Below are 57,671 nucleotides of genomic sequence, written 5' to 3' on the forward strand. Positions count from 1 at the left end.
TCATTAGCTGCCGAGCCAATGAGCCCATGAAGAGCGGCGTGAGCAGGATTCACGGAATCGTGTTTATGCACGGAGTACGCTTGCACTGTAAGCACTGTCAAGCCTAATTCTTTGCTGCCATATCCAAGCTCAAGCAGACATTTAAGGAAACGTAACAAGTGCAGAACGGGCTGCTCTTGACCTGTCGCTGCGGCATCACCCGTTATTGAGGGTAAAGCTTCGTGTGGAGCGATCCAGATGAGGTGATCAATCTCCCCCAATTTCCCGAAGTCTTGAATCATGTCATTCACAGTATGGTCTCCCAAAATATCTAACGTCTGTACGTACGGGTAGTAGTTCCTTAGTTCGCTCCGAATGCTTTCGCTGCCGCCGACAATAACAATCCGATCTTTCCTTTCAGGGAATGTCTCCCCTTGTTCTAGAGGATATACATCCCACACGGGAGCCAATAGAACCTGGCCGATATGGGTATTCCAATTCGTGCTGCCTGACACAAGCTGACCGTCTGTCTTTTCCTGTATACCGCCTGACAGCGGTCTCGTCGAGAATCCGTTTATACGTACTCGCACGTTCCCTATTTCGTCGCATACATCGATATCCAGTTTCGGTGTGCCCACGAACCCGCTGCTGTCTTTGCTGTATCGAACCCAGGCCCACATCGTAGGCGTGCACGGACCGAACACATGGGCCTCATGCAGAGCAAATGGCAGTGCAGTTTGGCCTGAATCGAGCCGATCCGCTGCAAATCCCGTAAAGAGGCCGATCGTTGCTTGCAGCGCTGAATCCATCAAGCTTGGATGAAGCACATAAGCGTCATGAGTATTTGTCAAGGACGGAGGCAGCGACAACTTCGCGAGCACTTGGCCCTGCCCCACATAAAGCACTTCAATCCCCTGCTGACCTTCGCCATAACAAAGTCCGACTTCAGCGAACGCTTCGTAGCACGCCTTTGCCGTCAACTGTCCTTGGTCGCACTGTCCCTTGATGGTCGATAATGGTAGATGAGACATTGATTCCGCTTGATGAAGCACTGCGTATCCTTGGCAATAGACCGTATCCTCGTTTTTGACTGAACCATAGATCTCAAAATGAATCTCGCCTTCATCATCTGGATAAAGCCGAACGTGCGCTCTGACCTGCTCATTCTGAACGACGAGTGGATTGACCCAGAACACGTTCTTAAGCGTAATCGCTGTAAGCCCGTCTCGTGGCGGCACTGCTGCTGTCTCCACTGCTGCTCTTGCCATCTCGAGGTATACGACACCAGGAAGCATCGGGCGACCTTGCACAATATGGTCCAATATAAAGAACTCCTGCCCCGTAAAGACAGTAGTGAAGCGGATTTCAGATAAATTAGACGTATTCAGATGGAGCAGCGGATGAATGTAAGCGTCGTCAGACTTGGTCCGAGCGACGGCTTGATCAGGAGCAGAATGAGTCTCGGGAAGCCAATAGCGCTCCCGCGCAAATGGATAGGCCGGTAGGCTGACCTTCTGTGGCCGGGGATTATCCCTATACAGTTCGCTCCAATCCACTCTTTGCCCTTTCAACCACAGTTCCAGCAGTTTATAACCTTTGATGTCTCCTTTTCCTTGTTCGAAAATCCTTTGGCCATTAATAAAGGCAACCAACTTCTCCTCGAGTTCCCAGATTGAACCCGCCAGCAGCCCGATGCGTTCTTCCATCGATTCTCTCCCCACCTGTAGTGTGTAGGCGATATCCGACACATGAGTTTCTGCAGCAGCCTCCGATTTGATGAAATGTAACAGCCGCTGCGCCTGAGCCTGTAGGCGAACTTTATTTTTGGCCGACAAGATGATAATGGCGGGATAATCTGGACCGAATGCCATCTGTCTGTCCACGGCCGCTGCCTTTGTCCTGTACTCTTCGATGACGATATGTACATTAGCGCCTCCTGCACCGAAGGAACTTACACCTGCGCGAAGCGGCAGCACCTGATCGTCATTTCCGTCCCGGAGGACGGGACGCGTCCACTTTTCGAGCTTTCGTTGGACATAAAAGGGAGTTGCTGCGAAGTGTATATTCGGATTGAGCTCTTCCGCGTGCAGGGAAGGTGCCAATTGCCCGTACTTCATTTGCAGCAGTACCTTTGTTACACCCGCAATCCCTGCCGCAGACTCCAAATGCCCAATATTCGACTTCGCAGAACCTATGGCACAGAACTGCTTCTTATTCACGCTTTCGAATGCTTTTGCCAATCCAGCGATCTCAATCGGGTCCCCAAGTGAGGTTCCTGTGCCGTGCGCCTCGATATAAGTGATCGTCGACGGATCTATGTTTGCCTTGCGCAAAGCCTCGGCAATGACGTCTGCTTGCGCTTGAGGATTCGGTACGGAGTATCCACCGGTCCTCCCTCCATGATTAACAGAGATCCCTTTGATGACGCCATAAATCTTGTCTCCGTCCGCTTCTGCCTGACGCAGCGATTTTAAAAGTACGGCACCAACGCCTTCACCCGGCACATATCCGTCACCGCCCACGCCAAAGCTACGGCATTTGCCATCGGAAGAGAAAAACCGGGCTTGACTAAGCGATGTATATTTGTTCGGGTGAATTGAGATGTTCACACCACCGGCAATGGCCTCCTGGCATTCGCCTCGGGCAATGCTTTCACAGGCTAAATAAATGGCCATCAGCGAGGAAGAGCACATCGTATCCAAGGCCATACTAGGACCAGTAAAGTTAAAAAAGAATGATATCCGGTTCGCGATTGAAGCGTGAATCGACATTGGCGATACCTTCCGTCCGCCCAATTCAGTGGCCAGCAACTGATATTGTCCCCACATGCTGCCTACGAAGATGCCTACTCTGCGCCCATTAAGACTTGACTTGGCATATCCCGCATCTTCTATCGTTTCCCATACCGTTTCCAAAAACAGCCTCTCCTGAGGATCCATCCAATGCGCTTCACGAGGGGAGATATTAAAAAACAAGGGGTCGAACTTATCGACATCTTCGATAAATCCGCCCCATTTGCTATACGATGTGCCATGGATATCTTTGTCGGGATTGTAATACTCGCGGTGATCCCAGCGTTCTTGCGGAATCTCACGAATACAGTCAACTCCGTCCCGCAAATTGCGCCAATACTGCTCCACATCTTGTGCCATTGGATACCGGCCGCTTAGCCCGATAATCGCGATACCTTCTTCCGGAATTCCATCGCTTACGAACAGTTGCTTCCCTGAAGCATCCCCCGTGTTAGCCGACTTCGCTAGGTCGGCTGCATCGATGCTTATGTCTCTAACATCTGCATCGTCTAAAATTCCAAGTGTCCGCATGATTTGCTGCTGGTCTCCTTCTACGACCAACGACTGAGCATCTGTCAACTCGAATATCACTTCGAGCGCTTCCAGTCCAAATGAGGTACAAAGTGGCTCAATCCCCGTCTTGCTTCTCATCCATACTGCGTGTGCAGCATCAACTTTCATGCCACCTTCCTGCCACAAGGGCCAATTCACCGCTCGGAAAAAGGGATGATCGTCGCTTTGAGAGCGGCGCTGTTGTTCCATCCGTGCGGCATAATAATCCATGAAACTGTTAGCAAAGGCATAGTCGGACTGGCCTCCGTTGCCCGTTACCGCAGCCAGAGAAGAAAATAAGAGCATAAACTCGGGCTTCTGATCCCTCAGCGCCTGGTTCAAATAAATCGTGCCCCATACCTTTGATCGAAGCACCTCATCCATATCTTCCAGCTGCTTCTGAAAGACATAGCCGTCTCGCAGTACACCTGCGCTGTGAATGACGCCATGAATCACTCCGAAATGTTTGCTTGCCGCCACTACAACTCGCTTGGCTTCTCCCGGCCTGCCAATATCGGACTCCAGATACAACACTTCTGCACCGTGCCGTTCTAGCTCGCGGATTTGGTCCAGCTTCTGCCCGTTGAGCTGCGAGCGACCGGTCAAGACAAGCTTGGCTTGCACCTTGACTGCCAAATGACGCGCAACGATAAATCCTATGCCTCCCAAGCCTCCCGTGATCCAGTACACGCCGTTTTTTCTCAGTATCGGCCGCACCGCTTCCGCTGAGCCTTCATCATTGCCTCGGTTCTCCTTCAGTGCCGCTTGCTGCAATCCCCGCACCTGACGCACGCCGCTTCGATGGCGCAGAGCCAGCGGAACATGATCACCGAACATCCACTCTCTTACGATGTCCTTCACCCATTTGTATTCCATCATACGGTCAACGATAAGCGTCTTGTAAATAAATTTCGGGTTCTCTACATATATCGATTTTGCGAAGCCGTCCACCGCAGCGTACAGCGGTTGGATCTCTTCGTCAGAATCGCCATACACATACAGAAGGTTAATAGAATCCTTAGGTTTATAATCCATGAGGGCGCGACTTAGTAAGAAAACAGAGTGTATCCCCTGATCGAGTTGTTTTCGAATCGCGTTATCCGATTCGGAAAATCGTTCATTAGACCATGCATGCAGAATATGTAACGGTTCAGCTTCCGTGCCCATCACTGCTTCGATCAAGCTGCGATAATCGTGTTCCACCAGCGGATTGATCGTGTAATCATCACCTGATTGGTGTTCCTTAAATGAAATACCTGGCACTACCCCATAGATGCGAATCTGCCCTTCGCTCCATCGCTGCAAGCTCTGCCTCATCATTTCCAGCTGCCTAGCATCAGCAGCAAAAACAAGCACCCTTGAGTACTTCATCGTCTTTTCTTCCAGCAGGGGTTGAATATTCCATCCGGGTACGTAATATCCTTTTTGATTCACGGATACTGATTGTTGTTCCGAGCCAACTGGATCTGGCGTTGATGGCGCAACAATTGCTTCGTCATGCCCTGCCTGCACAGCCGTTTCGTATTTTGAGGCATAGCGGTCAGCCAAATACTCACTTAAAGCTTCAACGGTGCTGTATTCGAATAATAATGTAGGGTATAAGGACTCGCCAATTCTTTGTTCAAGGATTTGCACCATATTCAATAAATCCATCGAATCCAGACCCTGATCGTAGAACCCGGCTTCCACATCGACATTTTGGTCCGATTTACGTAATATGCCTGCTATCAACCGTTTAAGATCTTGCGCAATTGTTTCTTGAGCACTTTTGGAATCCGATGTTGTAAAGTCCCTAACTGCAGGCACAGGGAGAGGCTCTGATACGTGCATCCGTTCACGCGCTTCGCCTGGTGGCTCATCTAATTGTGTCAAACCAACAATTAAAGATTTTTTACGTACCCTTTTGGAAGATAGCTTTTTAAAAGAAGCAACCCTTTCCCCATCCTCGTTGTATATATCATAGTTGGAATGTTGAATATCAGGTCCCGAAGGAGCTGCGACTATCTCACGCTTCACGTACACATAGCATCGGGTCCCGAGCCTTCCAGATAAATGAACGGATTCAATATACATCGGGATAAAAGGCTTCAATTCTTCTTCAACTGCTGCATCAAAATTCAATTGTTCACCGTTAAACACACCCGAAACAAGTGTAGAACAATCCAAAAATGCCGGATGCAAAATGAAATAGTCTGAATACTGCCCGGCGATTTCACTTAAGTGAACTTCGGCGAGTGCGTAATCCTTGCCGATATACACCTCTCCTAATCCCTTCATAAATTCGTAATGGTGAATGTCCAGCCTGCGGGCAATGCTGTACATCTGGTCAAGATCGGACTGCCTCACAGCCTCCTGCTTTAAAGAATACAAGGGAAGTGCCTTGACGGGGACGATGTTCTTTATATGAAGCTCGCACTCAAAATTAATCGACCAATCCGCTTCCAGCAGATGCTCACCCTGCATTTTGCAGCTTCTTGCGTTGACCTTCCAATGATCGTGCTTCCACATCAACGTTATCTCGATTTTTTTGTCATAATACTCAGAAGTGGCGATTGGTTCCTTGAAAAGAATGTGGCGCAGCTCGATTCCTTCAGCAGAAGGCTGTTTCGATTGGATAAAGCGGTACAGTGTATCTAAAAACGTAACACCAGGCATAATTCGAGTTTGATGGACTCGATGGTCTCTCATGATGTAGTCTTCATTTCGAATGACAATGCCAAATTTATAATCCTTCATTTCCTGTACCCTCCAACTTTGCATGGACTGTGTTACGATTCATCAACAATATGCATTAACGGCCGATACAAGTTCTCTTTTGAGTCAGGAATAGACGATTCGAATGGATGATCGGTTTCACCAATACTCCACACCCGCTCACGTTGAAATTGTACAGGAGGCAGCGGAGACTTTGTCGGCAGGTAATTCGCAAATGATCTCCCGGCTGCGTCCCTCACAATAACATGGGCATTCGTGCCTCCGAACCCAAATGAGCTGATGCCTGCACGGCGAATTCCTTCCCGTGCTTGCCAACGCTTCGCTTGAATGTTCGGATAAAACGGCGACTCCCCAAAATCGAAGCGCGGATTGGGCGTTTCGCAATTCAATGTCGGCGGCAGTTGACCATGATGCAGAGACAATACTACCTTAATCAAGCTGGCAATTCCCGCCGCGCTTAACAAATGCCCGATATTGCTTTTAACGCTGCCTACGCCGCAAAACTGTTTTTTCTCCGTCGACTTGCGGAACACTCTGGACAGTGCCCTGAGCTCGATTGGATCTCCGATCATGGTTCCCGTTCCGTGCGTCTCTACATAGCTAATGGACTCTTGTCGGATCCGGCCCTTTCGTAATGCCGCGTCGATCACCGAAATTTGCGCTTCTGGATTCGGAGTTGTGATCCCCATCGTTCGCCCATCGTTATTCACCGCCGTTGCTTCGATGACTGCATAAATATGGTCTCCGTCAGCGATCGCATCTTCCAGACGCTTCAACATGACCGCACCGCAGCCTTCACCTGGTACAAACCCGTTTGCCTTCTGATCGAACGTATGGCACTTACCATCTGGAGATAAGGCACGCGCTTCGCTCAATACTAAGTACGGCACCTCATCAAGGAGAATGTCTACCCCTCCGGCCAAAGCCATTCCTGATTCTCCGCTCAACAAGCTCTGACAGGCCAGATGCACGCTTACAAGCGATGAGGAACAGGCTGTATCCACGACCAGATTGGGACCTTTCCAATTAAAATGGTGGGATACATGAGCAGCGATGAAGTTTTGGCCAACGCCAATGATGCTATTTTTACTCAAATGCTTCAGTTTGGGAGCAAACGCCCCGGCACGGGAGCCAACGAACACACCTATGTCTTGACCCCACAGCGTTTCAGCGGCATATCCCGCATCTCGGACCGTTTGAACGCTGATCTCCAAAAATTGCCGAATTAATGGATCGACATATGGCGCCTCTTCTGGACTAATCTGAAAATACTTTGCATCGAAATACTCAATATGGTCGATGAAGCCGCCCCATTTGCTGATGCTTTTACCCTGCTCATAGTGTGGTTCATAATATTGCTCTTTGTCCCATCGAGACAATGGAATTTCCGTTATACCGCTGCGGCCCTGAATCAGATTGTCCCAGAATTCCTCTTTATTACCCGCTCCCGGGAAATGACAAGCCACCCCTATGACAGCAATCTTCCCAGAATCAGAACGACTGTCTGCAGCAGCAGCGGCAGCTGCCGCATACTTCTGCTTCTTTATCCTTGCGCGAATCGTGCGACTGTTTGGTGGAATAGAAGTTAACTGGGCCATTTCTGCGGAATCTGGCCAGATGCTTTCCGTCGCCGACACGCAAGCCTCGTCCTCTACTTTATAAGATATCTGGTCTTGAAGCTGCTCGCTTAGTGTGCGCAAAGTTGGAAACTCCAGAAACAAGGACGGATCCTGAGCTTGTCCTGTCCGCTCTTCAACCTGCTTAACCAAATCTATCATGAGGATGGAATCCACACCGAATTCGCCAAATGGTGTGTCCTCGTCTAATTCGGCCTCAGCGATTTTTAATTGCTTGGAGAATATCCCCTTCAGCCACTCCAAGGCAATAGCGTGCGTGCCTTCCGTTCCCGGCGTTACCCTTTGCACTGATACTTGGGCAGCCATTGTGGAGGCTGTCGATCTTGAGGGAATTCGCAGCAAAGCTTCCGCGCGAAATACGGGCTGCTGCACGATGCACGGCATAATGCAGGCGCGGTCCTCATAACGTAAGCACGCGTCCAACAGCGACAAGCCTTCAGCCGTACGATGAGCTGTAAAGCCGAGCATACTGTAGGTCTGGCTCCGGGTTACGCCGAGCCCCGTTTCTCCCCAGTTTGGCCATTGTATGGATTGATAGCAGGTGTTGCCTATTCGATGTTGATAAGCCGCGAAATAGTCCATATACGCGTTAGCCGCCGCATAATCGCTTACACCGGCTCCCAATGACGGCACAGTGCCGGATATCGACGAGAACAACAAGAAAAATTTCATTTCATCCTTGCTCAATAATTGATGCAGCATCCTTAATCCGCTCACCTTCGGCTCTAACACAGCTTGGATCTCAGCCGGTGTCTTGCGAATAAAGGCTGGCGATTGCAGATTCATCAGTCCCGCACAATGTATGACACCGCCAATTCCTTCCCCATTCTTGCGCAGGGAACAAAAGAATTCGTCCAAAGCCTGTTCGTTGGTAAGCGTACCGCTGTACCATTTGACATCTGCCCCTCTTGCCTCCAGCTCTCTAATCGCTTGTATACGTTGAAATATCGCTGGATCTGTCTGCGCTCCGTCCCATTCTTCTCGCGGCGGGATGGGTTTCAGACCCATCAAGGCCAACTTTTTGCATCCCTGTTGGAGCAAATGTGCAGCTGCCTCATAGCCGATTCCGCGAGTACCTCCTGTCACAATAACCCATTGGTCCGCTGATACAGCAAAATTTCGCTTGGACAGCCCGGCATTGACTTTCGTCATCTGTGGAATATATCGCATCCCGTGGCGGTAACAGACTTCGTTATCCTCCTGTCGCCATTCGTTCCATACGATATCCCGGATTGCCTCTCCCGGCGCAAAATCGACATCAACCGTTTTGGCGTATATTTTGCGGTATTCCGCTCCGAGCACACGCACAAGTCCGGCAAAGTCCGCTCCTGCAAGCGTTGCGTCTGGGCTATTCCACACTTGAAGACCTTTCGTAATATGCAGTACAGATAAACCGGAGTTATAATAATTTTGGATAAACCCTTGAAGCAAAGTAATCTTCCCTATATTCTCTTGAGCAAGGTAGAGCGGGTTGGCATGCCAATCAGACAAATCAATTAGACCTACGCACGAGGACAGCCGATCCGCGGCATGTTGAAGGACGTATTTCGCATGATCAGGATCGGAAAAATCCATAGTCCAGACATTCTCCCTAATTTGCAGGTATCTGTCCGCTTGAATGATTACCGGCTCGATTTCCGTGCCGTGAAATAAAAGGTCTGCGAGGCCTCGGGATTCCTTATTGACCAGAATCACAACCTGACCATTTGAGGGTGGAACCACGTTGACCGCCACTGCAGCCTTCCAGGTCTTTTCTAATATATAGGAGGCTACTTCCTCTTGATCCGTTACTTTTTTCGGTTGATTTTGCTTGACTTCGTTTTTCCATTCCGGAATCCAATACCGTTTTCTGGCGAATGGATATGTCGGCAGGCTCATGCGATGAGGAACGTCTTCCTCGTACAACTTGTTCCAATCAAGGCGCAAACCCTTAACCCATAAGCTGAGCAGCTTATGATGCTTACGACGCTCGATCCACCTCCCGATCGTCTCCTGCATTTCTTCATCATCACCAAACAAAGCCATCGTTTCTCGATTATGCTTGACCTGTCCCCTGAATATACCATCAAGCTCTTTATGCTCGTCGATCCAATCTACAAGCTTCGCCTCTAACTCCTGAACGGATCTTGCGATGATAGCAAGCCGCTCATCCATTGCTTCACGTCCAATTTGAAGCGTGTAAGCCATATCCCTAAGATGCGTGTCTGCATAGTTTTGCTCCCGGAGCGCGGCCAGTAATTGCTTTGCTTGAGCTTTGAGCCGTTCTTCATTTTTCGCGGACAGTACGATTAGTGCGGGGTCATCCATCCCTCTTACTGAACTTGAGTCTTCCCTAGCTCCCAAAATGTACTCTTCTATAATGACGTGTGCGTTGGAGCCCCCTGCTCCAAAAGACGAAATACCCGCGATTCGTGGAAATTCCTGAAGACATCCATTCAACTCAATAACCGGCCTCGGCCAGTCTGCAAGTTTCTGCTGAACGGAAAACGGTGTTAAGCTAAAGTCGATGTTCGGATTCAAGGCAGCCGAATGCAATGATGGCACCAACTGCCGATGCTTAAGTTGAAGGAGCACCTTTGTCAGCCCAGCTATCCCGGCAGCACTCTCACAGTGCCCGATATTGGACTTCGCCGATCCGATGGCGCAATATTGATTGTCTGATGTGAATTCCTTGAATGCTTTGCACAGACCCGTCATTTCGATCGGATCACCCAAGGAGGTCCCGGTTCCGTGAGCTTCCACGTAACTGACGGTTCGCGGATGCACGTTTGCTTCCTTCAACGCCTTTGCGATTACACTTGCTTGTGCACGCGGATTTGGTACCGTATAGCCATTAGTTTTGCCGACGTGATTAATAGCAGTTCCTTTGATTACGCCATAAATATGGTCCCCGTCCTGTATAGCCCTGGACAATGGTTTGAGCAGCACGGCCCCAACGCCTTCTCCCGGCACATACCCGTCCCCTCCTTCACCGAAGCTTTCGCAGCGTCCCTTGCTGGAAAGAAAGTTCCCCTGGGAAAGCAGCAAATATTTATTGGGGTGAATCGATATATTGACACCGCCGGCGACAGCAACTTCGCATTCATTCATCCGCAAGCTCTGACAAGCAAAGTGGATTGCCGATAATGAGGAAGAACACATCGTATCAAGCGCCACGCTCGGTCCCTGAAAGTTGCAAAAATACGAGACACGATTGGCAATTGACGCCGGGCTTCCGCCTAAAGCGAAAGGCTTGCCAGAAGCTTGTGCCTCTGCCCCGTACAACTGATACTCTTCATACATCACGCCCACATAAACTCCAATCCTACGTGATGCATCCTGCCCCTGATCCTGAACGTCAGCAAGCGTATCAGGTGTGTAGCCCGCATCCTCAATCGCATGATAGACACATTCCAAGAACAATCGCTCTTGCGGATCCATCATCTCCGCTTCACGCGGCGATATATTAAAAAATAACGGGTCAAATTGGTCGACACCTTCGATGAAGCCGCCCCATTTCCTATTTGTCCTTCCACCAATGGTATGGTCATGGCTTATGTACGCATCACCGTTCCAGCGATCTGCCGGAATTTCGGTTATGCTATCCTTACCTTCTCGCAGATTATTCCAAAATTGATTTATATCTATAGCGCCAGGATAGCGTCCTGCAAGGCCAATGATCGCAATGTCCATGGAACTCGGTGAAACTGATGTCGTAGAAGTTGTTGGAGCATTCCGTTCTGCTGGCTGTATGACGGAAACGGATGCATACCGCTGCTTGTTTGCTAATCGATCAGGATCCCGCAAAGTCTTTTTGAGAGATTGTAATGTTTCATTGGTGGCAGACGTGCCTACTTGCGTATGTTTTGGAATCGTAAACTTCTCCATTACCTTGTCCGGATGGGAGTTCAAGAAGTATGCGACCAATTCTTGAATCGTTTGATATTCGAAGAACAAAGTTTTGGAAAGCGAACCGAAGACCGTTTCCAATTCATCCGTTAATTGCACGATCATGATGGAATCGATGCCGTACTTTTCAAGCGGGGCATCCGCTTCAAACTTGTTCTCGTCAAGCTTTATTACCGATGAGAGCACTTTTTTGAGATAACGCTCAACTTTATCCGCTACATCCAGTGGAACAGATTGAACATTATTGGCTTCCGTTAACATCAGTTTCAATTGCCTGGCGGCATCCTCATTCGTCAATCGACCTTCTTTGATGCGTTTGTACAACTGTTTCAACTCATCCTTCATCTTTGCAGTTCACCTCGTTGCTCATAGTCAGGTTGTTGCATAGTTGCATAATAAAGAGGCTATCTCCTAACGGAATAAGAGATAGCCTGCAGTTTACAGAAGTGCCAAGATTTTGATATTGATAAATTGTTCCAACGTCAATTCGTCTTTGTCTATTTGTTCAATGATATTCAAAAATAGCTGTTCCTCTGATTCACCTTGCTGAATGGTGACTTCATTAGAAGGATTGCCTTTATATTGGTGTCCGGTCATCGACGACAGCCTTTGAATATCGCCTTCCAGCACCATAATCTGGGATCGTTGTGAAGCCAGCGCGAGATACAGGGCTTTCTTCCCCGTATCGGTTTGCAATGCGGTCAATCCTGTTTTTTGCAGCATTCGCTGTTCTGTTTCGGCATCTACTTGCATGCCTCCCTCTTTCCATAGCGGCCAATTGATTGACAACGTATGACCTTGGCGTGTGCCAGCTGCGTGCAATTCGTTGCGGTACTTCGCAAAACGGTCCATAAAAGCATTTGCCATCGCATAATCCGCTTGACCGGGATTGCCCATTGCTCCCGTTAACGAAGAGAACAAGATGAAGAAATCCAAATTCAAACCTTTGCTCGCTTCGTCCAGATGAACAACTCCGGCTACTTTGGGCGCCAACACTTCTTCAAGTTCATCCACATTTTTTTTAAGCAGGTAGTTATCCCGGATTACTCCTGCGCTGTTTATAATTCCGTTCAGATGTCCGAATTTGTCACAAATGTGTTGAATCAATCCGTGCACTGCCAGTCTGTCAGCCACATCGGTTTGTACATATACTGCTGTAGCACCTAACGTTTCCAGCTCCTGTAGTTCTACTTGCTTCTCCGTACTGAGCTTGGATCTTCCGGTGAGAATTAGTGTGGCTCCGCTCACTTGGCGGGCGATTTCCTGCGCGAAGAGCAGTCCCAATCCGCCAGCTCCACCAGTAATTAAGTACACGCCTCCGGCTTTCCATGGAATCACCGCTTCAATCTGCACAGCGTCTTTCCGTTCATTCCAGCATTCGACCCAGCGTATTCCGTCTGTATATCGAATGTGAATGTCTTCTGGACGGTGACGGTTTTCCGTAAGCTTTTCGATAAGGGTGATCGCGTCCTCTACAGCTACCGTTTCGATCAGTTGACCGATCAGCTGCGGATTTTCCTGACGGGCAGTTTTGAGCAAGCCAGCCAGTCCGGCCATGACCTGCTGTTCCCCGTCAGTTGAGATTACGAGCTGTATCAGAATGTCCCCTTTAGGCTTGCTGAGAATCAATGCCTGAACGTGTTGAAACAACTGTACAGCACATTGCCTGTACGACTGTTCTAAGCTGGCGTCAGCTGCAGTCAAAAGAATACAGTCCGCCTCCGACATATTCTCGTCAATGAGTTTGTGCAATCTGTCAAATGGCTGGGCAAGGAAGACAATGTGCTTGACATAATCCTTGGCGGAGATTTCTCTCTCCGGGGGCTGCTCCCGCCAGCCTGGTTCAAGCAGCATTATTCCCATAGCCGAGTTGGCCGGGGAAAATTCGGCTGCACTTGGCATGACCCGGGACGCAAAACCGCTTATGCGAACGGATACAGAACCCTCTTCATCACACAACTCGATATCGAGCTTCCGTACTCTGTCGTTTGCCATCGTACCTGTGCTGTATCGGATATACGCCCACATGTCAGCAACGCAGGGAGCAAATACTTCCATCTCATCAAGCGCAAAAGGCAGTGAAACTGCAGGTTCGTCCGCAGTTGTGGTTTCGGTGCTCATAGAAAGACCAATAGAAGCCTGCAGAGCAGAATCGATCAGGCTCGGATGCAGCACATACTGCTGCTCTGTCTCCGCTAGGATGGAAGGCAAGGTCAGCTTCGCCAGCACCTGTCCATGGCCCAAGAATATGCATTTGATTCCTTGGTGGCCCGCCCCGTATGCCAGTCCCTGCTCTTTGAATGCTTCGTAACATTCGGAGCCTTCCAGTATGCCGTAATTGCACGCTGCTCGCAGCGCAGATAAGTTAAGGCGTGGCGCTTCTACGGCTTCCTCTATACTAGCTCGACCCTGGCTATATACGGTCCGCTCGCCGCTGACAAGTATTTCACTGTAGATTTCGTAACGAATCTCTACGTCGTTTTCGAGATATAACCCGATGTGCGCCTCAATCGACTCCCCAATCAAACGCAGCGGAGCTGGCCATACCACATGCTTTAATCGGATGGTAACACCGTTTCTGTCCGTTAATCCCGCTGCTTGTTCTACTGCTGCCCGCGCCATCTCCAGATGTGCTGCGCCTGGAAGCACCCGCTGCCCATTCACCTGATGGTCGCTCAGGAAGAACTCTGCACCCGTAAATAGTGAACTGAATCGGTTACCATATAAATTTGACGTGTTCCGATGCAGCAGCGGGTGCAATTGAAGCTTTGATTCTGGCGGGGTAAACTTACTGCCCGCTGTGCTACCTCCCTCTAACTCCACTTGAGGTACCCAATATCGTTCTCTTGCAAACGGATAAGCTGGCAAACTCATTCTGCGCGGTGTGTCATATCGATGCAGCTTGCTCCAGTCCACACGCAGACCTTTTACCCAGAGCTCCAGCAGCTTGTCATATTTTCTGCGCTCACACCACTTGCCGACGGCTTCCTGCAGCTCTTCATCCACAGCAAATACAGCGAGCATGTCGTTGCTGCGCTTCACTTGTCCACGATACATATCCTCAATATCACTGCGGCCTGCGGTATAATCTGTCAGCTTTGCTTCCAATTCCTTCATAGAATCTGTAATAATGGCCAGCCGTTCTTCCATCGCTTCGCGACCGACTTGCAGGGTATATGCAATATCTCTTAGATGAATTTCCGTATAACCCTGCTCCTGAATGGCCACCAATAGCTGCTTGGCTTGAACTTGAAGCCGTTCTTCGTTTCTGGCGGATAATACGATTATTGTGGGCTCTTGCGGCGATCGTGCAGCAGAATCATCTACCGCATCCATCGGGATGTACTCTTCGATAATGACATGAGCATTCGAGCCTCCTGCTCCAAATGAAGAGATGCCCGCGATTCGTGGCGATTCGCGCAGTTGACCGTCTACCCCAACCAAGGGCCGCTTCCATTCGGCAAGCTCTTGTTGAACGGCGAAAGGCGTTGCGCTAAAATCAATGTTCGGATTGCTCGTCGCCGAATGTAAGGATGGAGCCAATTGCTTATGCTTAAGCTGCAGCAGCACCTTCGTCACCCCGGCGATCCCGGCCGCGCTCTCACAGTGTCCGATGTTCGATTTTGCCGATCCAAGGGCACAGAATTGGTTGTCCGGCGTAGACGTTCTGAAGGCCTTTACGAGTCCCGCCAACTCAATTGGATCGCCTAAGGAGGTACCGGTTCCATGGGCTTCCAAGTAACTGACAGACCGCGGATGAACGCCGGCTTCCTTTAGCGCTCTTCCAATCACGCTTGCCTGCGCATTTGGATTAGGGACCGTATAACCATTCGTTTTGCCTCCATGATTAATTGCCGTGCCCTTGATGACTCCATAAATATGGTCCCCGTCCGCGATCGCTTTGGATAATGGCTTAAGCAGTACTGCACCAACGCCTTCTCCAGGTACATATCCATCCCCGCCTTCTCCGAAGCTCTCGCAGCGCCCCTTGCTTGACAAAAAGCTGCCTTGCGTCAGCATCAAATACTTATTCGGGTGAACCGACACGTTCACACCGCCTGCGATAGCTAACTCGCACTCATCCTTTTGTAGGCTTTGGCAGGCTAGGTGGATGGACGTCAGCGAAGAGGAGCACATCGTGTCAACTGCCATGCTCGGTCCATGAAAATTAAAATAATAGGACACACGATTGGCAATCGATGCCGGGCTTCCGCTTAGAGCAAAAGGCATGCCCTTAACCTGCGCCTGCGCTCCATACAATTGATACTCTTCATACATCACACCCACATATACGCCAACCTGACCAGGCAAATCGTGTTCCACAGAAGCGCCCAACGCATCCCTCGTGTAGCCTGCATCCTCAATCGCTTCATAAACGCATTCCAAAAACAGTCGCTCTTGCGGGTCCATCACTTCGGCTTCTCGTGGAGATATGTTAAAAAATAACGGATCAAACCGATCCACCCCCTCGATGAAGCCTCCCCATTTACCACCGATCATTTTGCTCTTACTCTCGTCTACATACAGTTGGTAATTCCAGCGATCTTTTGGAACTTCCGTTATGGAATCTTTTCCGTTCCTCAGGTTATCCCAAAATTGATTAACATTTTCCGCCCCCGGGTAACGTCCCGAGAGTCCGATAATGGCGATATCCAAGGACCCAGTAGCCTTCACCCCTAACCCTTGTGGTTCCAGAAGCGAGATTTGGGCGTAACGCTGTTTTGCGCCATTACGGACTAGGCTCTTCATCGGTTGATTCACTGGGAGTGTAACTTCCTTCAGCAAGTCGACAGGGACCGCTTCCAGTTTCACGTTCAGCAGCCTGATGAGCGTCGCCCGATGTGATTTCAGAAAGTACGTCGTTAGTTCCCGGATCGTCTGATATTCGAAAAATAATGTTTTAGATAAAGAACCAAATACGGTTTCCAATTGATCGGTCAGCTGCATAACCATCAAGGAATCAATTCCATACAACTCCATCGGAGCATCTGCCTCGATCCGTTTCTCTGGAAGCTTGAGTACCGTGGAAAGCTGCTTTTTAAGGAATTGTTCCGCTTTCCCTTGCAGCACATCCTGCCCCGTCTCCCGAGCTTCCTGCTGATGCTCTCCCCTAGCAAACAAGCTGAAATGAACCTCGCGACTAAAGCCGATAAACTGGTTGACTGTCGCGTATTCATAAAAGATCGTCGTTGGCAAATCGAGCTTGTACGTCTGATTCATAGCAGCCGCAAGCTCAGCCAACATCGCTTGATCCAATCCGTAATCGGTCAGCTCAACATTGACGTCGATATCAGCAGGCTCTACTCTCAACATGTCAGCGATGATGTTCATCAAATAAGCTTGCATTTTATCCAGCTCCATAGAGCGATTAATCGACTGATTCTCACTCTTGTCTCTGGCTGCAGTCTCGCTCGCCGTCCGTAATGAAGCCTGTGCTGCAGCCTGGTCTACACGGTCCGCATGGTCCGCAAACTGGACTGTGCTTCCCGGCATCTTAGCGGACGCTCTCATTTGCGCTGCATGGCCGTGTACAGCCATAATTCGATTCTTCCCGGTGGCGTATGCTTGATAAAGGAGTCGAATGCCCATCTGTGACTCAAGCGGGAGCATGCCCGTTTTGTCCGCCATTCGCTTCTCTGCTGCTTCATCTACGCGCATTCCACCTTCTTTCCAGAGTGGCCAATTGATGGACAGCGTTCGCCCTGGCCGTTTGTCCACAGCGGCCCATTCATGGCGGCGTTCTGCAAAGCGGTCCATAAAAGCGTTCGCTGCCGCATAATCCGCTTGACCTGGGTTGCCCATCGCTGCGGTAATAGAGGAAAACAAAATGAAGAAGTCCAGCTCCTCATCTTTGCTGGCATCATCTAAATGAACGACTCCAGCCACTTTCGGAGCCAGAACTTCTTCCAGTTCATTCACCTGCTTCATGAGAATATAGTTGTCTCGGATTATTCCGGCGCTGTGGATAATCCCGTTCAAGCTTCCAAATTCTATCCGAATTTGTTGAATGAGCTGGTCTACAGCCTGTTTATCCGTCACATCCACTTGCCGATAGACTACCCGCGCACCAAGTGCATCCAAAGCCTGCAGCCTCGCTGCTTTTTCCGCGGACAGCTTCGATCTTCCCGTGAGTATCAAGGTAGTCTTCTCTGTTTGTCGGGTGATTTCCTGTGCAAATAGCAGACCCAAACCGCCTGCCCCTCCGGTAATTAAGTACACACCTCCCTTTTTCCAAGGGATTACCGTTTCATTTGGATTATCGGCTTTCATTCCTTCCCAGCGTTCTACCCAGCGTTTGCCGTGCGCGTAGCGAATTTGAATGTCATCAGAGCAATGCCGATTCTCCTTGAGCTTCTCGACGAGTGCCAGCCCGTCTATTTCTGCTGGTACTTCGATGATCTGCCCGATCAGCTGCGGATTTTCCAGCCGCGCGGTCTTTATCATCCCTGCAAGCCCGGCAAGGATTTGCAGATCTCCGTTGCTAGGTGTAACGAGTTGGATCAGGACATTGCCATCCGGCTTACTCTTTATCACCTGTTGAATGCACGCAAACAACTGGGCGGCGCAGCTTTCGTACGCCTTGTCTATTCCTGAAACGACGCCCGGCCGCAGCCGCAGGCACTCCACTTCAGGCATCGCTGTAGCTATATGTTCGTAGAGCCGATCATCAACAGCGGCGAGGATGACCATTTGCTTGGCATAATACAGCTGCGGACTGTTCCAATTTGTTGTTGCTTGTTCTTTCCAGATTGGCTCGAATAGAATCGATTCTATGCCTGATGAGGACGAGAGCATATCCGTCTCTCCTGTCGTAACCCGCGACGTGAAGCCATTCAAACGTACACAAATGTGTCCTTGCTCATCGCATAGCTCAATATCTAGCTTCTGCAACTTCGTTGCTGCAGTGCTGTCTTTGCTGTATCGGAGGCGAGCCCACATCTCAGCTTTGCATGGCGCGAATATGTCCAATTCCTCCAGCGCAAATGGCAGGGCTGGTGTATTTGCAGCCGGTTTATCCGTTCCATCACTTATAAGAAGCCCGATTGCGGCCTGCAATGCTGAATCCATCAAGCAAGGATGCAGTACGTACCTCTGCTCCGTGCTGGCCAGACTGTGTGGAAGCTTCAGCTTGGCCAGCACTTGCCCCTGACCTGCGTAGATCCGTTCGATTCCTCGATGTCCTTCTCCGTATGAAAGTCCAATCGCTTCAAAAGCTTTGTAGCAGTCGGTGGCAGAGAGTTCTCTTTGGCTGCATTCCGCTTGTATAGCCGCTACATCAAGACAAGGGATGTCCCCTTCCAGTCTGTGGAAGCTGACACAACCTTTGCTGTATACCGTTCTATCATCTGTTTCTTTAGCGTAAATTTCGTAACCAATCTCCCCGCTGTCTTCGGGATATAATCCGATATGGGCTTGTACAGGCGCTTCCTCCACGCGCAGCGGATTCGCCCACACGACATGCTTAAGCCGGACAACGACTTGTGATTGCAGCGCATTCGCAGTTTCCTCTTGTTTTGACATTTCAGCCGCATATTCGGCTGCTGCCCGCGCCATCTCCAAGTACGCCACGCCTGGCAGCACCTTGCTGCCCATGACCTTATGGTCGCTCAAGAAAAACTCGTCGCCAGTAAATGTAGAGCTGAACCGCTGTTCTGCAAAGCTTGACGTATTGTGCTGCAGCAACGGATGATACTGCTGTGTTGAGAGTGAACCCGTCGAATCGCTTTTTGACGAAACTGCTGCCTCTGCCCAGTAGTGCTCCTTCGCGAACGGATACGGCGGTAGATGCACTCGGACTGGCCTAGCCCCATCGACATCCATGAGTTCGATCGGAATGTCATAGCCTTGGCAGTATAAATCTGCCATGGCATACAGGCTTTCCTGATGCTTCCGCATATTTTGGACAGTTTCCTTACTTTGCCGCATCAGTTCATGCATATACTGCCGCAGCGCAGCCTGCCCCTCGAAATCTCGCGGCACCGTGCTGCGGAATATATTCGGCCGTTTTTCCATCAGCTTCGCCTGCGTCCAGGTATAGACAGCATCTTCACGGTCAACTACCACGATGGCGCAGCGATGTTTGAAATGATGCCGGCCAGCTAGCAGCGTATAGCTAATCTCAGATAAGGATTGGCCAGCAGCGAACGATGCGGACTGCTGCGGCTTCTCCGCATGGTCATCCAAGATTGCTATCATCTGTTGTATTTTCTCTTGCAGCGCTTCCTCGGTTTTGGCAGATAAGGGCAGCAAGTAATAAGGCGCATCGTTAGATGTTTTAGCTTGTCTCTTTCTAACATAGCTTTGAACGACGAGATGAGCATTCGTCCCGCTCATCCCGAACGAACTAACTGCCCCTATTCTTCTGCTGCCGCTGTTTTCTGCCCAAGACCTGTTTTGTTTATTCACATAGAACGGGCTGTTTTTCCACTGGATATACTCGTTCTCTTGCTCGCAATGCAAACTTGCTGGAATGGTCTCACGCCGCATCGCCTGCACTAAGCTGATCAAGCTGACGATACCCGATGCTGCCAACGTATGCCCAAGGTTCGTTTTTGTAGAAGTTAATGCACAATAGCGCTCTTTATTTGTTTGCGTTTGAAATGCATTGACCAATGCATTTACTTCCACCGGATCGCCCAATTTCGTTCCGGTTCCATGCGTCACAATATACTCGATCTCTTCTGGATTTATATCATATTTGCGATACACGTCTTTCAGTAAATTGGCTTGCGCCATACCGCTTGGCGCCGTAATGCCGTTTGTTTTCCCGTCGTAATTGATTCCGCTGCCGCGAATGACCGCGTAAATCGGATCGCCGTCTTCCTCGGCGCGGGACAATCGCTTCAGCACAAGCGCTGCGACAGCTTCCCCGGGAACCATTCCATTTGCCCGCCGATCAAAAGCATAACATCTGCCTTCTTCTGAAAGCATACCTGCCTGTTTCATTACTTCAAACGGCTCCACGGATAGCATCAAGCCGACCCCGGCAGCTACCGCTGTATCACATTCAGCAAGACGCAGGCTCATGCATGCCTGATGCACAGCAACCAAGCCAGAGGAGCAAGCAGTATTTATCGCCATGTTGGGTCCGGTTAAGTTTAAGAAATAGGACAAGCGTGCAGCCAGTATTGCATTGTGATTTGATGTGATCGAAGCATCAGACCCTACCAGCTTTACGTAATCATCATTGTTTTCAATCCCTACAAACATGCCAATACAGTTGTGTTTCAACTGTGCTTCGCCGTAACCCGCATCCTCCAGCGCATTCCATGACTCCTGCAGCAATAGCCGCTGCCGCGGGTCCATGGTTTCCGCTTCGCGTGGAGAGATCTCAAAGAACAACGGATCAAACTCGTTCACTCCCGGAACGAAGCCGCCTTTGCAAGTACTATGCTGGACTCCCCGAATATAAGGGCGCACTGCTACCATGTCGGTAATGACCTCTCTGCCTTCGGCCAGAATGCTCCACAACTCATCAACTGATCTCGCTTGCGGAAACCGGCCGCTCATACCGATGATCGCTATCGGCTCAGCAGCGCTTAATGCTGAATTGCTTGGCGACTCTACGTCAACAGAGATCTGCATCTCCTCTTGCCCCCATTCTGCTTGAAAAAGAATTGAGGAAGCAGCTGTTGAAGGGGAAGTATCGGGTGCGGAAATAGGCGCCAAAGTCGACGCCGCTTCCTGCGGCGCTACTTCTCTGTAGAACGCTTGGATCGTATCCGGGAATGTGCTTAATACATATTCAGTAATCCGCAACAAGGTAGAATATTCGAAAAACAGTGCCGGCGATATATCGACTTGATAATGCAATGCGATTTTCTCTGCAAAATTAGCCAAACCAATGGAATCGAAGCCGAACTCGGCTAAATGATCGTCGATATCGAGCTGTTCTATAGGAATTTGCAGCAGTTGTCCAGCTAATTGCTTCAGATCCAGCTCCACACATTTCTCCACACTTAAGCCTCTCATGCCCGTTCGACTAACGGTACTCGCTGCACCGAATTCGCGGACATTATTCGCTTGTCCATACTGATGCGACTGTTTCTGCTCTTGAGATTCTTGCTGCCGCTCAAGGTATACCGGGTTCTGGATAGGTTCCGCTACTAGCCCTAGGAAACGATGCACCCGCTCTCGTTGTCCAGCAAGGATCATAAACTGTGACTTTTGCTGCAACAACATTTGCTCAAACAAGGCGATGCCTTCGTCATTCTCTAATAAGCGCTGTCCGCTTGTTTTCATGTACATATGTGTAGCTGAATCGTTGCCGAAACCCATACCCCCGTGTCTCCACAATGGCCAATTGATGACCAGTGCTTTGCCCGGCTCTATTTGATTTCTATGGTGTGCATAACTCATTTGGAAGCGGTTGGCAACGGCATAATCACACGAGCCGAAATCCCCCAATATGGCGGCTGTCGAGGAGAAGTAGCATATAAAATCCAATGCTTCTCCTTTTAGTACTTCATCAAGCACCAACGTGCCTGTGATTTTGGGAGCCACAATACGAGAAAAGTCATCCATGCTCTTTTCAAAAACATGATGGTTGCTCATCAATCCGGCTGCATGAATGACACCACTAATGCCTCCGAATTGCTGTCTGGCAAGCCGGATTCCTTCCCGCATCCCATCCAGATCACAAACATCCGCTTGCACGAATAACACTTTACTTCCTAATTCTACTATTTTGTTAATTTTTGATTGTTTTTCCGTATTCAACAGTGCTCGGCCGATCAGGATCAAATTCACGGCATACTTTTTGGCAAGCGCTTCAGCAAATATAAGGCCTAATCCTCCAGTACCCCCTGTAATCAGGTAAGTCCCTCCACTGCGGACCGAGCGGGCGCAGGCATTAACAAGTTCAACCGATTGAATTTGGCTGACATACCGTTTTCCCTGCCGATACAAGACGCTCTGCGCAGCCTCTGCATGCAGCTCCTCCACGATATGGGTCAAGCGTCCCTTGCTCCCCTTCATAGTGGATTCCAGATTCATTTGAACAGCTTCTTTGCAAATGACGTGGACTCGCATCTTAGGCATGACTAGTCGCAAAGATTGCTTGAATCCGTTCCATGCGTCGAGATAACAGAACTCAAGCCCCTCTGCGAATTCACCAGCTAATAGCAACCGATGTGGCTTGATTTGTTCCGTGTGCATCGCTTGAAGCATATATAAAATACCGGAATATTCCCTAACCCATTTTCGATCTTCCATGGCCCACAAATATAGTACAGTGTCTACATCTCCATGCTCCTCGCGGATGCTGCGAAATGCTTCTTTATAGGACTGTCCTTCGTTGGGAAGAATGCTATACATGTTAGCAGCCACTTTGCAAAAATGGGTTCCGGCTGTTATAAAAATAATATAGGTTTGCGAATGAATCATCCGCAGTTCCGCGGAGATCTCCTGCTGATTGGAGGTGTCGGACAGAAAGCAGATTACAATCTTCATTCTGTCCCCCTGCAAAGCCGGGAGCTCAGTTAGCTCCTCTTCCTGCCACACTTCCTCAAAGGTCATCGTTTCATACACACCCTGGTGATCTGTAGTTTGCTGCCCGATTACCAAGGCATTGTCATCCTGCAACGGCTTGGCGGACAGCGGCATATGGGCCGGTGTGATACTGGTCAATGGCTGTATGTCCTTTGCGACCCAATACTGTTCATTTACAAAAGGATAAGTCGGCAGACTCATCCGCCGAGGCTTGTTGTCTGAATTGACATACATTGTTTCCCAATCGATTTCAAAACCTTTGACCCATAACTCCAGCAAATTAACATATTTTCCGCGTTCAAACCATCTGTTGACGGTGTCAACCATCTCTTCATCAGCGGTAAAAAGCGCCAACGCCTCTTTGTTCCGTTTAACGTTGCCACGAAATACCTCCTGAAGATCCAGCTGGCCGTCGACATAACTACTCAACTTTCTCTGGATCTCTTCGACAGAACCGGCAATTAAAGAAAGCCGCTCATCCATCGCTTCTCGCCCGACCTGCAAGGTATAAGCCAGATTTGCGATGTTTATGTCCGTACAACCCTCTTCTTCGATAAAGGCTAACAGTTGCTTTGCCTTGACCATCAACCGTTCTTCATTCTTGGCAGACAGTACAATCAACGCGGGAGGACTGGATGAGGCAGTAGACTGGACATCGACCGCTTGAGTAACATATTCTTCTAAAATCACATGTGCGTTCACGCCCCCCGCACCGAACGATGAAACTCCAGCTATTCTCGGGTACTCCTGGCATTTCCCGTCCAGCTCCATAACTGGCCGCTTCCATTCACCCAGCGTTTGCTGTACGGCAAATGGTGTGCTGGAAAAGAAAATATTCGGATTTAATTCCCCGGCATGCAAGCTCGGTGCCAACTGGCCATGCTTCATTTGCAGAATGACCTTTGTTATTCCGGCGATGCCTGCAGCCGCTTCCAAATGACCGATATTGCTTTTTACCGAGCCGATTGCACAGAAGTTGGTATCCTCCGTATCTTTTGCAAATGCTTGGCACAATCCAGTAATTTCAATAGGATCGCCAAGCTCCGTTCCCGTTCCATGCGCCTCGATGTAACTGATCGTACGAGCATGTATCCCCGCCTTTTCTATGGCCTCCCGTACAAGCTCACCTTGTGCAGTTGGGTTCGGAACGCGATAGCCATTCGTTTTGCCGCCATGATTCATGCTCGTTGCACGAATAACCGCATAAATGTGATCGCCATCGGCAATCGCTTTAGCCAACGGCTTCAGAATTATAGCACCTACGCCTTCTCCGGGCACAAAGCCGTTCGCTCCGGCTCCGAAGCTTTTGCATTTGCCGTCAGACGACAGCATCTGGCCTCCGCACAGCTCTACATAATTGGAAGGATGTAAATATAAATTTACACCGCCCGCTATCGCCATTTCACATTCCCCGTGGCGAAGATGTTCACAGGCTATATGCACAGCGGTTAACGAAGAGGAGCACATCGTATCGAGTGGCATGCTGGGACCCTTCAGATTGAACAAATACGATACACGATTTGCAATGGAGCCGAAGGACGTGAACGGAAATAGTTCTCCGCCTTTGCCGATTAGTGTTGGACCGTGTAAAGCATAGCCCGTCTTTGTGACCCCTGCATATACGCCTACGCGCCCTTTGTGCCGCTCTGATATTAGTTCTTTGGTGTACCCTGCATCTTCCAGAGCCTCCCAACAAGTTTGTAGAAACAAACGCTCCTGAGGATCGATGTTCATAGCCTCACGCGGCGAAATAGCAAAGAATCGCGGGTCGAATTCAGCAAATCCATCAATAAATCCTCCCCATTTGCTGTAGCTTTTACCGCGTGCAAATGCCTCTTTACGATCCGGATCATAAAAATGTTCGAGCGACCAGCGTTCTTGTGGAATCTCGCCAATGCAATCCTTGCCCTGCTTCAGATTGCTCCAAAACGCTTTAAGATTTGGGGCCTGCGGATATTGACCGCTTAGTCCAATAATCGCAATAGGCTCATCTTCGCCATCCGCAAGGTCCGGGCGTGCATCCTTTTGCTGCTCTCTGTTCATTAGTTGTGAATTTGATGCGTCTTGATTTACTTTATCATTCGTTACCGATGTTATGGTTTTTCTCCCGAAGGTCGAAGCCGGCTTGATGTCGGTCACGGTGGCTGATTCATTAAAATTTGTCCACTCCGCACATTTTTCCGGATAATTCGATACCAAAGCATTCGCGATTTCGTGTAAGGTCCGATATTCATAAAACAACGTTTTTGAAATCGATCCATAACGTTGTTCGAGCTTTTCATTCAGCTGCATGACGAGAATGGAGTCGATCCCATAATGCTCCAAAGGCTCATGCACATCGATCTGATCCACAGTCACCTTAATTTCCTCGGCAAAAAACAATCTGAATCGGGCAAGCATTAATTCCCGTAATCGTTTTATTCGTCCTTTGTCAAAGACGTGATCCGCTGATTGTACATCAGTAGGGTTGTCCGTACGAGCATCGTCTGCGTGCAGAAAGAAATGCTTTAACTTCGGAATGTCTCCGGCAAGCACCATAAGCCGCTGCTTATCCCATACAAATGCTTCGTATAAGGCGCTCAGACCCATTTCCGACGTCATTCCAGTCATCCCTGTTGCCTGCTTCATCATCGCTTCGATTTGACCTCCCACATGCATACCGCCTTCTCTCCAAAGCGGCCAGTTAATCGAAACGGAGACTCCATGGCGTTTTTTCTCAGCGACCAACTTATTGCGATATACCGCATATTGATCCATGAATGCATTGGCCATCGCATAATCCGCTTGACCTGGATTTCCTAATATACCGGTGAGCGAAGAAAATAAAAGGAAGAAATCTAAATCCATCCCCTTGCTTGCCTCATCCAAATATACAGTCCCGCTTACTTTAGGAGCCAACACGCTCCTCAGTTCTGCTGCCGTTTTCTTTAAAATGTAATTATCCTGGATAATACCCGCACAATGAAGTATCCCGTCAAGACAGCTCCAAGTGTCCCGGATCTCCCTTATCAAGCGGTTTACTGCGAAGCAATCTGTGACATCCGTCTTATAATACTGAACCTGTGCACCTACCGTTTCCAGTTGCATGAGCTTTGCATGCTTTTCTTCGTTCAACTCTGTTCTTCCCGTAAGAATCAAAACGGCGCCTTTCACTTGACGGGCGATGTCGTTTGCTAGGACAAAACCTAACCCGCCAGTTCCCCCGGTGATCAAATAGATTCCTCCGTCTTTCCATGGAAGCCGCTTTATCTTTTGGGATTCCTCTGCAGCCATTGCATGCTCGCACTCGCGCCAGGTGGACACCCATCGTTTTCCTTCGTTATATCGAATATGGACATCCTGAGGGGCCTGCCCATTATCTTTGAGTTTTCCTATCCAATCGTTAGTTGGTGCTTCTCCAGGCTCTATTTCAAACAACTGCCCAATCAGCTTCGGATTCTCCAGTCTTGCAGTTTTTAATAGGCCTGCAAGTCCGGCGTACAACTGGGCTTCTCCCTCCCGGGGGACAACGATCTGAACGAGCACAAATCCTTCAGGCTTGCTCTGAATAATCGATTGAATTTCTGTAAATGCCGCTGAAGCATAATCCTCGAACCGACGTTCCAATTGATTATGCTCTGATAGCAAGCGAATGCACGAAACCTCGTTCCTACGGCTCGTAATCTCCTTATGTAATCCTCCAATATCAGACTCTTCACACAGTATCACAATATGATTGGTGTAGGTGGCCAGCTCAGCTCTCCTTGATACGGGTCTCTCTTCCCAAATAGGCTCCAGCATCACGATGCCCGTTGCTTCTTGCATAGACGGATGATCGAGTTCTAGAGATCGAGTGGTGGTAGTTTTGCTGGCTGAAGGTTTTTGCTGCGTCTGCACCCAGTACCGTTCTCTGGCGAATGGATAAGTAGGTAGTGAAATCCTTGAGTATCCGCCGCCGTCAAATAGTTCACTGTACTCCAACTCATATCCTTGCACAAAAAGATCGGCAACTGCGGACAAGCTTGCCAAGAAGCGAGAAGTGTCACTGGCCTGTTTGCATTCTTGGATGCTTTGGTTTCCTGCAGAACGCGCCAAGGCGTTCTGATGTTGCTGCTCATTACGATCTAGGACAGACACATAAAGCCCGCTCGCTGTTCCCGTGTCCAGCCATGCTTTCAATAGGCTGGAAAGTTCATCAGGATCTTGGACGACGCAGGCCAAACGGCAGTTCATATGCTTCCTTCCTAACAACAGCGTATAACTCATATTTCCGATATTTACAGAAACATCTGTTTCGCAATAGGCTGCCAATTGACGGGCTTGTATGCGTAATTGTTCAAGTGATCGAGCAGACAATACGACTATATAGCTGGGCTGCTCCGAGTGCTTTCGCTCCACCCTCGGCGCTTCTTCAAGGACGATATGTGCATTTGTACCGCTGAATCCAAATGAGCTGACGGCCGCACAACGTTTAGTATTCGCGTTAACAGTCCAATCCTTCAAGCTCGTATTGATATAGAACGGACTGTCTGTGAAGTTGATATTTGAATTGCCAACCCGGAAATGAAGGGATGGTGGTATTTGCTTATGTTTAAGCGACAATAAAATTTTGATAACACCCGCAATTCCGGCTGCCACCGTCAAGTGGCCGATATTGCTCTTAATTGAACCGAGCGCACAAAATTCCGCCTTGTCTGTATAATTGCGGAAAGCCCGTGTCAACGCCTTATATTCAATAGGATCGCCAAGTTGGGTACCCGTACCATGTGCTTCTACCATCTGGATCTGCTCCGGATGGATGCCGAATGTATCGTATACATGCCGTTCCAGCCGTTCCTGCGATTTGGCGCTTGGTGCTGTAATGCCATTGGTTGTACCGTCCTGATTGATTCCGCTTCCGCGAATAACAGCGTATACCTGGTCACCGTCTGCGATCGCATCCTCCAAGCGCTTCATCACAATCGCGCCCGCCCCTTCTCCTGGGACAAAGCCATCCGCCCGCTCATCGAACGTATGACAGCGCCCTGTCGGAGACAACATACCTGCCCGATTGGAGCAAAGAAATAAATTCGGCGTGGATTGAATAAACACACCACCTGCCAGCGCCATTTCAATTTCCCCTGCCCATAGTGCCTGGCATGCGAGATGAATGGCTACCAAGGAACTGGAGCACGCCGTGTCTACGGCGATTGCGGGTCCTTGCAGATCCAAATAATAAGCAATCCGGGCAGGGATCAACGAACCTGAGTTCCCCCAAAACGCTTGAGCCGGGGGATTATCGCCGAGAATATGGAGATAATCCGTGCCGCCGCTCCCTACATACACACCGCATGTTTTTCCTTGAACGCCTGCCCCTGCATATCCCGCATCTTCCAACGCGCTCCAGGCCAGCTCCAGAAATATCCGCTGCTGCGGATCCATGTACGTCGCTTCTATACCCGAAATATTAAAAAAGAGCGGATCGAATTGATCGATATTGTCGACAAAACTTCCGAATTTACAATACTCCGCCCCCTCAGGGTAATACTCCGCCAAATTCCAACGGGATACTTCCTGAATTAAATCGGTTCCACTTGCAAGATGAGTCCATAGCTCATCTACAGATGTGGAGCCCGCAAACCGACCGCTCATTCCGATAATGGCGATATCGGTTCTTTCAGCTTTTGTCTCTGTTCTTGCAGCGGACGTCCCTTCAGCACGAGAAAAGCGGTTGGTAGGTGTAGCTCCTGTGTTCTTCCTTTTATTTTGCCGAATCGGGGCTACCATCGAATCTTCTTCCGCTGCTGCCGCGTGCTGAGCAAGGCTTTGCTTAAGTGCATCAGCATGCTGCGATAAAATATGCTTTGCCAACTGATTTACGGAGTTATAGTCAAATAAGTCCGTGCTTTCGAGGTCAACCTTCAACGTACGGTTTATGAACCGTACCAACTGCACACCCGTAATCGAATCTACCCCATAATCGGAAAACGATTCGTCATGATCGATCAGATGAAGCTCGACTTTGAGCGATTCCGATATGTTCTGCATAATCATGTGCTTGACATGAGCCGCCACCACGGAGTCCGTCACCTGATGGCAAAGCTCAAGTTCTGTGTTCACAACTGCTTCCTTCTTTTTCTTCGTCGCTGCATCGTTATCAGCTGCTTCGCAATCCAGAATGTGCGACTTGGCTTTTTGAGTGAGCCGAATTCTGCCATCGCTTCCGGCGGCAATAATTTGTTGACCGAGTGCTTTTGCATCGCTTGTCGGGAAGTTAATGGAGTGGTACCCTTCTATTTCCAATGATTTTTTCCATGATTCGCAATACAATCCAGGGCAACCCGGAATTCGTCGCGTCTCATCCTCATATAGCCACCAGCCCTGCAGCAATCCAAAGGTGACGTGGTTAAATAACGTTCTATCCGTAATTTCATTGAGGACAAGCAGGCCGTTTTTTTGCAGCAAGGCTTTTACGTGCCGCAGCGTATGCCTAATATTTTGAGTTGCATGGAGCACATTGGCGGCAATGACGATATGATAACCGCCCAATTCGATTCCTTGATCTATGATTGATTGTTCGATGTTCAACATTTTGTACGTTAAAAAAGGATTTTCTGCTCCATACTCCTTTTCTGCATGCAGCAGAAAAGCTTTGGACACATCCGTATAACAGTATTCCTCCATATGCTGCCTGTAAGGCTCAAGTCTACGGAATACGGTAGCGCTTGTTCCACCTGTACCCGCACCGATTTCTAACATACGAATGCGGGCGCTTGGATCTCGGCGAAGGTGCTCCTGTATATAACTGACAATTGTATCGGCCAATCTTTCATTAAAATAATCCGCTATCTGGTTATGCTTATAAATACCTTCAACCAAGGACAATGAGGAATTTGGAAACATGATTTCGGAGGCCGCTTTTTTTCCAGTTAGGATTTGCGGCAGCGCCCGCAGCATGGTCTCTGCCAGAATCGCCTGCGACTTCGTGTTGGAGTCCTCCAGCCATGCCGCTTTTCGGTACTCCCACTCTCCCCATGCCGAATCCGCTGAAGCAGTATTGGGCATTAAAGAATAGAAGTTATCTCCATCCTCGACAATGTAATTAAAGTCCTTTAAGAAGTGTGTGGTGACATGGAGCCATTTGTCATACACCGGGCTCAGGTTGGCTGCTGCTTTGCGACTTGACATTAACGTGGCCGAATCAGTAAACAGTTCTAGCGTGCGGAGCTGCTCCCACAGCAGTTTGACGAGCAGTTCACCCATTTCATGCATGTGCTGCTTCTGCAGATGGATATAATCGTAATCCGCTTCTGTGTGCATGTATCATCTCTCCATTACACGAATGTATATTAGTGCGAACTCTTCATCTTACAAGTGGCTATAAAATGACCATCGATTTCTCCCAGCTTACGCCCTCTACAGTGAATGAACCGGCAGAATCGATCAATACCGCTTCATCGGTAGGTCCGGTCAAGAGCACTTCCACAGCTTCCATCACCTCTGCAAAATCGAAATTCTCCACATCAGTTGGTTCTGTACGACCCCATCCCCCATGAGAGGGAGATGTTCCGACACGATCCCAGTGCATGATCTTTACAGGGCAAGCCCATTTCAATGAAAGTGAATGTGCAAATGAACTTATAAATGAACTGCCAGCGACATTAACGGTATCCTCTTGTGGTAGATTCGTTGCCTCATGTTCTATTTTTCCAGGAGATGTGAAAAAGAGCAAGAAATCCAGCGGTTCATGCTGGAATACCTGCGCCATATTTGCCACTGCATTGATGTTCTCACCCAGCTCCGTTTGTTGCCAATTTGTCTCTGCAAGCGCAAATGGACACCCAGATCGTTGAATACTCGACTGAATTACGCCATGAATTCGAGTATACTGCCTCTTTATTTCAGAGTACGCCCGCTGCAAGGCATGGCTATCTGCCAGATTGGCTGTCAACCATGTGGGAGCAGGTCCCAAACCCGCCAGCTTCATTAGCTTTGTACGCAGTGATCCACTTGTGTCATTGCTGACTATCCAGAAAAGGTGCACCCCATACGTGCGAATCATATATTCGCTCCATGCTGTTTCCAACTCTCCCGGCTCCCCAATAAGCACGTAGACGCCACCTTGCCTGTACAACTTGTCGCTCAAAGTAATACTGCCAGTAACGGGAAGAAGCTCCTGTCGGTGCCACTCCTGATCCCGATACACGAAGGGCGTGCGTTTGGCAGTGGGAGGAAGTACAAATATATCGCTTAACGGATGCGTTCCTGCTTCCAAATCGACAAGCCGCACGCTCCAATTCGCAAACCTTCTGGTGATGAAACTCATATATTCTTGGACGGCTCCTTGTGCCGGATCTGATTCGTCGTATTTGTGAATAGCTTGAGCCTGAACAGTGACTACGGTCCAACTTAGTTTCCTGTCTTCATAGCCCGACCGCAGCAAGCTTTGAATTAGTTTCCATGCCAAATGAACACCCTGCTCTTGCCGTGCCATAGCCTGAGTATCTGAGCTTGCCGCAGCTGTATAATCCGATACTGCCCATAAAAGGTGATCGATCGCTTCGCAAGTTAACAATCTACGGGTTATATCCTCAATTGTACTGTCTGGCAGCACATCCAGTACGGACACATTCGGATACATCCTGCGTAGTTCATGCAATAGTTCTTCATTCCTGCCTACAAAGACAATTCTCTCATTAGAAGCAGGAACGCTATTTGAAAGCTCTAGGTCAAACGACTCCCATACTGGTGTCAACATTGCAGCACCTGTCGGGTGTTGTATAGCGGCCCCGGCGGAAATAGCTTTTGGAGCAGAATTGCTTGGATGACGATCGGCGAATACTCTAGACGCAAAGCCGCGCAGACGGATGCACACCTCTCCCGTATTGCTGCACAACGTGATGTCCAGCTTCTGTACGTTTCCGCCGCCCTCACACAGTTGAACCCATGCCCACATTTCAGGAACCCAGGGGCTCAACACTTCAATCTCCTGCAAGGCAAAGGCGAGCGCAGGCTGGTAAACGCCCGCCCTCTCCAACGGCAATTCAGGGAGAAGTCCGATCGAAGCTTGGATCGCCGAATCCAACAAACTCGGATGAATCACATAATCCCGCGCAGAATCGGCCACAACCGCTGGAATCTTCAGCTTGGCCAGCACTTCATTTGCTCCCGAGTATACCTGCGTTATGCCTTGATACGCTTCTCCATAAGCGATGCCCATTGCTCTAAATGCCTTATAACATTCGCTTGGCAATAACGTGCGGCGTAGACACACTGCTTGTATGGCGGCGAGATCAAGACGTGGCGTCGGTGTCATTTCACATAACCTGGCGTAGCCTTCGCTGCATATAGTTGGTTCTTCCCTACCATCCAGTTGGTAAATCTCAAATCGAATCTCTCCATTGTCCTCGGGGACAAGTCCAATATGCACCTCGATGGACTCATTTTCCACGCGAATCGGGCTCGTCCATACGATGTCCAGCAGCTTGATCACAGACAATTCATTTGTTTCTGCCGTTGCTTTCTCTACCGCTGCCCGCGCCAATTCCAAAAATGCCGCGCCAGGCAGTATCTTAACACCGTTCACGATATGATCGCGCAAGAAAAATTCTTCTCCTGTAAATACAGAACTGAAGCGCTGCTTGGAGAAATCCGATGTATTGCCGTGCAGCAGCGGATGAAGATAAGGAAGCGCGCCCACTGCCATACGCTCATTACCTGTTCCTTTCCACTCAGCTTCCATCGCTTCTCCCGGCACCCAGTAGCGCTCTTTTGCGAACGGATATGTTGGCAGGCTCATTCGGCGTGGTTTATTCGCTCCGTACAGACGATGCCAATCCAAATGTAAACCCTTTACCCATAGATCAAGCAGCTTGGCATACTCTTTGCGTTCCATCCAGCGCCCGATTGTATCCTGCAATTCCGGATCAGCCGCAAATATGGACAACGCCTCTTTGTTGCGCTTGGACTGGCCTCGGAATACACGCTCAAGATCATTTCGGCCATCAATATATCCCTGTAGCTGCGCTTTTAGTTCCTGTACGGACCCAGAGATGAGTGCAAGCCGTTCATCCATCGCTTCACGTCCTACTTGCAGCGTGTAGGCGGCGTCTCTCAACTGCTCATCCGAATAATCATGCTGCACAAGTACGGTGAGCAGTTGTTTTGCCTGCGCTAGCAATCGCTCCTCATTTTTTGCGGACAGTACGATTAGCCCCGGATGCTGTGGCGTCACTGCGGGATAATGCCGCACCTCAGCTTGCTCGATATACTCCTCCAACAAGACATGGGCGTTCGCACCACCTGCTCCAAAGGATGAAATGCCCGCAATTCGAGGAAACTCCTTCAATTGCCCATCGACCTCCACAATCGGCCGTTTCCATTCCGCAAGCTCTTGCTGTACGACAAATGGGGTGTATGCAAACGAAATATTCGGGTTAAGCTCCTTCGTATGCAAACTCGGCACAAGCTGTTTGTGCTTCATTTGCAGCATAATTTTAGTCATGCCAGCTATTCCCGCAGCTGCTTCCAAATGTCCGATATTGCTTTTTACGGAACCGATCGCACAAAACCCCGCTTCTTTCGTATCTTGGGCGAAGGCGTGAACCAAGCCTGTAATTTCAATTGGATCGCCTAGGTCTGTTCCTGTTCCGTGAGCTTCCATGTAGCTAACGGAACGAGCGTTAATTCCTGCTTTGTCCAACGCATCGCGAACGAGTTCTCCCTGCGAAGTCGGACTAGGAACCGTGTAGCCGTTTGTCTTGCCGCCGTGATTGATGCTTGTCCCGCGAATGACCGCATAAATGTGATCCTCATCCGCAACCGCTTTGGACAATGGCTTTAAGATGAATACGCCAACACCTTCACCAGGCACGAAGCCGTTTGCCCCTTTCCCAAAGCCCTTGCATTTTCCGTCGTCAGACAACATTTGCTGACCGCACAAATGTGTGTAATTCGAAGGATGCAGGTACAAATTGACGGCTCCCGCAATGGCCAGCTCGCATTCTCCACGGTAAAGATGTTCGCATGCTTCGTGCACAGCCGTTAATGAAGATGAGCACATCGTATCGATCGGCATGCTTGGCCCTTTCAGGTTAAGCAAATAAGATACCCGGTTTGCGAGCGAACTAAAGGAAGTAAAAGGAAACACTTCCTCGCCACGTCTCCATAAATCGGGCCCGTATAAGCTAAATCCCGTTTTCGTAATTCCCGCATATACCCCGACTCGACCTTTATGCCTTGTGTTCACTTGTTCCCTTGTGTACCCAGCATCCTCAAGCGCTTCCCAGCAGGATTGAATAAACAACCGTTCTTGAGGGTCCATGTTTAATGCTTCCCGCGGTGAAATATTAAAAAATAAGGGGTCAAAATTCGCAAATTCGCCAACAAACCCACCCCATTTGCTGTAGCTTTTCCCTTGAGCGACTGCCTCTTGCCGATCCGGTTCATAAAAGCCTTCAAGCGTCCAGCGATCCTGCGGAATCTCCTCGATGCAATCCTTGCCTTGCACCAAGTTCGCCCAGAAGCTCTCGAGGCTGTCTGCTTGAGGATAATGACCGCTAAGACCAATAATCGCAATCGGCTCACGCTTGCTTGACTCGGCCGTCTCGGCCGCTTCGTGCAGCAGTTGTTCCTTCTTCTCCTTCGAAAGCAGGACAGCATCGGAACGGTCCGCCGTATCCACCGCTAACTCGGTTGCGCTGGATAGCTGAACGATTGGACTGAATACTTTGTCCAATCCAGTCCACTGTCGGCATTGTTCTGTATGATGAGATACAAAATAACGATTCAATTCGCTCAACGTTAAATATTCAAAGAAAAGCGTTTTGGATATCTCGCCAAACAAGCTTTCCAGCTTTTCATTCAGCTGCGTAATGATAATCGAATCAATGCCGTAGCTCTCGAACGGCTCAAGCGCATCCACCAGAGCGACATCAAGCTTCAGCGCCTCCCCAAGGAATACTTTAAACTTGGCCAATGTTTTTGCAGTAAGCATGTTCATATCCGCTGACGAGTCCGAAATTACTGCAGGTACAATTAATGGTCTGGCAGACTGCATCTCGAAGAAATGACGGCGCAGCTTGCCCACAGCTCCCTCTAACGGCATCACTCTCGATTTCTGCAAACGAAAGGCTTGATACAGCGCATAGAAGCCCGACTTTGTCTGCAGCGGGATCATGCCCGTTTTGCGATTCATTCGCTCCTCGGCATTCGAATCTACATGCATGGCGCCCTCTTTCCAAAGCGGCCAATTGATGGCAATCGTACGCCCTCGACTTGTGCCTGCTGCAACCATCTCATTGCGGTACTTCACATACCGATCCATGAACGCATTCCCCATAGCATAATCCGCTTGTCCCGGATTGCCTAACGCTCCCGCGATCGAGGAAAACAGGAGGAAGAAATCTAAATTTTCGTCCTTGCTGGCTTCATCCAAGTGAACGACTCCAGCTACTTTGGGAGCCAATACATCCTGCACTTCCTCGTCGCTTTTATTAAGCAGATAGTTATCTCGTATGATCCCGGCACTGTTGATGATTCCGTTTATACTTCCGAACTGTTCCCGAATCCAGCGAATCAAATGGTACGCAGCTTCTCTATCGTTAATATCCGCTTGCTGATAGACAACTCGTGCTCCGAGCGTCTCCAGTTCCCCGATCTTCTCCTTGATATACCTGTTAAGTTCTGACCTTCCAGCAAGGATTAGCGCGGCCCCCTTCGCATACCTGGCAATTTCCTGCGCAAACAATAAACCAAGGCCACCTGCACCACCCGTTATTAAATATACGCCACCTGGTTTCCAAGGTACGGCTTCCGCTTCCTGTAAGTCGATGTTTATTTCATTCCAGCTTTCAATAAAGCGTGTGCCTGTATCATATCGAATATGGATGTTTTCAGGGTGTTGTCGGTTCTCCTTGAGCTTATCAACGAGCTTTACGCCGTTTTCTCCACTAGGCACTTCAATCAGTTGGCCGAGCAGCTGCGGATTTTCCAGACGGGCTGTTTTTAATAGTCCGGCCAATCCAGCAAAAAGTTGTTGCTCTCCGTCTTCAGGTACAACCAATTGAATGAGGATATTGCCAGCCGGTCTGCTCTGGATCAGCTTCTTCATGTAATTGAGCAATTGTACGGCATAACTTTCAAACTGCACGACTATATCGCCAGCCTCTGCAGGCAAATGGATGCAAGTCGCTGTAGGCAATTCGGCCGCAACAGCCTCCCGCAACCACATATGCCAATCCGTTAATATGACGACATGATCAGCATACTGGGGCAGAGGAATATGGTTACCCGGCGCTTTCTCCTGCCATACGGGTTCAAACATCAGCGTTCCTATGCCTAACGGAGTCACGTCCTCCAGCGACTTTGACGATTGCTCCGACACCCAATGATGCTCTCTAGCAAACGGGTATGTGGGCAGATGGATTCGTACCGGTCTCGCTCCCTCGTCATACAGCTCATCCAGTGGAATATCATAGCCTTGGCAGTACAACTCCCCCAAGGCACACAAGATTTCCTGATGCTTGGTCTTATCGTAGGCGGTCTGCTCGCATTTCACCAGCAGTTCAAGAATGTATTGTCGAATTGCAGCTTGTCCTTCGAATTCGCGCGGTACCACCCCCCGGAACACATTGGGCAGTATGTCCATGTTCTTTGTTTGCTTCCAAGTCAAGGCAGCGTCCTTGATATCCCTAACGACAATCGCACAGCGATGCTTAAAATGATGCCTTCCCGCAAACAACGTGTAGCTAATTTCAGAAAGCGAAGAGACGTCTGCCAGATTTGATTCCAAAGTCTCCACCATTTGTAGGATCTTTTCTTGCAGCGCCTCCACGGTTTTGGCCGACAAAGGCAGCAAATAGCAAGCAGCTCCATCAGGTGCATTTCTTAATCGTTGCGGCTCATAGCTTTGTACGACGACATGAGCATTCGTTCCGCTCATCCCAAACGCACTCACCGCGCCAGTACGGCCGCGCTCGCCAATCAGCCAAGGCTTGTTCTGCTTATTCACATAAAATGGACTATGCTTCCATTGGATGTAATCATTTTCTTGCTCGCAGTGTAGGCTGGCCGGAATGATGCCGTGCCGCATCGACTGAACCAATCCAATCAAGCTAACGATGCCCGAAGCCGCTAATGTATGGCCCAGATTCGTCTTCGAGGAGGTTAGCGCACAATACCCCTCTTTGTTCGTCCGCGCTTGAAACGCATGGACCAGCGCATTAACTTCTACCGGATCACCCAGTCTGGTTCCGGTACCATGTGTTACGACATACTCGATCTCTTCAGGGTTTACGTTATATTGGTTATATATGTCTTTCAGTAAATTCGCTTGCGCCAGTCCGTTCGGGGCTGTTATGCCGTTCGTTTTGCCGTCATGATTAATCCCGCTGCCTCGAATAACCGCATAGATAGGATCTCCATCCCTCTTGGCATGGGACAACCGCTTCAGTACGATAGCCGCGACGGCTTCTGCCGGAACCATTCCGTTCGCTCGTTGATCGAAGGCATAACATCTTCCCTCTTCAGACAGCATCCCTGCCTGGCTCATCGCAGAGAATGATTCCTCTGCCAGAAGCAGACTGATCCCTGCGGCGATAGCCGTATCGCATTCGGATAAGCGCAAACTCATGCAAGCCTGGTGCAAGGCAACCAGCCCGGAAGAACATGCGGTATTGATCGCCATATTCGGTCCGCTCAAATTTAAGAAATAGGACAAGCGAGCGGCTAAGATAGCATGGTGATTGGACGTAATCGAGCCGCTTTGCCCTGCGATTTTTAAGTAATCATCATTATTTTCAACGCCAATAAACATGCCGATTTTATTGCTTTTCAGCTGATTGGCGCCATATCCAGCATCCTCCAACGCCTTCCACGATTCTTGCAGCAAAAGCCGCTGGCGAGGGTCCATATTCTCCGCTTCACGAGGAGAAATTTCAAAAAACAGCGGATCAAACTCACTGACGCCAGGTACAAAACCGCCTTTCCACGCCGTATGCTTCAATCCTTCAATAAATGGCCGTTCCTGCGCAATTTCGCTGATAACCTCGTTTTGCCCCACAAGAATATTCCACAATTCGTCGATCGTTCGCGCCTCTGGAAACCGACCACTCATGCCGATGATGGCAATCGGCTCGCCAATGCCTGACGAATCTGGATTTCCCGCCAATTTTCCTACAAAACGTGAGCGACTTCCTTGCGTTCGTTGTTCAGAAATTTGCCGAAACGTATGGAACGCATACATGGAGTACTTCGAAGCCATTGAGTCTGCTGCTGTCGAACAAGATGTGGGAGCAATTGCTGGCCGTGAACCTGCAGGCTCTGTTGTTTCTGTTGTTTCTGATGATTCATCTCCGTAAAAAGCAAGGATCGTATCCGGGCAAGCCTGCAGCATATACTGTGCGAATCGCCGCAGGGTAGAATACTCGAAAAATAGTGCAGGCGTAATTTCAATCTGGTAGTGTGCGGAAATCAATCCTGAAAATTCAGCCAAGCTCACAGAGTCAAAACCGAATTCGGCCAGATTCTCATCAAGCCCGAGCTGCTCCCGCGGGATTTTCAGCAATTGAGCCGTTAATTGTTTGAGATCCCATTCGACGCATTTCTCTAGACTTAAATTCTTCATCGCAGGCAGTCGTCCTTTGATTGTGCTGCTCGAAGTCAGAGTCACGGAATGCTTCAGATTTTCCGAATGCGCTTGTGCTGACCGCTCTGGCTTTTCCCCTAGTCCTAGGAAACGATGCACCCGCTCCCGCTGGCCCACCATGATCAGGTGCTGCGGTGTATTCTGCGAGATGATCTGCTCGAACAAGGAGACACCTTCGGCGTCTTCCAACAACCGCTGGCCGCTCGTTTTGATATACATCTGTGTAGATACATCATTGCTGAAGCTCATGCCGCCATTTTTCCATAGCGGCCAATTGATCACAATCGTCTTGCCGGGCTCCTGCTGGTGGCGGTACTGGGCATAACTCATTTGAAAACGGTTGGCAGCAGCGTAATCGCAAAAACCGAAATCTCCAAGGATTGCGGAGGAGGAAGAGAAATAGCATATAAAATCGGGATCGTCTTCCTTCAGCAGCTCATCCAGCGTCATCGTTCCCTTGACTTTCGGAGCCAGAATGTGTTGAAACTCTTCTATACCTTTTTCAAAAATAGTGTTGCTGCTCATCGTTCCCGCTGCGTGGATCACACCGTTGATGTTCCCGAACTGCTGTCTGGCAAGCCTTAACACACTCCTCATGCCTTCCTGATCGCCAATATCAGCCTGCAAGTACATCACTCTTCCACCCAGCGCTTCTAGTTCTTCTATTTTCGCTTGCTTGGCTGCATTCAGTGTGGAACGTCCGACTAAGATTAAATTTACGGCGTACGATGCGGCCAGCGCTTCTGCGAACAAAAGGCCCAGTCCTCCTGCCCCGCCTGTAATTAGGTATGTTCCCCCTTTGCGAATGGAACGGGTTCCCCTCGTTAAAGTTGTCGGTTGAATATGATTTACGAACCGCCTGCCGTCCTGATACAACACAGATTGCGCCGCCTGTTCCCTCAGTTCGCTGCAGATTGTCGATACTTGCTCAGTGATGCCGCGCTTCTCAGCTTTCCCGCTCACATCTTCATGGATGACATAAACCTGAAGCTTCGGCATGACCATGCGCAAGGATTGTTTAAAACCAATCCAAGAATCGAGATAACAGAAATCGAGCTCATTTTCAAAATTGCCTGCCAAGACCAACTGTTTTGACTTGATTTTTTCAGCGTGCATCGCCTGCAGCATATATACGATGCCGGAAAAATCCCGAATACAACTCCGATCCTCTATTGCCCACAAATAAAATATCGCATCCGGTTCCCCTTGCCTTTCCCGGATCTGGCGGAATGCTTCCTTATAGGACTGTCCGTCGTCAGATGTGATGCTATATATATTGCCTGATGCTTCACAGCCACGGGAAACTCCTTGCGCGATAAAGATCAATTTGGCTTGTGGGTGCTGAAACCGGATTGCATCCTCTGCTGCCTGCTGATTCTCCCCAAGGGACAGAAAGCACACGATAGTTTGCAGTGCTGCAGACTCCAAGGAAGGCAAATGAGATAACGCCTGTTCCTTCCATATTTCTTCGAAGGTCATCGTCTCGAATGCTGCTGCTGAATTATTTACGTTGTTATCAACTACTGGAATGATTTTGACTCCGGATTGACTTGGAGTCATCATTCCGTGAGCCGCATCTATTGCTGCAAACTCCGTTTGCATTTCGATGTCCAATCCAATCAATTGAACGCATACGACGCCTTTATCATCGAGCAGATCAATATCGAGTTGGTTCCGGTTATGATTCTTGGTTCGAATCCATGCCCACATTGAGGATGAGCATGGCCGCAGCACTACAAGCTCCTGTAGCCCAAGAGGGGACCATGTTAAAGAGGACTTCTCCTGTTGCAGAGACCATTCCGCCGCAAAGCTTGCTGCTGCGTAAAGCGCGGAATGGATAATGCCGGGATGAAGCGTGAACATGGCCACATTGTCCGCTTGTCCGATAGGCAGCTTCAGCTTGGCGAGTGCTTGACCTTCCCCAACATGCATCATTTGGATTCGGAACCCGTCCTCGCTATTGCCTTCCTTATTGGAAAGTCCATGTTTGTTCAGCATCTCTTCACATTCGGAGGACGACCGTACTTGCTGATTGCACTGTGCCAGAAGCGCAGGCAGATTTAAGGTTTCCGCTGTGACAGCATCACTAATTGATGCACGGCCTTGACTGCCTATCACCATGTTGCCATTTCCTACATCTTTAACGTAAATTTCATAGCCAATATCGCCATTGTCTTCCCAAAATAGTTCAATATGCACCTGAACAGGATCGTGCTCCACGACTACCGCTTCGTGCCAGAGCACATGCTGCAGTGTAACCGCCAATTGTGCTTCATCACGCAAGCCAGTCGCTTGTTCCACGGCAGCGCGGGCCATCTCCAGGTAAGTGGCTGCAGCAAGCATTTTACGTCCTGTTGACCCATGATCGCTGAAGAAGAACTCTTCACCTGTAAACGTCGAGCTGAACCGCTGCCGAGCGAGATCCGAGGTATTCGTATGCAGCAGCGGATGAATATGCGGCGGTGTTACCACTGCCTGCACACCATTTGCTTTAGCTCCTGCTTCCAACTTCGGCACCCAATAACGCTCCCCTGCAAAAGGATACGTTGGCAGGCTTACTCGGCGGGGGATGACCTCATCCCCTGCATACAGCCGACGCCAATCCACATGTAATCCCTTCACCCATAAATCAAGAAGCTTGGCGTACTTTCCACGTTCCATCCATTTTTCCACGGCTTCACGCAATTCTTCATCCGCGTCAAAAACGTCCAATGCTGCTTTGTTATGCTTCGTTTGGCCACGGAATACCTTATCGATTTCTGTTCTGCCTTCTACATAATGCTGCAAATTCTCTCGCAGCTCATCGATAGAGCTGACGATAAGAGCTAATCGTTCGTCCATTGCTTCACGCCCGACTTGCAGCGTGTAAGCGATATCGCGCAGATGTGCGTCATTATAAGTATTTTCCTTCATTGCGGCGAGCAGCTGCTTCGCACGGGCGATAAGCCGATCCTCACTTTTCGCGGACAATACGATGATCGCTAGCTGCTGAGTAGGAGCCGCAGCATCATGTAGGGACGCAGTAATATATTCCTCAATAATCACATGCGCATTGACTCCACCCGCACCAAATGAAGAAACGCCCGCGATTCGTGGGTATTCCTGCAAATGCCCGTCTATTTCGACAGCGGGCCTGGTCCATTCAACGAGCTCCTGCTGCACGCGGAAAGGCGTCTGACTGAAATCGATGTTCGGGTTCATTGTTCCTGCATGCAGAGACGGCGCTAACTGTTGATGCTTAAGCTGCAGCAGCACCTTCGTTACACCCGCGATTCCTGCTGCGCTCTCGCAATGCCCGATGTTGGATTTCACTGATCCGATGGCGCAAAACTGCTGATCCAGCGTATAGGACTTATAAGCTTTGCTTAAGCCCGCTATCTCAATGGGATCACCCAAAGAAGTTCCTGTACCGTGAGCTTCCAAGTAGCTGATCGTTCTTGGATGGACGCCAGCGTCCTGCAGTGCCCGTTCGATCACGCTTGCTTGCGCGTTTGGATTAGGGACTGTATAGCCATTTGTTTTGCCGCCATGATTCACTGCCGTTCCTTTTATCACACCGTAAATGTGATCCCCGTCAGCCTCCGCCATTACAAGCGGCTTGAGCAGCACGGCACCGACACCCTCGCCCGGCACATAGCCGTCTCCCTCTTTACCGAAGCTTTCACACCTACCCTTGCTTGACAAAAAGCTTCCTTGCGTCAGCATCAAGTATTTATTCGGGTGAACCGATACATTCACGCCCCCAGCAACAGCGAGCCCGCACTCGCCTTTTTGTAAGCTCTGACAGGCATAATGCAGAGCAGTAAGGGAAGAAGAACACATCGTATCCAGTGCAACGCTAGGTCCATGAAAATTAAAATAATACGATACCCGGTTGGCAATCGAAGCTGGGCTCCCCACCAAGGCATACGGCTGGCCCAACGCTTGCGCTTGTGCCCCATATAGTTGGTACTCTTCGTATGTGACTCCTACATATACGCCCACATCTTTGGCGCAATCACGTTCCAGATATGATCGCAGCGATTCCCGCGTATAACCCGCATCCTCAATTGCTTCATACACACATTCCAAGAATAAGCGTTCTTGCGGGTCCATCATTTCCGCGTCTCGCGGCGAGATGTTGAAGAACAACGGATCAAATCGGTCTACACCGTCCAGAAAGCCTCCCCATTTGCTCTGCGTTTTTCCAGTGCTGTCGTTTCCTTCTTGAAAATGCAGCCTGTAATCCCATCGTTCTGGTGGGATTTCCGTGATGCAATCCTTCGCATTTCTTAAATTATCCCAAAAATGATTCATATTGTGCGCACCCGGATAGCGTCCAGAAAGCCCGATAATCGCAATGTCAGTTCGGTTTTTCACTTGTTCGACGCTCTCTCCTGCCCGAGACTGCGAGGATAAGCTGCGCGCAGCAGCCCTATTGGCAGCGGTACTTTGTGCAAGATCATCTCTGTATAAAGTGTCAGGCTTGTGGTTAGCATTAGACGCTTTCTGCGTGCGCTTTCCCCATAGCTCGTTCAGTTTTTCCCAGTGTGATTCCGCAAAATAAACTTCCAATTCCCGGATGGTGTGATATTCGAAAAATAAAGTTTTGGGAAGCGGGCCAAATACCAGTTCCAATTCGTTCGTCATGTGCACAATCATAATGGAATCGATTCCGTAATTATCCAACGGGGACCCGACTTCAATCCGGCTTTCGGGTATTTGAACGGTGGAGGCCAACAGCTTGATTAAATACTTTACAGTTGCTGCCCGCAGCTGTTCTTCATCAACATTCGGTAAACGAACCGACTCCTCACCCGCTGTCGGAATCATATCAGCCAAAATGTCTTGACCCTGATCATCCAAGTGGCCCCTTCCTGCAGCCGTAGCTTGCAATGACGCCGCAGACGGCAGAGGGCTATTAGCGCTGCCCCTGCGCCGTTTCGGATCAAGCACCCAATAACGTTCCTTGGCAAATGGATAGGTAGGCAGTGAAATGCGCGAATAGCCTCCGTCCGCGAACAAACCGTCAAATGTCAGGTTGCAGCCTTGAGCATACAAACTTGCAATTGTTGACAATCGTTCCAAATAAGTTGCTTCGTCAGGCCCTGTACTGCATGCACGAATGCAGTCGTTCCCGTATTGTGTCAAAGTAGTAGTATCCAGACTCTCGTGTTGTTGAGTGCTGGAAATATAAACGCGCGGCTCCACTCCAGTGTCCAGCCACTTTTTTAATAGGTCTACAATCTCATCCGAGTGGCGGGCTACACACGCCAGCCGATAATTCCAATGCTTCCTTCCCATGCATAAAGTCCAGCTCACATTCTCAGTGCCGATCTCTGCCGATTTCTCGCAAAAGTCCGCTAACTGCCGGGCCTGTTCAGCAAGTTGTGCCGTTGTCTGTGCCGACAGTACGATGATGTAACCAGGTTTCGGCGTAAAGCTGCGATCCAGCTTCGGTGCTTCTTCGATGACCATATGGGCGTTCGTGCCGCTGAATCCAAACGAACTGAGTGCCGCTCTTCGCTTGATCCCGGGCTCAACTTTCCAATCTTGCAAGTTTGTATTGACATAGAACGGGCTGCCCTTGAACTCGATATTCGGATTGCTTGCTTTATAATGCAGAGATGGAACCATTTGTTTGTGCTTTAAGCAGAGTAATATTTTGATTAAACCCGCAATGCCCGCCGCTGCGGTTAAATGACCGATATTCGTCTTGATCGAGCCAAGTGCGCAGAATCCTGCCTGCTTTGTATATTTGCCAAAAGTCCGCGACAACGCCTCGTACTCGATCGGATCACCTAACTGCGTGCCAGTTCCGTGCGCTTCGATCAATTGAATATGTTCAGGGTTAACGTTGAATGAATCATATACATACTGCTGCAAACGTTCTTGCGAGTTCGCGCTTGGCGCCGTTATGCCATTCGTCGCGCCGTCTTGATTGATCCCCGTTCCGCGAATAATGCCGTAAATCTGATCCCTGTCTGCGACAGCATCTTGCAATCGCTTCAGCACGACGACGCCAGCGCCCTCTCCGGGAACGAAGCCATCGGCACGCTGATCAAATGCATAGCAGCGCCCATGACGTGAGAACATCCCCGCCCGATTCGTAGACACATAAAAATCCGGTGTCGACATCACAAATACGCCACCGGCCAAAGCCATCTCTGTTTCTTTAGCCCACAGGCCTTGGCAAGCGAGATGGATCGCCACCAGAGAACTGGAGCATGCCGTATCAACGGCAATAGCAGGCCCTTGAAGATCTAAATAATAGGCAATCCGGGCTGGCGTAATCGAGTTGGCATTTCCCCAATAAGCTTGGGCAGGGGGATGATCACCGATCAGGTTGCGATAATCCATCTGCCCTGAGCCGATATATACACCGCAACGCGTTCCTTCAACCGCTGTACCGGCATAGCCGGCATCCTCCAGCGCTTTCCATGCCTCTTCCAGAAAGATTCGCTGCTGAGGGTCCATATATGTCGCTTCAATCCCTGAAATCGTAAAAAAAAACGGATCAAACTGATCGATATCTTCTAAAAAGCTTCCATACCTGCAATAATCCGAGCTGTCTGGAAAATGCTCAGACAAATCCCATCTTGTTACTTCTTGAACTAAATCCGTCCCGTTAACAAGGTGCTCCCACAGTTCATGCACGGACGCAGATCTTGCAAAACGCCCGCTCATTCCAATGATGGCGATATCCTCCCGTTCTGTTTCTGGTTCCTTACCCGTTTCTTGCTGAACCTGGGCTGACGGAGTTTGAACGGTGGCACGAGATAAAGGAGACTTCGTATTGCGCCCTGCGATGGATTGAGAATCATTTGGCGTTGCTGCTCCGGATAATGATTTGGCGATCACTTCTCTATGCTTGGACACAATATAATTGGTTAATCGGCCAAGCGATCCGTAATCAAACAAATCGGTCGTCTTCAGTGTTATGTCCAACATTTGATTGACCGCTTGTATAAGCTGGACGCCGGTAATGGAATCAACACCATAATCAGAGAAGGCGGCTTCTGCATCGATGAAAGCCCGATCTATTTTCAGCGACTCAGAAATTTTTCCAGCTATCGCATCCTTCACTACATTCTCGATGATGGTGTCCGTTACCTCGACTTTGCCTGCTTGAATTCGTTCTTCAGCCGTAACTTTCAGCGGTTTATAATTATCTGTGCTCATCATTCCATGTCCAGCGGGCTCGATAGCCGCACTTGCGTGCTCTGGAAGTCTGATAATCCCGTCGCTTTCAGCGACTATGATTTGCTGACCCAATTCTTGGGCAGCCGCTGCAGGGAAAGAAACCGCTTGGTACCCTTCCATCTCCAACGCTTTTTTCCATTCCTTCGGATATAGCCCTGGACAACCTGGTATTCGTATGGCGGGATCTTCGTACATCCACCATCCCTCGATTAGACTGAAGGTCAAATGGTTGGCCAAGGAATTGTCCGTCAACTCATTAAGTAAAATGAGGCCCTTTTCCTTTAGCATCGCCTTTGCATTGCGAAGCGTTTGGCGGATGTTTTTGGTGGCGTGCAGCACATTGGCAGCTATGATCAGGTCATATCCTCCTATATCGATAGCTTGTAAAGCGACAGGCTGGCCGATATCCAAATGTTTAATAGTTAAAAAGGAATTATCCGGACCATATTCTCGCTCGCCATGCATTAGAAAAGCTTTGGAGACGTCCGTGTAACAATATTCTGAAATGGCATCGTGATACGGCTTCAGCTTGTGGAGCAGCATGGAGCTGGTTCCCCCTGTGCCAGCCCCGATCTCCAAGATGCGCACGCGATCCCTTGGATCCACATCCCTTTGCTTAACTATATAAGCGACAACACGTTCCGCCATAATCTCATTAAAATAATCAGCAATGACGTTATGCTTATAGATGCCTTCGACCAACTCCATCGAAGAATTCGGAAACATGACTTCGGTTGCGAGCAGCTTACCGGTAATAATATCCGGTATGGCACGAATCATGTTCTCCATCAGCACGATACGAGCCTTGCGGTTCGGATCCTCCAGCCAATTTGCCTTGTGGCAATCCCATTCTTCCCATAAGGCTTCAAGATCGACCAATGAGCAGTCATGTATCTTGTATGTGCCACCTTTACGATCAAGAAAGTGATGCTCCATTAAAAAAGCGGTGCTCGCCTCAAACCACTTGTCATACATGTTGATTAATCCTGCCTTGGCCTTTAAGTGAGCGAATGACGATTCCTTTTCCATAAAAAAACCAGCCGATTGGAGCTGTCCCCATAACAATCTGATGAGAAGCGTTTGGATCTTTTTCATTTGTTCATGCGTATATTTAGCACTTTCATATTTTTGCATCTCTCATCTCTCCATTGGCAGGATTCGTTTTCAGCAAGATTCGATGCCGAGTATCTTCGTGATTAAAGATCAAAAGCCAAACTTTTTGAACTACGACTTAAACCATAACAATCGTCTGTTGCAAGTTGATGTTCGCCTTATTTAAGGACCCCGACGGACCCATAATCGTCATTTGATGGATCGAATGTGTAAGAAGTACCTCCAAAGCTTGCAAGTTGTCCACTGTCTGTTGCTGCGCCTCCTGGGGTGGAAGTTTTTCACTTCCCCAATTCATTACCTTGATCGCACATGGCCATTGCAAAGCGAGACGGTGGGCAAATGCCCTCTTGAATGTGTCGCTCGCAGCAGCGCTGCTGTCCTCGAGTTGTTCAACGGAACTTCCCGCAGTTCGAAGATACAAGACAAAATCGAGTGGTTCTCTCCCAATTAGCTGAGCGATGGCCGTGTTAACAGCAATATTAGCCAACAATTGGGACCGGAATCGCCCTACTTCCTCTTGAGCTAGAGCTGCACCTGATCGTAATTTGTCCATAATCACTGCGCCGTCAATGTGTGAATACCGGAGCTTTATCTCCTGAACCGCCCGGGATAATTCTGCAGCATTCTCAGTATCCGCAGGAATAAATTCAATTCGATATCCCCGTGTGGCTAGGTGATTCAGTCCGCCCTGCATCGTGGAATCGTTAACGCCTATCCAGATTAAGCGAGCCTCGTACGTTCGGATCATATATTCACTCCAGATTTCAGCTGCATCACCTGCTGCTCCAATCACGACATATACGCCTCTCTGTTTTATTAAGGTCGGTTTTGTACGGCGATTCGTCACTGGGATGAGCTCCTGAAAATACCATTCTCCATTTCGGTACACGGAAGGAACTCCTTGAGCGGAGCCAACTGGCGACATCACCAACTCAGCGAGCGATGGCTGAGCATCCGCTTCTAAATCGAGGAGGCGTATATTCCAATGCGGGAATTGCTGGCGCATCAATTGTGCAAGCCCATAAATGCTGGCATGTGTCGGATCAATGGTTTCATGCTTGTGAACTGCTGTCGCCTGAATGGTCGCCATCGTCCAGTCGAGCCTCGCGTTTCCGTACCCAAGACGCAGCAAGCTTTTCATGAGGCGGAATATTGGGATGGCTCCTTCCTCTTGCCCCACTATGAAACGTTCATCAGATACGGCAAGGCTGTTGAAATCAGGCGCAATCCACAGTATATGTTCAATCGTACCGAGTGCTTCCAATTCTCTTGCGACGTCATCCACCGTATGCTTCGTTGAGATTACGACAACATGCGCATTCGGATAATACTCCCTGATTTCATGCCGTAAGGTTTCTCGGTCTCCGATCAGCAGTATTTGGTTTGAAACAGAAGGATCAGCGTGAGCTGTCTTCGTCCAATCGTATTTTTGCCATACCGGAGTGAGCATGACTGTATGGTTAGTCTGCGGGATGCCAACATTAGGCGGACTCGAAACAGAATCCGCATGCTTCACAGCCGAGACCAGAATGTTCTCTGCTGCACTTGGAATTTGTCCACTACTCGTTGGACTTGACTCCGCTCGTGGCACCCAATAACGTTCCTTTGCAAACGGATACGTGGGAAGACTCATTCGGCGCGGCCGGCATCCAGTATACAGCTTGTGCCAATCCACGCGCAGACCCGCTACCCAGCCTTTCAACAGGTTCGAATAGTTTCGATGACGGATCCACTCGGCTGCCGTTTCTTCCTCTGTTATGCCAATGTCGCCGGTGCCAGTGCCGTCGATTGTTTCCATCAGACGTTTCACTCTGCCTTGATATACTTCTTCAATATCGCGTACTTCTTCAGTATCTCTATATCCAATATTGGAGTGTTCTTCCACAACCCTCATTAGTTTCACTTGGAGTTCGTCCACGGAATTCACGAGCAAACCGAGACGATATTCCATCGCGTCGCGGCCGACCTGCAGCGTATATGCGATATCCATTAACTGCGCAGTCGTATACTTGTTCTCTTCCAATGCAATAAGAAATTGCTTCGCCTGCGACATTAAGCGTTCTTTTGTTCTGGCCGAAAATACGATAACTGCAGGTTTCTCTGGTTTAAGAGCGGAATCAGACTGGTTCTCTTTCGGAATGTATTCTTCAAGCACGATATGAGCGTTAGCCCCACCAAAACCAAAAGAGCTTACACCGGCCCGCCTTGGCATATCTCTGCCAAGTGCATCACGAAGAGGCTTCCATGCAGTTGTTTCCTGAACAAGATAGAATGGACTGTTCTCCAGCTGAATATATGGATTGACCACATCAAGATGCAGATTTTTCACCAGTGTTTGATGTTTAAATTGTAATAACACTTTAATGAGTCCCGCAATGCCGGCAGCCAGCTCCAAATGGCCAATATTGGCTTTGATTGATCCTATTCCGCAATAAGTGCAGCCTTCTGCCCCGGAATGGCCGTATGCTTCGCTCAATTCTTTGAAAGCTGATTTCAACCCATTGATCTCTATCGGATCACCCAATTGCGTACCTGTCCCGTGGGCTTCGATATAACTGATCGTCGCCGGATCAACTTTAGCTTTGTTATACGCTTGTTTCAATAACTCTGCCTGCGCTTTTGGATTCGGGGCAGTTAAAGAGCTGGCGCGACCTCCGTGATTCTCGCTGGTGCCCTTAATAACGCCATAAATATGATCGCCCGCCATTTCCGCGGCTTTCAGCTTCTTGAGCATCAGCATACCGACCCCTTCACCGCGCACATAACCATCTGCATGGGCCGAGAACGTTTTGCATTTTCCGTCCTTGCTGAGCATCCCGGCTTTATTAAAGCTGATGTATTCGCTCGGTGTCAGCAGCGTGTTCACACCACCCACGATTGCCGTGTCGCAATCTCCACTGTGTATGGCGTTCACGGCCCGGTGAATAGCAATCAATGAACTGGAGCAGGCGGTTTCGATTGGTTCGCTCGGTCCATGAACATTTAAAAGATAACTCATTCGGTTCGGTCCAATAGAGGATACCTTCCCTGTCGACGAGTATCCCTCGATACCCACTTTCGCTGCGGCAAGCATGTGGCTATAATCACTGCTCATAGTTCCGACAAAAATGCCCATGCTGCTTCCGGACAAGCTCCTTGCTGAATATCCGGCATCCTCTATCGCTTTCCAAGCATAGGTCATAAGTAGACGCTGCTGCGGGTCCATGAATTCCGCTTCTTTCGGCGAAATGCCAAAAAACAAGGGATCAAATTCATCGATTCCGTCAATGAATCCGCCCCATTTGATGTTCGTTCGATTCACTTCATCTACTGGGTCTCCGTAATACGCTTCCCAATCCCAGCGATCTTTTGGAATTTCAGAAATGCAGTGTTTGCCAGCAACAAGATTGGCCCATAAATCATCGATATCCTCCGCCATCGGGAATTTGCCACTCATTCCGATAATAGCGATCGGCTCTTGTGTCATTGCTGCTCGATCCGTCGATTCATCGCCAGGACACGATGTTCTGCCTGTCGAATCAGTGACTGAATGACATGGAACCAACTCCCCATCATCTGCATTGCGCATCGTCGCCGCCTCTGAATGCATCGGCTCATCAGTCAGAATAGGGGTATCTGCATCTACTGAAATCGAATCTGCCGCAAATCGGCAGCGCTGCGCGGATATTTGCATCTGATTCTCTGTGCTGTTTCCCGCTGCTAGTTTCTTCGCCAGCGCATCTTCATACTCGCTGACTAAATATTCAATAAAGCTTCGAATTGCCGGAAATTCAAAAAAGATCGTAGGTGTCAGTTCCAGCTTATAGGCTTCGTTCAATTTGTTTGCGAGCTCCGTTAGCATAATGGAATCAAAGCCGTGTTCGCCAAATTCGGCATCCACATCGATATCCTCGAACTTCACTTTTAAAATGCCAGAGACAATATGCAGTATTGCAGTTAATACTTTTCCCATAAGCAACCGCTTATTTGTGATTTTATCGCCTGATTCCGTTATGATGTGTTCAGATTCCGAGCTCTTCTCAGCAACTGTAGTGTACCTGTTTGCTGCCGATTCAACCTCAGCACGTATCGCAAACCCTTGTGTTCTCAGCTTTCGCATATCTCCGTGAGCTGCAGCTATCTGATGGTTGCCTAACGCGATTCCTGCATACAAAAGACGAATTCCCGTTCGCGTATTCATGGGAAGCATTCCGGTTCTGAGCGCCAACGACTTCTCGCTCTGTGCATCTATTCTCATGCCGCCTTCTTTCCACAGGGGCCAATTGATCGACAACGTATGACCATGACGCCGGCCGGCAGTAACTAGCTCACTCCGATACTTTGCATATCGATCCATGAATGAATTTGCCATTGCATAATCTGCCTGACCCGGATTGCCAAGCACGGCTGTTACGGATGAGAACAGAATGAAGAAATCTAAGGGAATGTTTTTGCTTGCTTTGTCCAAATGAACGAGTCCCAATACTTTAGGAGCAAGCACATCCTCTGTTTCAGCGGCACTTTTCTGAAGAATAAATCGGTCCTGGATAATGCCTGCTCCATGAACAATACCGTTTAATCCTCCATAATCGTCCTGAATATCGCGGATCAGATTGAATACCACTTGACGATCGGTTACGTCGGCCTGCCGATATTCAACCTTCGCACCCAACGCTGCCAGTGCCCTCAGCTTCATCTGCTTCTCGTCTGTCAGCAGTGAACGACCTGTGAGAATCAGAACCGCATCTTTCACCTGACGCGCAGCTTCTTCGGCAAAGATATGACCCAGTCCACCCGTCCCACCAGTAATTAAATAAATCCCTCTGTCTTTCCAAGGGTGAGCCAGATTTTGCTCTGCTACTTCCCTTTCGATCCAGCCTGCTGTCAAGCGTTTGCCCTCGAAATAACGTATATGGACTTCCGCCGGATAGTGTTTGCTTTCGAACAATTGGTCCGTCAGAACAGATGCTGCTTCATCGGGATCCACTTCTAGCAGTTGTCCAATAAGCTTTGGATGCTCAAGGCGCGCAGTATGCAGCAATCCGGCTAGTCCAGCAAACAGCTGCCGTTCGCCGTGATTAGGAATGACTAGCTGAAGCAAGACATGCTTATCAGGTCTTGATCGAATCAATGACTGGATCTGTTCAAGCACTTGAAGGCCATAGCATTGAAAGCGCTCCTCTATAGCACTTTCTTCCACTGTCTTGTGCAGACGAATACAGACAGTGTCGGCATGCTGCGCCATTTGTTCCTGCCATGCTTCCTGTCCCTCGCACAGCAAGACGACATGAAGGCCGTATTCTGGCACCGCTGTCGGATGGTCAATCCTTTGCTCCTGCCAGCAAGGCTGAAGCATGATCGTCCCCGTCGTTCTCTCTGATTCCGACGCACTTCCATCTCCATTCAGCACCCTGGAGGTAAACCCGTTCATGCGCACGCACATGCTGCCTGTATCCTCATCGTATATCTCGATATCCAGCTTCTGTACGCGATCGACCGGGCTGCTGCCTGCACTATAGCGGACATGCGCCCACATCGAAGATGTGCACGGCGCGAACACTTCAAGTTCTTCCAGCGCGAACGGCAGTGAAGGTCGCTGTCCGTCCGGCGATTCCGCTGACAGCCCCGATGTCAACGCAACCGAAGCTTGCAAAGCAGCGTCCATTAAGCTCGGATGCAGCACATAATGATGTTGGCTATCGGCTAAATGTGACGGCAGTGACAGCTTCGCCAGCGCTTGCTGTGTTCCAGCGCAGACATACTCAATCGCTTGATGGCTTGCTCCATACATAAGCCCGAACTTGTGTAACGTTTCATAAAATTGTGCGGACGTAAACCGAGTTAATCCTTCCTGCGCCTCTACTTGCTGTCGTGTTATGCTTGTTATTTTTTTTTCTATATTGCTAATAACGGCCCTGCCTTGACTGAATATGAACCGTTCTTCTTTTCCATCCGCTTCCTTATATACTTCAAAACATATTTCACCGTTGTCTTCCAGGTATAATCGGATATGAACTTGTATAGGCGTATCTTCGACACGAATAGGGCTCTTCCAGACGATATGTTTCAGTTTGACAGCGGCGCTTTCATCAATCCCAGCAGCTTGCTCAACCGCCGCTCGTGCCATCTCCAGATAGGCTACACCGGGCAGTATTCTGCTGTCGTTGACGACATGATCACGCAAGAAAAACTCTTCTCCCGAAAAAATCGAGCTGTAACGCTGCTCCGCAAAATTCGAAGTATTACGATGCAGCATCGGGTGAAGGACAGTCGCCATTTTGAGACAAGGGTCTTTCTTCTCACAGCTAAATCCTGGTAATTCAACCGCTAATGGAATCCAATATCGCTCTCTTGCAAAAGGATATGTAGGAAGCGAAACTCGCTTCGGCCGGCTGCCTGCATAAAGTAAGCCCCATTCGATATCAATGCCGGAAACCCACAGCTTAGCGAGTTTATCGACTTTCCCTTGTTTCCAAATCGATTGGAGAAATGATTTTCCTTCCTCTCCTTCGACCAATACCCCGATGCCGGATCGATTTTTGTTGACTCTTCCTCGGTGCAATCTTTCGTTGTTCTTGTTTCCATTCAAATAATCCGACCAACTATCTTTTAATTCCTTTAGTGTCGTGACAATGACAGCGAGTCTTTCTTGCATCGATTCGCGCCCTGATTGCAAGGTGTAGGCGATGTCAGACAGAGGTTCATTTGTCGTATCCAAATAGGCAAGCATATTCTTTACATAGGCGTCGAGACACTCCTCGTTCTTGGCTGACAATACAATGACTTGAGTACCAGCATCATTGCTTATTTGCCTTTGCCGGCGGTGGGCGATTTCGGAATACTCTTCCAACACCACGTGAGCATTGACGCCGCCAAACCCAAACGAGCTCACACCTGCACGTCGCGGGATGTCCCTTCCAGGCTTATCCCACTCCTTTGATTCATTCAAGATATAGAACGGACTGTCTTGCAACTCGATATATGGATTGAGCTGCCCACCGTGAAGATTGGCCGGAAGCTTGCCGTGCTTCATGCATAACAGCACCTTGAGCAATCCCGCAATGCCAGCGGCAGGTTCCAGGTGACCCATATTTGACTTCACCGCTCCAAGCGCGCAATGGGGCTGTTCTGCGGGCAATCTGCCCCATTCCCGATACAACTCATCGAATGCCTTTTTCAGCCCGTTAATTTCTATCGGATCGCCAAGCGGTGTTCCTGTTCCATGGGTTTCGATGTATCCGACGGTAGCGGGATCGATGCCGGATTTCCGCCAGGCATCGACAATTAAGCTCGCCTGCGCATTCGGACTCGGCGTCGTCAGTGAATTGGCGTATCCGCCGTGATTGATAGACGTTGCACGGATGACGGCATAGATATGGTCGCCATCATCCTGCGCCTTCCGCAGCGGCTTTAACAGCACGGCCCCGCTGCCTTCGCTTCTGACATAACCGTTAGCCTGCTGGTCGAACGTCTTGCACCGTCCATCTTCGGACAGCATGCCTGCCTTGCTAAGCGCAATGTATAAATTCGGACTGGCGATGACATTGATGCCGCCCGCAATTGCTTGATCGCAATCGCCGCTCCGGATCGCTTCGATAGCTCGATGAACAGCTACTAAGGACGCGGAGCAAGCAGTATCCACCGGTTCGCTAGGCCCGTGAAAATTAAGTAAATACGAGATGCGGTTGCAAAGAATCGATTGGAACACACCGGTTGGCGTATGAGCCTGAACCTCCACATTATGTTGATTTAGCAGGTCATAATAATCGGAGCTTCCGACCCCGACGAATAATCCGGTCTTGCTGCCCGATAAGTCCGAGGCTTTATAGCCCGCATCCTCAATCGCCTTCCATACTGTCTCTAAATAAATTCTTTGTCGCGGGTCCATAAGCTCCGCCTCACGGGGAGAAATGCCAAAAAAAGAGGCATCGAATGTATCTGCCTCTTTCATGAATCCGCCCCACTTCACATTCGTAACATTCGATTGTTTAACGGGGTCACCGAAGTAGTCCTTCCAGTCCCATCGTGCCAGAGGAATCTCGGTAATGAGGTTATTGCCAGCTATCAGATGATCCCACCATTGATTTAGGTTATCCGATTGCGGCATTACGCCTGCAATACCAACAATGGCAATGGGATCCAGCCCTGTGCAGTCGTCTGCATCAATACATTCTGGCCGAATTCGTTCCGCTTCAAATGATGGGTTGCACAAAGGTCGTTGGGGATCGGCTGCTAAATTATCCGCATTTTTATACATCTGGGCAGGGGTCATGCTGCGCTTGGATTGATCAAGCAAATAGCTGCATAACGAACGGAAAGTGATATGCTCATAAAATACGGGCGGGGAAATCTCCAAATTGTAATACGAATTGATACGGTTTATGAATTCTGTAATCGTAATCGAGTCAAAGCCATATTCGCTTTTGTCTGCATCGAGATCGAGATTGTTCCTGTCTACAATCAAAACTGCCGAAGCGATGCCAATAATGTTCTGACATATACTGTCTAAACAAGGATGATCCTTCACTTGCGGCGTCCATTCCTCACTGTAAATGTGACGCTCAGGTGTCTCCGCTCCTACAGTCGTTTCAGCAACATGCTCGTTTACCCGTCGCTTAATTGCTTGAATGATCCTAAACCCTTCCTCTGAAGACATCTGTCCATCCCTCACCATATGCAGGACTTGCTCGATCCTCATCCAGTTATCCATCATCATAGGCCCTCCGTTTGCTTATACTGCCTGTTCAAGAACAACCATGTATATCAATAATCTCGATTAGTGAATCAGGGATCGGTGCAAACTTCGGGTCCTCCGGTTCAAGACATCGGCCGTCTCAGTCATTAATTTTACCGCGATCTCATCGACATGACGATTGCGCCAGTGTTCAAACGATGTACCTTTTACCCATTGATTAAATGCCCCCAATGCAGGACCGCAGTGAATCTGATAATCAACTTGGCAGCCTGGTGTACCCTGTAAAGCAATACGTGTCGAGTAAACAAAATACCATTTGAATATTAAAGCCATCTTGTGCTTCGGATTTTGTTCCGCCTTTTCGATTTCCTGGGCGGAATGATGTGCTTTAACTTTCTGGTACACTTCCTCAAAGCTCATCTTGAAGTATTTCTCTTGAAGCTGTTGTTTCTCTTTTTCGGGAATTTCATCGATTGCGTTATATTGGCGGTACAGCTCATGTAGTTTATTTGCTCTGGCGGGGAAAAACACCCCTTTGCGCAAAACCTGGACCTTCGCTCCCATTTCAAACATATCTCCCGCCGGGGCATAGGCCGTATCCTGAATATTCATCTGCAGCAGCAAATCTTTGACAGCATCGCTGGTTCCTGCCTCTACCGTGCACTGATTAATCGAGCCCGTTACAATAAAATCAGCACCCAAGATAAAGGCAGCTGCAGCGGCTGCAGGCATCCCAATTCCACCTGCGGCGCCGATCCCCACTTTTTGACGATACCCATACTTTCTGCAGATCTCGTCACGAAGCATTAGAATCGCTGGCAGCAAAACATTGGCTGCTCCTCCGTCGGTATGTCCGCCTGAATCCGCTTCCAGACATAAGTCGTCTGCCATTGGCACTTGCCGCAGCAGGTTTGCTTGTTCTCTCGTTATTTTGTGCTGGTCGATGAGACGTTCCACCATATATTCAGGTGCTGGACTTAAGAAGATTTCCGCTACTTCCGGTCTGGAGACTTTGCCGATGATTCTATGTTTGATCGAGACACTTCCGTCCAAATTGCTGGATAGTCCCATGGCTCTATATTTAATAAGTGATGGGGTAATCGTCATGTAAGCGGACGCTTCGATCAGATTCACACCGTATCTCATATAGAGATCGACGTTACTTTCCTCCCTTTCCGGGTGATACGGACTATGCAGTAAATTCATGCCATAGGTTTGCCCTTGATACAGCTCTCTTTGTATGTACTGAATGTCTCGTTCTACTTCATCCAACTTCATTCCCCCGGTGCCAAGGAAGCCCATCATGCCTGACTTTCCCATTCGAACCACTAGCTCCTTGGAAGCAATTCCTTTGTACATGCCCCCTGTCAAATAAGCATATTTAAGATTGTAAGTTTTCCTGAACTGTTCAGACCCCAGTGATTCTGCCGTAATCCCGTATGCGAGTGAATGAGGCACTGTCGCCTCTTCATTGATAAAATGCTTTATCACTGCTGGAACCTTGGCCTGTATGCCAACCTCTTGATAAGCTTCACCATTTAGCTCATCACGATTATTTTGAGTATGCGGAGCTGGATACTCTATGATCGGCTGACATGCTTGCTCCAAGTCAATGACAATCGGTTCGGCTTCCTGACGAATTTTGCTGGTCAGACCGGACAATACAATACCGGGACCTATTTCTTTAATCTCAATAGATGCAAAGCCCATGAGCACTTGAACGATTTCGCACCATTTAACGGAATGCGTAATTTGTTTAATCAAATTTAATTTGAGTTCAGATGGCCGGTATGGTCGGGCAGTGACATTAGCAATGACGGGAATTTTTGGAGCCATAAACTCGAAAGATTCAATATACTGCTCGAACTGATCTCTCGCCTCCGCCATATAGCGCGAATGAAAAGCCCCACTTACTTTTAATGGGATGTATCTCGCCCCTTTAATTTGCTCAAACACTGGCTGAGCTCGTTCAATGTCTTCTTTCCTACCTGCAATTACGATTTGTTTGGGTGAATTGTAGTTTGCGATGTCAATGAAATCCAACT

6 protein-coding genes and 2 pseudogenes (2 of these 8 only partly in view) are annotated in these 57,671 nt (G+C 49.2%); all 8 read right to left on the reverse strand.

Annotated features, from left to right (window positions below):
- Positions 1-6,059, reverse strand: the 5' portion of a protein-coding gene (locus tag QP775_RS05525) for an SDR family NAD(P)-dependent oxidoreductase (protein WP_285104301.1). 922 nt of this gene lie to the left of the window's left edge; only the first 6,059 of its 6,981 coding nucleotides appear in the window; the start codon lies at positions 6,057-6,059; the stop codon falls past the left edge of the window.
- Positions 6,060-6,091: 32 nt separating this feature from the next.
- A complete protein-coding gene (locus tag QP775_RS05530) occupies positions 6,092-11,908 on the reverse strand; it encodes a type I polyketide synthase (RefSeq protein WP_285104303.1) in 5,817 nt (1,938 codons plus the stop codon).
- Positions 11,909-12,001: 93 nt separating this feature from the next.
- The gene (locus QP775_RS05535) at positions 12,002-30,331 is read right to left on the reverse strand and encodes an SDR family NAD(P)-dependent oxidoreductase (protein WP_285104305.1); all 18,330 of its coding nucleotides are present in this window, start codon (positions 30,329-30,331) and stop codon (positions 12,002-12,004) included.
- Positions 30,332-30,389: 58 nt separating this feature from the next.
- The gene (locus QP775_RS05540) at positions 30,390-46,973 is read right to left on the reverse strand and encodes an SDR family NAD(P)-dependent oxidoreductase (RefSeq protein ID WP_285104307.1); all 16,584 of its coding nucleotides are present in this window, start codon (positions 46,971-46,973) and stop codon (positions 30,390-30,392) included.
- Positions 46,974-47,070: 97 nt separating this feature from the next.
- On the reverse strand, positions 47,071-48,846 hold the full coding sequence (locus QP775_RS25740; RefSeq protein WP_483312004.1) for a KR domain-containing protein: 1,776 nt from the start codon (positions 48,844-48,846) through the stop codon (positions 47,071-47,073).
- Positions 48,832-50,409 (reverse strand): annotated as a pseudogene (locus QP775_RS05550) (type I polyketide synthase); the annotation flags it as partial. The gene QP775_RS25740 and the pseudogene QP775_RS05550, both read right to left, overlap by 15 nt.
- A gap of 291 nt (positions 50,410-50,700) precedes the next feature.
- Positions 50,701-55,647: pseudogene (locus QP775_RS05555) on the reverse strand (SDR family NAD(P)-dependent oxidoreductase); the annotation flags it as partial.
- A 60-nt stretch (positions 55,648-55,707) separates the two neighbouring features.
- Positions 55,708-57,671, reverse strand: the 3' portion of a protein-coding gene (gene fabD / locus QP775_RS05560) for an ACP S-malonyltransferase (RefSeq protein WP_285104309.1). It continues 1,423 nt past the right edge of the window; only the last 1,964 of its 3,387 coding nucleotides appear in the window; its start codon lies off the right edge, out of view — the gene reads right to left on this strand; it ends in the stop codon at positions 55,708-55,710.

This window comes from Paenibacillus sp. UMB4589-SE434 (assembly GCF_030226685.1).
Taxonomy (GTDB): Bacteria; Bacillota; Bacilli; order Paenibacillales; family Paenibacillaceae; genus Paenibacillus_B.

Bases quoted from the DNA above. Each gene is read 5' to 3' on its own strand.
- QP775_RS05540 (WP_285104307.1), bottom strand. From the start codon at position 46,973: ATGCAAAAATATGAAAGTGCTAAATATACGCATGAACAAATGAAAAAG.
- QP775_RS05535 (WP_285104305.1), bottom strand. From the start codon at position 30,331: ATGCACACAGAAGCGGATTACGATTATATCCATCTGCAGAAGCAGCAC.
- QP775_RS05530 (WP_285104303.1), bottom strand. From the start codon at position 11,908: ATGAAGGATGAGTTGAAACAGTTGTACAAACGCATCAAAGAAGGTCGA.
- QP775_RS25740 (WP_483312004.1), bottom strand. From the start codon at position 48,846: ATGAGGGTTGTGGAAGAACACTCCAATATTGGATATAGAGATACTGAA.